Here is a 57,671-nt window from a genome sequence, read left to right as displayed (position 1 = left end):
AGGCGCGCGTCGTCGCGGCCGACGGTCTCGACGACGACGCCCTCGGGGGCCTCGACGGCGACCTTGACGGCCTCGCCGGTGGCGACGGCGGTGCCGTCGTGCAGTCCGCGCAGGCGCTCCAGCGGGGTGAACCGCCATTCCTCCTCGCGGCCGTGCGGGACGGGGAAGTCCGCGACGTCGAAGGACGGGGGCGCGCTCATGCGGGAGACGACGGTCGACTCCGCGGCGACCGCGATCGAGCCGGCGGTCGTGGAACCGACCGGGATGTTCTGAGCCTCAGCCATGGCTGTCGTAATGCTCGCTTTCTTGCGTAAGGGCTTGGACGGGGGCAGCGGCGGCGGTCAGCCGACCGAGCCCTCCATCTGCAGCTCGATCAGCCGGTTGAGCTCCAGCGCGTACTCCATCGGCAGTTCCTTGGCGATCGGCTCGACGAAGCCGCGCACGATCATGGCCATGGCCTCGAACTCGGACAGACCGCGGCTCATCAGGTAGAAGAGCTGGTCCTCGGAGACCTTGGAGACGGTCGCCTCGTGGCCCATGGAGACGTCGTCCTCGCGGACGTCGACGTAGGGGTAGGTGTCCGAGCGGGAGATCGTGTCGACGAGCAGCGCGTCGCACAGCACGTTGGACTTCGATCCGGCGGCGCCCTCGCCGATCTCGATCAGACCGCGGTAGGAGGTGCGGCCACCGCCGCGCGCGACCGACTTGGAGACGATGTTGGACGACGTGTTCGGCGCCATGTGCACCATCTTGGCGCCGGCGTCCTGGTGCTGGCCCTCGCCCGCGAAGGCGATGGAGAGGGTCTCGCCCTTGGCGTGCTCGCCCATCAGGTAGACGGCCGGGTACTTCATCGTCACCTTGGAGCCGATGTTGCCGTCGATCCACTCCATGGTCGCGCCCTCGTACGCCACGGCGCGCTTGGTGACCAGGTTGTAGACGTTGTTCGACCAGTTCTGGATGGTCGTGTAACGGCAGCGGGCGTTCTTCTTGACGATGATCTCGACGACCGCGGAGTGCAGCGAGTCCGACTTGTAGATCGGGGCGGTGCAGCCCTCGACGTAGTGCACGTAGGCACCCTCGTCGACGATGATCAGGGTCCGCTCGAACTGGCCCATGTTCTCCGTGTTGATACGGAAGTAGGCCTGGAGCGGGATCTCCACGTGGACGCCCGGCGGGACGTAGATGAAGGAGCCGCCCGACCACACGGCGGTGTTCAGCGAGGCGAACTTGTTGTCACCGGCGGGGATGACGGTGCCGAAGTACTCCTTGAAGAGCTCCGGGTGCTCCTTGAGGGCGGTGTCGGTGTCCAGGAAGATGACACCCTGCTCCTCCAGGTCCTCGCGGATCTGGTGGTAGACGACCTCGGACTCGTACTGGGCGGCGACACCGGCGACGAGGCGCTGCTTCTCGGCCTCCGGGATGCCCAGCTTGTCGTAGGTGTTCTTGATGTCCTCGGGCAGGTCCTCCCAGGACTCCGCCTGCTTCTCCGTGGACCGCACGAAGTACTTGATGTTGTCGAAGTCGATGCCCGAGAGGTCGGAGCCCCAGTTCGGCATGGGCTTCTTCGCGAAGAGCTTGAGGCCCTTGAGGCGCAGCTTCGTCATCCACTCCGGCTCGGACTTCTTCGCCGAGATGTCGAGAACGACGTCCTCGTTCAGGCCGCGCTTGGCAGCGGCACCGGCTACGTCGGAGTCGGCCCAGCCGTATTCGTACTTGCCCAGACCCTCGAGTTCGGGGTGGGCAGTCTCCGTGGGGAGCGTCATGCGGGGTTCCTCCCGGCCGTGCTTGAAGATGCGTGGCTCTGATCGGTCTTCGAATTCTTCGGAATGAACGTCGTGCAGACGCCGTCGCCGTGGGCGATGGTCGCCAGCCGCTGGACGTGGGTCCCGAGCAGTTCGGCGAAGATCTCCGTCTCCGCCTCGCACAGCTGCGGGAACTGTTCGGCGACGTGGGCGACCGGGCAGTGGTGCTGGCAGAGCTGTTCGCCGACCGGTGCGCTGCGCGCCGTAGCAGCGTACCCGTCCGCGCTCAAGGCCTTGGCCAGCGCTTCGGTGCGTTCCTCGGGGCCTACGTCCTCGATCGCCTTGCGGTACTCGCCGGCCTGGGCGCCGATCCGGGCGCGGGCGAAGGCGGCGACCGCCTCGGGGCCGCCCCCGTTCTCCGCGATCCAGCGCAGGGCCTCCACGGCGAGCTTGTCGTAGGACTGGTCGAAGGCGTCACGGCCGCAGTCGGTCAGCGCGAACACCTTGGCGGGGCGGCCCCGCGCACGCGTGCCGTAGACGCGCTGCTCACGGGCCTGGACGACGTCGTCGGCGACGAGTGCGTCCAGATGGCGGCGCACGGCGGCCTGGGTGAGGCCCAGCCGGCCGGCCAGTTCGGCGACGGTCGACGGCCCGTGGTCCAGGATGGACCGCGCGACCCGGTTGCGCGTCGAGCGCTCTCCGGTCGCGAGCTCTTCCTGAGGGGACCCCATCGGGGCTTCCCGAGCCTCGCCGACGTTTTTCACAACGCCATTGTTGCGTAATTCCTCAGGCCCTGACAAGCCGCGCATGGATCATCGAGTGGTGCCTTTCATCACTTAGGCACACCTAACCTGACCTGCGGAAACGATCTTCCGGGCGCCCGCTCCGGGACCTCGCGGCAGGCGGTCCCACAGCCGGCGCCGGACCCGCCACGACGCCGTTCACCAGGCGATTCACCGGCGTCCGGGGCTCCGGCTCGTACATTCCTCCGCGAGTTCCCCCGGCCGGGTCAACGGCGGAGCGGTCGCGGTCGTACGGGAGCCCGCCCCACGCCGCGCTCCGGCCCCCGCGTGCCCGCGCGCCTCCCCGTGCGGAGGACTTCCCGCACCCCCGCGCCGGAGCGCCCCGGCGTCTCCCTAGACTCTTGAGCCATGCGAAGTGAGCCCGTGGTCCAGGTCCAGGCCCTGGTGAAGCGGTACGGCACGAAGACCGCGGTGAACGGCCTCGACCTGGTGGCCAAGGCCGGTGTGACCGCCGTGCTCGGCCCCAACGGGGCGGGGAAGACGACCACGGTCGAGACCTGCGAGGGGTACCGGAAGCCGGATTCCGGCACGGTGCGCGTCCTGGGCCTCGACCCGGTGCGCGACTCCGCGGAGCTGCGTCCGCGGATCGGCGTGATGCTCCAGTCCGGAGGCGTGTACTCCGGTGCCCGCGCGGACGAGATGCTGCGCCATGTCGCCCGGCTGCACGCGCATCCGCTGGACGTGGACGCGCTCATCGAGCGCCTCGGGCTCGGCTCCTGCGGCCGCACCGGCTACCGGCGGCTGTCCGGCGGCCAGCAGCAGCGCCTCGCGCTCGCCATGGCCGTGGTCGGACGCCCCGAGCTGGTGTTCCTGGACGAGCCCACCGCGGGCCTCGACCCGCAGGCCCGCCGGGCCACCTGGGACCTGGTGCGGGACCTGCGCGCCGACGGCGTCTCGGTGATCCTCACCACCCACCACATGGACGAGGCCGAACAGCTCGCCGACGACGTGGCGATCATCGACGGCGGCCGGGTCATCGCCCAGGGCTCCCCCGAGGCGCTGTGCAAGGGCGGCGCCGAGAACACCCTGCGTTTCACCGGCCGCCCCGGCCTCGACGTGGGCTCGCTGCTCAAGGCGCTGCCCGCCGACAGCGCGGCCGCCGAGCTGACCCCCGGCTCCTACCGGGTCGTCGGCGAGATAGACCCGCAGCTGCTGGCCACCGTGACCTCCTGGTGCGCCCAGCACGGGGTGATGCCCGACCGGATCTCGGTGGAGCGGCACACTCTTGAGGACGTCTTTCTGGAGCTGACAGGCAAGGAGCTGCGGTCATGATGGGGATCCACACCGAGATCGGCCGGGGGTCCGGGGGTCGTCCCCCGGGACGGCACAGCCTGGAGCTGACAGGCAAGGAGCTGCGCTCGTGACCGCCACGACGGACACCACCGCCACGGGTATCTACGCACCGCGGCCGGGCGCCGCCCCGCTGCCCCGGATGATCGCGGCGCAGGCGGCGCTGGAGACGCGGATGCTGCTGCGCAACGGCGAGCAGCTGCTGCTGACCGTCGTGATCCCGACGCTGCTGCTCGTGCTGTTCAGCTCGGTCGACATCGTCGACACCGGCGCCGGCAGGGCCGTCGACTTCCTCGCGCCCGGCGTCCTGGCCCTCGCCGTGATGTCCACGGCGTTCACCGGGCAGGCCATCGCGACCGGCTTCGAGCGCCGTTACGGCGTGCTGAAGCGGCTCGCCTCCTCGCCGCTGCCGCGCTGGGGCCTGATGGCCGCGAAGACGGCGTCCGTGCTGGTCACCGAGGTCCTCCAGGTGATCCTGCTGACGGTGATCGCCCTCGTGCTGGGCTGGCACCCGCACGGCAACCCCGCCGCGGTGCTGCTCCTGCTGCTGGCCGGCACCGCCGCTTTCTCCGGGCTCGGCCTGCTGATGGCCGGCACGCTGAAGGCGGAGGCCACGCTGGCCGCCGCCAACCTGGTCTTCCTGCTGCTGCTCGTGGGCGGCGGGGTGATCGTGCCGCTGGAGAAGTTCGGCGCGGCCGGCTCGCAGGTGCTCGGCCTGCTGCCCATCTCCGCGCTCTCCGACGGGCTGCGCGAGGTGCTCCGCGACGGAGCCGGGATGCCCTGGGCCGACCTGGGGGTTCTCACCGCGTGGGCGGTCGTGGCACTGGCCGCGGCCGGGAAGTTCTTCCGCTGGGAGTAGACCCGCGCGGGTGACAGGCAGGACCCCTCGTGAAAGCGTGCACAATCCGCCGCCTACGATGGTGCGCGTGCCAAAGCTGACCCCCGCCGACGCCGCAGCGGCCCTGCGCAACCCGCTCGCCTTCATCGCCGAACGCTGGACCCCGGCCCCCCGGACGGTCCAGCGGGCGGCCCTCGCCGCACTCGTCATGTCGGTGGTGATCGTGGTCACCGGCGGCGCCGTACGGCTGACCGGTTCGGGCCTCGGCTGCCCGACGTGGCCCACCTGCACGGACGACTCGCTGACCACCACGGCCGCGATGGGCGTCCACGGCGCCATCGAGTTCGGCAACCGGATGCTGACGTACGTGCTGTGCGCGGCCGTCGGCTGGGCCATCGTCGCCGCGCGCTCCGAGAAGCCGTGGCGGCGCGGTCTGACCCGGCTCGGCTGGGCGCAGTTCTGGGTGGTCATGGGCAACGCCGTGCTCGGCGGCATCGTCGTGCTGGTCGGCCTGAACCCGTACACCGTCGCCGCGCACTTCCTGCTGTCGACGGCGCTGATCGCCGTGGCCGCGGTGATGTGGCAGCGCACCCGGGAGGGCGACGAGGCCCCGCGTCCGCTGGTCGGCAAGGCCGTGGCGCAGCTGGTGTGGTTCCTGGTGGGCGCCTCGCTGCTGCTCATCGTGGCCGGCACGGTGGTGACCGGCGCGGGTCCGCACGCCGGTGACACCCGCGAGGTCCACCGGATCCCCATCGACTGGGAGACGGTGGCCAAGCTCCACGCGGTGCTGGCCTGGATCGTGGTGACGCTGACCTTCGCGCTGTGGTTCGTGCTGAAGGCGGTCGACGCCCCGAAGGCTCCGCTCGCCCGCACCCGTGAGCTGTTCCTGATCCTGCTCGCGCAGGGTGTCGTGGGCTACGTCCAGTACTTCACCCACCTCCCCGAGGCGCTGGTGGCCGCGCACATGCTCGGCTCCTGCGTGATCTGGATCTGGGTGCTGCGGGTGCTGCTGTCGCTGCGTGAGCGCCCCGCCGCCGAGCGGACGATCCCCGCTCCCGCCGTCGGCGAGCATCTCGAACCCGCCGCCGGCTGACGGCACCCCGCCCCTTCCCGGAGCGGCCTCCCTCTGCCGGGGCCGCTCAGTCCAGCCCGTAGACGCGGCGGGCGTTGTCCGCCGCGATCATGCGGGCCACCCGGCGTGCGTCCCCCAGGCACCACGCGCCGTCGGCGACCCAGGTTCCCAGCACCCGGTTCAGGGCCTCGCGGAACTGATGGGCGCCGACCACGTGCAGTTCGGGCAGGCCGTGGGCGCCGCTGGAGAAGAGGATCTTGCCGAAGGGGGCCAGTTCCAGGGTCTCGGCGAGGACGGTGGCCGCGCGGGCGCCGGTGCGTGCCAGGGCGGCGCCCGAGTCGGCGTACACGTGCGGGAACACACCGGCCAGATGGGCCGCGTGGCGGTGGTACGGGTAGCCGTACAGCAGGACCAGGTCGGTGCCGAGGCCGGCCGTGGCCCGCACGAAGTCGGTCAGGAGCACCGGGTCGGTGCGGTCGATGCGGGATCCCGGTTCGCCGAGGCCGGCGTGGAGTTGCAGGGGCAGCCCGGAGGCGACCGCGATCCACAGCAGATGGCGCAGCAGCACCGGGTCGGTCAGCGCGCCGCCGACCCGCCGCCCGGCCAGCCAGCGCCCGGCGGCGCCCCTCACCTCGCCCGGCCCCGGCGGTTCGGGCGCGAGCGCCAGACCGTTCCTGACCCCGGCGACCGAGGTGAAGGCGACCGCCTCCCCGGCCGCGCCGTGCACCGATTCGGCGAGGTTGGCGAGGAAGGACTCGACGGTTCCCGAGGTGTCGGCGACCTGTTCGGCGAGGAGTTCGAGCCGGACGATCTCCCGGGCCGCCGCGTCCCCCGCGGACCCCAGCTCGGCGGGATCGGTGAGGTCGCCGGGCAGTCCGGTGTCGACCAGATAGGTCGTGATGCCGGTGCCGCGCAGCAGTCTGCGGCCCGCTTCCAGGACGCCCAGTTCGCGGCGCCGGGCCAGATAGCGGGCGGGCGGCGCGTGCGGTTCCAGGCCCAGCAGGGGCGGACACCAGCGGCGTACGGCGAAGCCGGTCTGGGTGTCGAAGAGGGTGGTGCCCGGCGCCGGCGGGCCCTCGGTGCGCGCCAGCCACGTCTCGAAGGTGCCGAGGCCCAGTTCCGTACGCAGGACGCCATGGCAGTACTGGTCCACGAGGGACGGCGTTTCGATCATCCCGGGCTCCCCGGCGTGGACGCTGCGCTGCTACCCGTCCTAACGGGTGACACCCGGTTCAGGTGGCGGCAGCGGGCCCAAAGCGCGCCGGACTGTCCTGAACACGCGGCTCCGGGGCGGCCGGGAGCGGACCCTTCCGGCGGAATCGGACGCTCTGAAGCGTGAAGGGGGCGCGAGGAGACCGGGCGGGGCGCGGGCGTGCGCGAGGGCACGCGACTCCGGGAGGGCGCCCGGGGAGCAGCTCCCCCGGCGCCCTCCCCGGGGACCCGGATGCGATCAGATCTGGATGCCGGCCATCCGCTTCCACTCGTAAGGCCCCGTCTTCACGCGCGCCGCGAACTCGCCGTCGAAGGACTCGTGGACCGTGACACCGGCCTTCTCCAGGGCCTGCTCGGCGATCGCGACGCTGGGGGCCACGAGGTTGCCCCACTCGCCGTCCTCGCCGACCAGCGCGATCCGGGCGCCGCGCTCGCCGATGTGGGCCACGTTGCCGCCGGCCCCGCCGTGCGCCTTCGCGAAGGCGCTGATCTGGTGGGCGAGCCGCTTCACCGCGCGCTCGGCCTTCGCGTCAACCTGCTGCGTTTCTGCCATGGCCAGGATGCTACCGACGAGTAGATCGAACGGCGACGGGAGGGGTGCATGGCCTTGACCACGCACCCCTCCCGTCGGAGCGAAGGGCGGAACCGCAGGGGGACTACCGCAGGAAGGGGTCCACCGCGACCGCGACGAAGAGGATCGACACATAGGTGATGGACCAGTGGAACAGCCGCATCTCCTTGAGCTTCACCCCGGTCACCTCGGCCCTGGCCCGGTTCTGCAGGCCGTGCGCCTCCCAGAGCCAGAAGCCGCCGGACGCCAGCGCGACCGCGGTGTAGAACCAGCCGGTGTAGCCGAGCGGCTGGAGCAGCAGGGAGACGGCGACCATCACCCAGCTGTAGATGACGATCTGCCGGGCGACCACCTTGTTGGAGGCGATGACCGGGAGCATCGGCACGCCCACGCGCGCGTAGTCCTCCTTGACCTTCATGGACAGCGGCCAGTAATGCGGCGGGGTCCAGAAGAACATGACGAGGAAGAGGACGACCGGCGCCCAGGACATCGAGTCCGTGACGGACGACCAGCCGATCAGCACCGGAAGGCAGCCGGCGATTCCGCCCCACACGATGTTCTGCGAGGTGCGCCTTTTGAGGATCATCGTGTAGACGACGACGTAGAAAAGGAGCGCACCGAGCGACAGCCAAGCGGACAGCCAATTGACGGTGAATCCGAACAGCAATGTGGAGACGACCGCGAGCGTGATGCCGAATGCCAGGCACTCGCGCGGGCTCACCAGGCCGGTCACCAGCGGACGCTGCGAGGTGCGGTCCATCAGCGCGTCGATGTCGCGGTCGATGTACATGTTCAGCGCGTTCGCGCCGCCCGCGGACAGATAGCCACCGAGGCAGGTGAGCAGGACCAGCCTCAGGTCCGGCACCCCTTGCTGCGCCAGGAACATCACCGGAACGGTGGTGATGAGCAGCAGCTCGATGATCCGCGGCTTGGTCAGCGCCACGAAGCCCTTGACGCGGGCCCCGAACGACCGGTTGACCGGGTCCTGGCCCGTGCCACCGAGCTCCTCCATGGCCTGGACGGCAGGGGTGGTTCCCCGAACCGCTGGACGGGATTCGACGGCCGTCACGCACACCCCTGACAGAGACATCCCAGCGAACCTCCCCGTGATGAGGTCCGTGGTATCGGACAGGAGGCTCGCGCGTACCACGCCACTTTAGACGTTGCCCAGACCCCGGCCTTCGCGGGGGTCGGCTCGTGTTGGCGAAGGCCTCGTCCGAGGTGCCGAAGGGCTCGATTGAGCAGTCAGATGAGCGGCTCCGTATTCATGTGCCGAATGCGTTGTCGGCCAGTCGGGAGGCGGATCGCGCGGACTCCCGGCAGTCTGGAATGACTCGAAAAAACGCACGTCCTCGCGGGGGTAGGCTCGACACGGCCGGTGGGCAGGCAGCGCACCGGCGGCCGGGTGGGCAGACGCCCCGCAGACCGGCGACCCATATGTGGAGAGGAGCCCTGAACCAGGGTGAGCACCAAGCCGACCACCACAGACCTTGACTGGACCGAGCTCGACCAGCGGGCCGTGGACACCGCCCGTGTCCTGGCCGCCGACGCCGTACAGAAGGTCGGCAACGGCCATCCCGGTACGGCGATGAGCCTGGCCCCGGCCGCCTACACCCTCTTCCAGAAGGTGATGCGGCACGACCCCGCGGACCCGCAGTGGGTCGGCCGGGACCGCTTCGTCCTGTCCGCCGGACACTCGTCCCTGACTCTCTACACGCAGCTCTACCTGGCCGGCTTCGGCCTGGAGCTGGACGACCTGAAGTCCTTCCGCACCTGGGGCTCGAAGACCCCGGGCCACCCGGAGTACGGCCACACCAAGGGCGTCGAGACCACCACCGGCCCGCTGGGCCAGGGTGTGGCGAACGCGGTCGGCATGGCGATGGACTCCCGCTTCGAGCGCGGCCTGTTCGACCCCGACGCCGCGCAGGGCGAGTCGCCCTTCGACCACTACGTCTTCTGCATCGCCGGTGACGGCTGCCTGCAGGAGGGCGTCTCCTCCGAGGCGTCCTCGCTCGCCGGCCACCAGAAGCTCGGCAACCTCGTCCTGCTGTGGGACGACAACCACATCTCGATCGAGGGCGACACCGAGACGGCCGTGTCCGAGGACACGATGAAGCGGTACGAGGCGTACGGCTGGCACGTGCAGCGCGTCGACTCCAAGGACAACGGCGACATCGACCCGCACGCCCTGTACGAGGCGGTCGAGAAGGCCAAGGCGGTCACCGACCGGCCGTCCTTCATCGCCATGCGCACGATCATCGCCTGGCCCGCCCCCAACGCGCAGGACACCGAGGCCGCGCACGGCTCGGCGCTCGGCGACGACGAGGTCGCGGCCACCAAGCGCGTCCTCGGCTTCGACCCGGAGAAGACCTTCGAGGTCACCGACGAGGTCCTCGCCCACACCCGGCAGGCCCTCGACCGCGGCCGCCAGGCCAAGGCCGAGTGGGACAAGACCTTCCAGGAGTGGCGCGACCGCAACCCCGAGCGCGCGGCCGAGTTCGACCGCATCAGCAAGGGTGAGCTGCCCACCGGCTGGGAGGAGAAGGTCCCGGTCTTCGAGACGGGCAAGGGCGTCGCGACCCGTGCCGCCTCCGGCAAGGTGCTGCAGGCGCTCGGTCCGGTCATCCCCGAGCTGTGGGGCGGCTCCGCCGACCTCGCCGGGTCGAACAACACGACCATCGACAAGGACAGCTCCTTCCTGCCGGCGGGCAACCCGCTGCCGGAGGCGAACCCGTACGGCCGTACCGTCCACTTCGGCATCCGCGAGTTCGCGATGGCCGCGGAGATGAACGGCATCACGCTGGCCGGCAACACCCGCGTCTACGGCGGCACCTTCCTGGTGTTCTCCGACTACATGCGCAACGCCGTGCGCATGTCCGCGCTGATGCACCTGCCGGTGACGTACGTGTGGACGCACGACTCCATCGGCCTCGGCGAGGACGGCCCGACCCACCAGCCGGTCGAGCACCTGGCCGCGCTGCGCGCCATCCCCGGTCTGAACGTCGTCCGCCCGGCGGACGCCAACGAGACCGCCATCGCCTGGACCGAGGTCCTCAAGCGCTGGACCAAGGAGTACGGCAAGGGCCAGCCGCACGGCCTGGTGCTGAGCCGCCAGGGCCTGCCGACCTACGAGCCGAACGACGACGCCGCGCGCGGCGGCTACGTGATGTTCGAGGCCGAGGGCGCCGACGGGCAGCACGCCGAGCCGCAGGTCGTCCTGATCGCCACCGGTTCCGAGGTGCACGTGGCCGTCGCGGCCCGCGAGCGGCTCCAGGCCGAGGGCGTCCCCACCCGCGTGGTGTCCATGCCGTGCGTGGAGTGGTTCGACCAGCAGGACCAGGCGTACCGGGACTCCGTGCTGCCGCCGTCCGTGAAGGCGCGCGTCGCCGTGGAGGCCGGCATCGGCCTGACCTGGTACCGCTTCGTGGGCGACGCGGGCCGGATCGTCTCCCTGGAGCACTTCGGTGCTTCCGCCGACGGCAAGGTGCTGTTCGAGGAGTTCGGCTTCACTCCGGAGAACGTGGCCGCCCAGGCCCGGGAATCCCTCGCCGCCGCCCGGCGCTGACGCTCATATACGACACGTAGGAGATGCAATTCCGATGACAGACGCACTCAAGCGCCTCTCCGAAGAAGGCGTCGCGATCTGGCTGGACGACCTGTCGCGCAAGCGGATCACGTCCGGCAACCTCGCCGAGCTGATCGACCAGCAGCACGTCGTGGGCGTCACCACCAACCCGACGATCTTCCAGAAGGCCATCAGCAGCGGTGACGGCTACGAGCAGCAGCTCGCCGACCTCGCCGCCCGCAAGGTGACCGTGGAAGAGGCCATCCGCATGATCACCACGGCGGACGTCCGCGACGCCGCCGACATCCTGCGCCCGGTCTTCGACGCCACCGACGGCCAGGACGGCCGGGTCTCCATCGAGGTGGACCCGCGCCTGGCGCACAACACCCGGGCGACCGTCGCCGAGGCCAAGCAGCTGGCCTGGCTGGTGGACCGCCCCAACACCCTGATCAAGATCCCGGCCACCAAGGCGGGTCTGCCGGCGATCGCCGAGGTCATCGGCCTCGGCATCAGCGTCAACGTCACGCTGATCTTCTCGCTGGAGCGCTACCGCGCGGTCATGGACGCCTACCTCACCGGCCTGGAGAAGGCCAAGGAGCGCGGCCTGGACCTGTCGCTGATCCGTTCCGTGGCGTCCTTCTTCGTGTCCCGCGTGGACTCGGAGATCGACAAGCGCCTGAAGGCCGTCGGTACCGACGAGGCCGAGGAACTGCGCGGGAAGGCCGCCCTGGCCAACGCCCGCCTCGCCTACCAGGCGTACGAGGAGGTCTTCTCCTCCGACCGCTGGAAGGCCCTGGCCGCCGCCGGCGCCAACAAGCAGCGTCCGCTGTGGGCGTCGACCGGTGTGAAGGACCCGTCCTTCCCGGACACCATGTACGTCACCGAGCTGGTCGCGCCGAACACGGTCAACACCATGCCGGAGGCCACCCTGGAGGCCACCGACGACCACGGCGAGATCACCGGCGACACCGTCACCGGCACCTACGAGCAGGCCCGCGCCGAGCTCGACGCCGTGGAGAAGCTCGGCATCTCCTACGACGACGTCGTCCAGGTCCTGGAGGACGAGGGCGTGGAGAAGTTCGAGGCGTCCTGGAACGATCTGCTCAAGTCGACGGAGGCGGAGCTCAAGCGCCTCGCCCCTACGGAGGGCTGAGTTGTCCCGTCTTCCTGGTACCGGAGCGAACCCGCTCCGTGACCCCGCGGACCGACGGCTCCCGCGCATCGCGGGGCCGTCGGGCCTGGTCATCTTCGGTGTGACCGGCGACCTGTCCCGCAAGAAGCTCATGCCCGCGGTGTACGACCTCGCCAACCGTGGTCTGCTGCCGCCGGGCTTCTCGCTGGTGGGCTTCGCCCGTCGCGAGTGGGCGCACGAGGACTTCGCCGCCGAGGTGCACGACGCCGTCAAGGCGCACGCCCGTACGCCGTTCCGTGAGGAGGTCTGGCAGCAGCTCATCCAGGGGATGCGCTTCGTCCAGGGCACCTTCGACGACGACGACGCATTCGAGCGGCTGCGCGGCACCATCGAGGAGCTCGACAAGGCGCAGGGCACGGGCGGCAACTTCGCCTTCTATCTGTCGGTGCCGCCGCGCTCCTTCCCCGTGGTCATCCAGCAGCTGAAGAAGCACGGCCTGACCGACCAGAGCGGTGGCTCCTGGCGGCGCGCGGTCATCGAGAAGCCGTTCGGCCACGACCTGAAGTCGGCCGAGGAGCTGAACAAGGTCGTGCACGAGGTGTTCGAGCCGGACCAGGTGTTCCGGATCGACCACTACCTCGGCAAGGAGACCGTCCAGAACATCCTGGCGCTGCGCTTCGCCAACACGATGTTCGAGCCGATCTGGAACCGGTCCTTCGTGGACCACGTGCAGATCACGATGGCCGAGGACATCGGCGTCGGCGGCCGCGCGGGGTACTACGACGGCATCGGCGCCGCCCGTGACGTCATCCAGAACCACCTGCTCCAGCTGCTCGCGCTCACCGCGATGGAGGAGCCCGCCTCCTTCGGCGCGGACGCGCTGGCCGCGGAGAAGACCAAGGTGCTCGGCGCCGTCCGGCTGCCGAAGGACCTGGGCCGGCACTCCGTGCGCGGACAGTACGCGGCGGGCTGGCAGGGTGGCGAGAAGGTCATCGGCTACCTCGAAGAGGACGGGATCGACCCGGAGTCGAAGACCGACACCTACGCCGCGATCAAGGTGGGCATCGACAACCGCCGCTGGGCGGGCGTCCCCTTCTACCTGCGCACCGGAAAGCGGCTCGGCCGCCGGGTCACGGAGATCGCGGTCGTCTTCAAGGCGGCCCCGCACTCCCCGTTCGACCACACGGCGACCGAGGAGCTGGGCGAGAACGCGATCGTGATCCGCGTCCAGCCGGACGAGGGCATCACGGTCCGCTTCGGCTCGAAGGTGCCGGGCACCTCGATGGAGATCCGGGACGTGTCCATGGACTTCGCCTACGGCGAGTCGTTCACGGAGTCGAGCCCGGAGGCGTACGAGCGGCTGATCCTGGACGTGCTGCTCGGTGACTCCAACCTGTTCCCGCGCACCGAGGAGGTCGAGCGGTCCTGGGAGATCCTCGACCCGATCGAGGAGTACTGGGACACGCACGGCAAGCCCGCGCAGTACAAGTCGGGCACGTGGGGTCCGGCGGAAGCCGACGAGATGCTCGCACGAGACGGACGGAGCTGGCGCCGGCCATGAAGATAGACCTGACCGACACCACCGCCGGTGAGATCAACAAGGCGCTCGTGCAGGGCCGCCGTGCCATCGGCACTCCCGCCGTGGGCATGGTCCTGACCCTCGTCATCGTCACCGACGAGGAGAACGCCTACGACGCCCTGAAGGCCGCCAACGACGCCTCGCGCGAGCACCCCTCGCGCACGGTGGTGGTCATCAAGCGCGTCTCCCGTTCCCCGCGCGACCGCAGCACCTCGCGGGTCGACGCCGAGGTACGGGTGGGCGCGGAGGCCGGCACCGGCGAGACGGCGATCCTGCGGCTGCACGGCGAGGTCGCCGACCACGCCGACTCGGTCGTGCTGCCGCTGCTGCTCCCCGACGCCCCGGTGGTGGTGTGGTGGCCGGTGAACGCGCCGCTGGACCCGGCCGAGGATCCCCTCGGGGCGCTGGCCCAGCGCCGGGTCACCGACACCTACGCGTCGGAGCAGCCGGTGCGGGACCTGTCGGCCCGTGCCGCGGCCTACACCCCCGGTGACACCGACCTGTCCTGGACCCGGATCACGCCGTGGCGCTCCATGCTGGCGGCGGCCCTGGACCAGGTGACGTGCACGGTGAAGGCCGTCGAGGTGGAGGGCGAGGAGTTCAACCCGAGCTGCGAGCTGCTGGCGATGTGGCTCGCGGACCGGCTGCACGTGCCCGTGCGGCGGACACTGTCGGCGGGCCCCGGCCTGACGGCGGTCCGGCTGGACACCAGCCACGGCCCGATCACCCTGGACCGGGCGGACGGCTCGCTGGCCACCCTGTCCATCGAGGGCCAGCCGGCCCGCGCGGTCGCGCTCAAGCGGCGGGACACCGCCGAGCTGATCGCGGAGGAGCTGCGCCGGCTCGACCCGGACGACACCTACGCGGCGGCGCTGCGCTTCGGCGTGGAGCGGCTGAGGTCCGGGGACCGGGCCGCTTCCGCGGAGGCGGCCGGGGCCCCGGAGGCGTCCGCCGCGGTGGCGGAACCGGCCGCGTCCGAGGACCCGGTGGTCCAGGCTCCGCAGGAGCTGGAGAAGAAGGCGGCCGCCAAGCCGTTCCCTTCCAAGAAGGCGGCGTCGAAGTGAGCACTCCCCAGCTGGTCGTGCACCGCGACAAGGAGCTGATGGCCCAGGCGGCCGCGGCCCGTCTGATCACGAAGATCGTGGACGCGCAGGCCTCCCAGGGGCACGCGTCCGTGGTCCTCACGGGCGGCCGCAACGGCAACGGGCTGCTGGCCGCGCTGGCGGCGTCCCCCGCGCGGGACGCCGTCGACTGGGGCCGGCTGGACCTGTGGTGGGGCGACGAGCGGTACCTCCCCGAGGGGGACCCGGAGCGCAACTACACGCAGGCCCGCGAGATCCTGCTGGACTCCGTACCGCTGGACCCGGCGCGCGTGCACCCCATGCCCGCGTCCGACGGCCCGTGGGGTGCGGACGTCGACGCGGCGGCCGAGGCGTACGCGGCGGAGCTGGCCAAGGCCGCGGGTCCGGAGGACCACGCGCTGGTGCCGGCCTTCGACGTGCTGATGCTGGGCGTCGGCCCGGACACGCACGTGGCGTCGCTCTTCCCCGAGCTGCCCGCCGTGCGGGAGACCGAGCGCACGGTGGTGGGCGTCCACGGCGCCCCGAAGCCGCCGCCGACCCGGGTCTCGCTGACCCTGCCCGCGATCCGCTCGGCCCGTGAGGTCTGGCTGCTCGCGGCGGGCGAGGACAAGGCGGAGGCGGTGGCCATCGCGCTGTCCGGCGCGGGCGAGATCCAGGCTCCGGCCGCGGGGGCCACCGGGCGTGCCCGCACCCTGTGGCTGCTGGACACGACGGCGGCGTCCCAGCTGCCGCGTTCGCTGTACCCGCCGGCCTCGCCGTGAGCGAGCCGTCATGAGTGAGGGGCGGCGGAGGACCTCGGGTCCTCCGCCGCCCCTTCTCCTCGGTGGGCCCGTTACTTGACGGAGCCGGCCATGACTCCCTGCACGAAGTGCCGCTGGAACGCGAAGAACACGGCCACGGGCACGATCAGGGACAGGAAGGCGCCCGGTGCCAGCACGTCGATGTTGCTGCCGAACTGGCGTATCTGGGACTGGAGTTCCACGGTCAGCGGCTGGGCGGAGCTGTCGGCGAACAGCAGGGCGACCAGCATGTCGTTCCAGACCCACAGGAACTGGAAGATGGCGAGGCTGGCGATGGCCGGGCGGCCGACCGGCAGGACCAGACTCACGAAGATGCGCCACTCGCCGCCGCCGTCCATGCGGGCGGCCTCCAGCATCTCCTTCGGCATCTCGGCGAAGTAGTTGCGCAGCAGGAACACCGCGAACGGCAGGCCGTAGGCCACGTGGAAGAGGACGACACCGGGGATCGTGCCGAACAGGCCGAGCGCGCCGAAGAGTTTGGCCACCGGCAGCAGGCCGATCTGGACCGGCACCACCAGCAGGGCCACCACCAGCAGGAACAGCGGTTCGCGGCCGGGGAAGTCCAGCCAGGCGAAGGCGTATCCGGCGAGGGCCGCGATGACGACGACCAGCACGGTCGCCGGCACCGAGATCAGCACGGTGTTCCAGAACGCCTGTGTCATCCCGGAGTTCTTCAGCAGCGCCGTGTAGTTGTCGAAGGACAGCTGCCCGGGGCTCGCCAGGGCCGTCCACCAGCCGCCCTTCGCGGTGTCCCGGGCCGAGCGCAGGGAGGAGACGAAGAGTCCCGCGAGCGGGGTGAGCCAGAGCAGGCCGGTCACCACGAGGAACGCCTGGACCAGGCCATTGCCCAGGCCGCGCCGGACCGCGTTCATCGCTGACTCCTTCGGAAGCGGCGGACGTTGAGGACCATCGCGGGGACCACCAGCAGCAGGAGCAGCACGCCGAGGGCGCTGCCGAGTCCCTGGTCGTTGCCGCCGCCGAAGGAGACCAGCCACATCTGGGTGGCGAGCACGGTGGCGTCCTCCTGCACCGGCCCGGGCGCGATGACGTAGACGAGGTCGAAGACCTTCATCACGTTGATCACGAGGGTCACGAGGACGACCGTCAGGACGGGCGCCAGCAGCGGGACGGTGATGCGGCGGAAGATCTGCCACTCGTTGGCCCCGTCGATCCGGGCCGCCTCCAGGGCGTCCCGGGGCAGTGCCGCGAGGCCCGCGCCGATCAGGACCATCGCGAAGCCGGTCCAGATCCACAGGTAGGCGCCGATGATCGCCGGGGTGACCAGGGCCGGGCCGAGCCAGGAGACGCCCTGGTAGGGCGGGGCGAAGTTCGAGCCCGGCAGCCTCAGCGTGTACGGGCCCGTGCGCAGCCCGGTGAAGCGGAAGGAGCCGTCGGCCGCGGTGGTCGTGCTCGCGACCGTGCCGCCGCCGCGCACCGCCTCGACCTTCATCCCCGGCAGGCCGCTCTCCCGCGGGTCGGCCCGGCCCTGCCTCCCTCCCCCGCCGGGGGTGAAGTCCAGCCAGACGACACCGCGCAGTTCGCCGGCCGCCGCCGCGCGCGGGGCCGCGGCCGCGGGCGCTGCTCCCTCGGGCAGATCGCCGGGCAGCACGCCGACCATCGGGAACGTCACCGAGTGGCCCGGTGAGACCGTCGCCGTGGTGGCGTACGAACCGTCGTGGCCCTGGGTCACCCCCTGCCCCTCGCGTGCCCGTGCCGAGGGGTAGGACGAGGTGCCCTCGAAGGTGTCGTGGACGGCGACGACGGCCGCGTCGAGCACCCCCTTGTCGGGGTCCTCGTCGTAGGCGAGCCGGAAGACGATGCCGGCGGCGAGGAAGGAGACGGCCATCGGCATGAACAGCAGGAGTTTGAAGGCGGTGGCCCAGCGGACCTTCTCGACGAGGACGGCCAGGACCAGGCCGAGCCCGGTCAGCAGGGCCGGGGCCACGACGACCCAGACGGCGGTGTTCCGGATGGCCTTCAGGGTGGCCGGGTCGCGGAACATCTCGGTGTAGTTGCCGCCGCCCACGAACCGGGTGCCGGAGGCGTCGAAGAAGCTGCGGCCGACGGAGAACAGCACCGGGTAGACGACGAGCGCGCCGAGCAGCAGCAGTGCGGGGAACACGAAGAGGAGGGCGACGGCGCGGCCGCGGCGCCGGGCGCGGCGCCCGGTGGGCGCCGCGCCGGCGGCCGGCGGGCCCGCCTGCTCCTTGACGGGGGGTGAGGCGGTCATCTGTCCGCTCAGCCCTGGTAGGCCTTGGCCGCGGCGGCCTCCAGCTTCGCGGCGGTGCCCTTCGCGTCGGAGGGGTCGCGCAGGAAGTCCTGGAGGAGCTTCCACTCGCCGGCGCCCTTCGTGCCGCCGAAGGCCGCGGGGGCCTGGTCGGACATGTCGAAGCGGACCGCGTTCGCGTCACCGGCGCCGATCAGGGACTTGGCGGTGGCGCGGGTGACGTCGTCGCCGTAGGAGGCGAGGTCGAGCTTCTTGTCCGGGGACAGGAAGCCGCCGGCCTTCGCCCACACGGCGGCCGCCTCGGGCGTGGCCAGGAACTCCACGAGCTTCATTCCGGCCTTCGCGTTCTTGCCGGACTTGAGGACGACGGCGGCGTCACCGCCGCTGACGACGGGCGCCGATCCGCCGTCGACCGCCGGGAAGGGGAAGAAGTCGGCGTCCTTGCCGACGGTCTTCCCGAACTGGTCGTGGGCGACGCCCGCGACGAAGTCGCCCTCGTAGACCATGCCGGCCTCGGGCTCGGGTCCGAAGACCTTCTCCACCGAGCCGGGGAAGTCGGTGCCGAGCGCCTCCTTCTGGCCGCCCGCGACGAGCTGCTTGTCCTCGAAGAGCCTGCCGAGCGTGGTGAGCGCCTTGACCACGGTGGGGTCGGTCCACTTCAGCTTGTGGGCGGCGAGGGCGTCGTACTTCTCGGGGCCGGCCTGGGAGAGGTAGACGTTCTCGAACCAGTCGGTGAGGGTCCAGCCGTCCTGTCCGGCGACGGAGAAGGCGGCGAGGCCGGAGTCGGAGACGGTGTGCCCGGCCTTCAGCATGTCCGCGTAGGTCGTGGGCGGCTTGACGCCGGCCTGGGCGAGGGCGCTGGGGCTGTACCAGACGGTCGACTTGTGGGCGGCCTTGAAGTAGAGGCCGTACAGCTTGCCGCCGACGCTGCCGTAGTTCTTCCACACCGGCGCGAAGTCGGCGGAGATGCTCCGGTCCGCGGTCGTGGACAGCGGTTCGAGCCAGCCCTGCTTCGCGAACTGCTGGAGGACGCCTACCTGCGGGACCATGACGACGTCGGGGGCGTTGCCGCCCTCGATCTTGCTGCCGACGACGGTGGAGACGTTGTCGCCGGTGGAGGTGAACTGGGTCTTCGCGCCGGTCTTCGCGGTGAACGCGTCCAGCACCTTCTGGAAGTTCTTCTGCTCGCTGCCGGACCAGACGCCGGCCACGGTGACGGTCTGGCCGCTGAGCGCCTTGTCGCCGCCGCCCGCGGCGACCGGGGTGCCGCTGCCGCAGGCGGTCGCGCCGAGCGCCAGGGTGAGGGCGGTGCAGCCGGTGAGCCAGCTGGTACGTCGTCGCATCATCATCGATACACCTGTCTCGTGAAGGGCAGCAGCAATGCATGCATGTTAGGTAGGCGTTTCACGAGGGTGTCAATGAAAAGAACAGCGGCCATCGCCGAGTTGGGCCCTGAAATGAGGACTTGTCCGGTCGATCCACGCCCAGTTGAGATGCTGGCGTTACCTAACAGGTAACTAGAGAGCCGGGCGCGTGCACCACCGTCGCCGGCTAGCGGTGGGCCACGGCGTCGAGTTCCCTGGCCAGTCGCCGTACCGCGGCGTCGGGCGTCTCGCGTCCGGCCAGCGCGTCCTGCATCACCGCCTGCACCACCAGGCTGACCTGGTCGTAGTGCGGGCTCTTGGGGCGCGGGGCGGCGGTGAGGACGGCGGTGCGCAGGGTCGGCAGGTAGGGGAACCGCGTCACGAGACCGGGGTCCTCGTAGAGCGCGGCGCGCACGGGCGGCAGCGCGCCCCGGGTGAGCACCTCGCGCTGCACGCGCTCGCTCGTCAGGTAGGCGATCAGCCGGGTGGCCGAACCGGGGTGCCGGGCATGGGTGTTGACGGCCAGGTCGGAGCCGCCCAGCACGCTCGTCCCGGGCCCGTGCGGCCCCGGCAGCGGTACGGCGCCGATCCGGCCGGCGACCTTGGAGCCGGGGGCCGAGGCGACGGCGTACGCGTAGGGCCAGTTGCGCAGGAAGAGCAGCCGGCCGTCCTGGAAGGCGCGCTTGGACTCCTCCTCCTTGTACGTCAGCGCCTCCTTCGGGATCCAGCCCTCGCGAAGGCCCCGGGCGAGGAAGCCGATGCCCTCGCGGGCGGCGTCCGAGTCGACGGTGACGCGGGTGCCCTCGCCGCCGAGGATCGAGCCGCCCGCCGAGTAGACGGCCTCGGCCGCGTTGACGGTCAGCCCCTCGTAGGGCAGGAACTGGCCCGCGTAGCCGTCGAGTCCGTACCGGGGCGCGACGGTCCTCGCGTCGTGCTCCAGCTCGGCCCAGGTGCGCGGCGGCCGCACACCCGCCTTCGCGAGGACGTCCTTGCGGTACAGCAGCAGACCGGCGTTGGTGACGTACGGGACGGCGTAGAGCCGGCCGTCGTAGGTGGCGGTGTCCACCACCGGGGGCAGGAAGCTCTTCAGCGGGAAGCGGTCCCGGGGCAGCGGGCGTATCCAGCCGGCCGCCGCGAACTCCGAGGTCCAGTTGACGTCGATGTTGAGCACGTCGAAGCGGCCCCGGTCGCCGCCGCGCAGGTCGGTGGTCATCTGCGCGTGGGTCTCGTCGGCGGAGTCCGGCAGTTCGACGAGGGTGACCCGCTCGCCGGGGTGGGCGCGGTTCCAGCCCTGGAGCAGCGGCCCCAGATAGCCGGTCAGATCGCCGGCGGTGGCCAGGGTGAGCGGGCCCCGGCCGTCGCCGCCCTGCCCGGCACGGGCGCCGGAGGCGACACAACCGGTCAGGATCACGGCCAGAACGAGAAGTCCCCTACCGGCGGCGCGCACCCACCGCATAGGTTCCTCCCCGCGCACCGGTACCGGGCACCGCCGCCCGGGGACAGACGCCATGTATACCCGCTGGACGATGGGCGATACTAGGGCGTGCGGCACATCACGCGGACAGGAGGACAGCACGAGTGCGTCTGCCCCTCCTGGCGCTCCTGGCACGCGGCCCCGCCCACGGCTACGAGCTGAAGCAGGACCTTGAGCAACTGCTGGGCTCCGCGTACCCTCAGCCGAACGTCGGCCAGATCTACGTCACCCTCGGCCGCCTCGAGAAGTCGGGGCTGATCGAGGGCGAGGACGTCGAACAGGCCGGCCGGCCCAACAAGAAGGTCTACCACCTCACCGACGCCGGGCGGGAGGCGCTGCACGCCTGGTTCGAGGAGACCGAGAACGAGCCGCGGGTACGGGACGAGTTCTTCATGAAGCTCGCCGTCGCCCCGCGGACCGGTCTCGCGGACCAGATCGCCCTCATCAACCGGCAGCGGCGCCAGTACCTCAACACCATGCGGGACCTGTCGCGGCTGGCCGCGGCCGAGGACCGCGACAACCGGGTCGCCCATCTGCTCATCGAGGGCGCGATGCTGCACCTGCAGGCCGACCTCGACTGGCTGGAGCGGTGCCAGGAGGAGCTGGAGGGGCTTCGGTGAGTGACGGCGGGCCCCCAGTGCTGCGGGCCGAGGGCCTGGTGAAGACCCATCACGGCGAGGGCGCGCCCGCGCGTGCCGTGCGCGGGGTCGGTCTGAGCGTGGCCCGGGGCGAGTTCGTGGCCGTCACCGGGCCGTCCGGGGCCGGGAAGTCGACGCTGCTGCATCTGCTCGGCGGGCTGCTGCGGCCCGACGAGGGCAGCATCTGGCTCGACGGCCGCTGCACGGACTCCTTCGGCGAGGCCCGCTGGGCGGTGGAGCGCCGCAGATCCATCGGGATCGTCTTCCAGTTCTTCAACCTGGTGTCGAACCTGTCGGTCGCCGACAACGTCGAACTGCCCGCCCTGCTCGCCGGGACCGCCCCGAAGCGGGCCCGGGCCGAACGCGCGGCGCTCCTCGCGGAACTGGGCCTGGAGGGCAAGGAGCGCAGCATGCCGGGCGAGCTGTCCGGCGGGGAGCAGCAGCGGGTCACGCTGGCCCGCGCGCTGGTCAACCATCCGCCGCTGCTGCTCGCCGACGAGCCCGCCGGCAGCCTCGACAGCAAGGGGACCCGGGAGGTGATGCGGCTGCTGTCCCGCTTCCACGGGCGCGGGCAGAGCATCGTCCTGGTCACCCACGACGCCCGGCTGGCGAGCGCCGCCGACCGGGTGATCAGCTTCTTCGACGGGCGGATAGCCGACGACGCCGCGCTGGAGAGCGCGCCGCCCCGCGGACGCTCCGGGATCTCCGGCGTACTGGAACTGAGGGACTGACCGTGGTGGACGACCGTCCGGCCCGCCGGCCCCGCACGAGGGGCTGAGCCCGTGCGTGCCACCCTGCGCTGGGCCCACTCCGATCTGCGCGCGCACCGGGGCGAGGCGCTGTTCCTCACGCTCGCCACCGCCGGCATCGTCGCGTCGCTGCTGCTGGCCGCCGCCCTCTTCGGCTATGCGACCAACCCCTGGGAGCGCACCTTCGCGCAGGCCCGCGGGGCGCACGTGTGGATCCACACCCTGCCCTCCGCCGACGCCCGCGAACTGGCGCGGCTGGACGGTGTCACGGCGGTCGCCGGTCCCTACCCGACCGAGGCCACGACCGTCGCCGCCCGGGGCGTGCGGGCCTCGGTGGAGCTGCGGGCCACCGGGCGCCCGCCCTCGGTCGGCCGCCCGCTGCTCACCGCGGGCCACTGGCCTGACCCGGCCGAACCGGACGGGGTGGTGCTGGAGAGCGGGCTCGCCCGGGCCCTGCTGGCCGAACCGGGCGACACCCTCACCCTGCCGGGCACCGCCCGCAGGCTCACCGTCGAGGGCGTCGCCGACAGCGCCGAGCCGCCGTACAGTCCGGGCGAGCAGCCGGGCCTGATCTGGGCGCCGCCGTCCGCCGTGCGCGCCGCCGGGGGCGAGGTGACGGGCCTGCGCCTGCGGGACCCGGCCGACACCGACTACGCGGTGCAGCGCGCGGTGACCGTGCTGGGCGCGGGCGCGGTCGGCGAGGTCTCCACCTGGGAGCAGGCACGGGCCGAGGCGCAGGGCGACAACCGGCTGCTGGGCCAGGTGCTCGGCCTGTTCGGGCTGGGTGCGCTGGCGGCCGCGGGGCTCGCCGTGCACGGGGCGATCGGCACCCGGATCCGCGGTCATCTGCGGGACATCTCGGTGCTGAAGGCGATCGGCTTCACCCCCGCCCAGGTGGTGCGGATCTTCCTGCTCCAGCATCTGGCGTACGCCGTGCTGGGCGCGCTGGGCGCCGCCCTGCTCATCGAGGGGCGCGGTGCCCGGATCCCGGGGCGGCTCGGCGACGCGGTGGACGTGTGGCGGGGGCTGCCCGGGCACGGCATGACCGTGGGTGCCGTCGCGGTGGGCACGGTGCTGTTCATCGGCCTGACGACGGGCCTGGCGGCCTGGCGGGCGGGGCGGGTGCCGCCGGTTCCGGTGCCGCGTCCGTCGGCCCCGGCGGGCGGCTCGCTCACCGGCGCGGCCCGGTGGGCGCTGGGACTGCGGGTGCCGGCCGCTCTGGTTCTCGGCTGCCACAAGGCGTTCTCGGGGCGGGGCCGTTCGCTGGCCACGCTGGCCCGGCTGGCGCTTCCGCTGCTGCTGATCGTGGTGGCGCTCAGCGCGTGGACGACCATCGACGGCTTCCGCACCAGCCCGGCCCGGATGGGCCTGCCGGCCGCGCTCACGGTCCGCTCGGACGGGGCCCTGGACGACGGCCGGGTACGGGCCCTGCTGGCGGAGAACCCCCGGATCGCCGAGGCCTGTCCGGGGGTGGAGGTGGCCGCGCTGGTCCCCGGCCAGACCGGGACCATCGCTCTGCGCGGCCTCGGCACGCGCGCCCGGCCGTACCCCTACGCGCTCGCCGAGGGCCGTGTCCCGAGCGGTCCGGACGAGGCGGTGGCCGGCCAGGGGCTGCTGGACCTGCTGCATGTGCGGGTCGGCGACTGGGTGCGGATGACGGTCGGGACACGGCCGCAGATCCTGCACATCGTGGGGCGCGTCATCGAGCCGCGGAACGCGGGCCGGGTGGTGACGGCCTCGCTGGACACCCTGCGCGCCAACGACCCCGGACTGGCGGCGGCCTTCTACCAGCTCCGCCTCCGTCCGGGCGCCGACCCCGGCCGGGTGGCGGCCGGTCTCGCCGCGGCCGGTGCCGGGCACCTGGACGTGCATCCCGTGACCAATCCGGCGGACGGGCTGTCCCCGCTGCGCGCGGTGGTGGCCGGGCTGGTCGCCGTGCTGGCGCTCATCGGCCTGGTCGAGCTGCTCGGGGCGATCGGCGGGACCGTCCGCGAGAGCGAGCGGGACGTCCTCGCGCTGCGGGCGATCGGCATGTCACCGCGCCAGATCACCACGATCACCGTCACCGCGACGGGCTGTACGGCCCTCGGGGCGGCCGTCGCCGCCACGGTGCTGGGGCTGCCGCTGGCGCACCGGCTGATCGACGCCGAGGGCGACTCCAGCGGGATCGGCGCGGGCATCGCCCGGTCGCCCTCCCCCGGACTGCTGCTGCTGACAGGCGCGGGGGCCGTGCTGGGAGCGGCCGCGCTGGCCGCGCTGCCCGCGGCGAGATCGGCACGGCGCCGGCTGACCGGCACGCTGAGCGCGGTGGCGTGACGCCCGGTCAGGAACCGGCTGCCCGCCAGACGCCCTGACCTGCCCGCCGGTACAGGACACCCGCACCTGGCCTCCCGGTACGGGACACCCGCACCCGCCCCGGGCGGGCGGCGGGTGCGGGAGGCCGGGTCAGCTACGGCCGCGCAGCTCGCGGTACTTGGCGACGAGGGCCGTGGTGGAGGGGTCGAGGCCGGGCACGTCGGAGCCCTCGGTCAGAGCGGGCTCGATGCGCTTGGCGAGCACCTTGCCGAGCTCCACGCCCCACTGGTCGAAGGAGTCGATGTCCCAGACCGCGCCCTGCACGAACACCTTGTGCTCGTAGAGGGCGATCAGCTGGCCGAGCACCGACGGCGTCAGCTCGCGCGCGAGGATGGTGGTGGTGGGGCGGTCGCCCTGGAAGGTCTTGTGCGCGACCAGTTCCTCGGGCACGCCCTCCGCCCGGACCTCCTCGGCGGTCTTGCCGAAGGCCAGGGCCTGGGTCTGCGCGAAGAAGTTGGCCATCAGCAGGTCGTGCTGGTCCCGGAGGGCGCCGCTCAGCTCGGCGACCGGCTCGGCGAAGCCGATGAAGTCGGCCGGGACGAGCTTGGTGCCCTGGTGGATGAGCTGGTAGTAGGCGTGCTGGCCGTTGGTGCCCGGGGTGCCCCAGACGACGGGGCCGGTCTGCCAGTCGACCTCCTTGCCGTCCCGCGCCACGTGCTTGCCGTTGGACTCCATGTCCAGCTGCTGGAGGTAGGCGGTGAACCGCGACAGGTAGTGGCTGTACGGCAGGACGGCGTGCGACTGGGCGTCGTGGAAGTTGTCGTACCAGATGCCCAGCAGGCCCAGCAGGAGCGGGACGTTGGCCTCGGCCGGGGCGGTGCGGAAGTGCTCGTCGACGAGGTGGAAGCCGTCCAGCATCTCGCGGAAGCGGTCCGGGCCGACGGCGATCATCAGGGACAGGCCGATGGCGGAGTCGAAGGAGTAGCGGCCGCCGACCCAGTCCCAGAACTCGAACATGTTGGCCGTGTCGATGCCGAACCCGGCGACCTTCTCGGCGTTGGTCGACAGCGCCACGAAGTGCTTGGCGACGGCCGCTTCGTCCCCGAGGGCGTCGAGCAGCCAGGTGCGCGCGGAGGTGGCGTTGGTGATCGTCTCGATGGTGGTGAACGTCTTGGAGGCGATGATGAACAGCGTCTCCTCCGGGTCCAGGTCCCGGGTGGCCTCGTGCAGGTCGGCGCCGTCCACGTTGGAGACGAAGCGGACGGTGAGGTCGCGGTCGGTGAAGCCGCGCAGCACCTCGTAGGCCATCGCGGGGCCGAGGTCGGAGCCGCCGATGCCGACGTTGACCACGTTCTTGATCCGCTTGCCGGTGTGACCGGTCCACTCGCCGGAGCGGACCCGCTCGGCGAAGGCGGCCATCTTGTCGAGCACGGCGTGCACGGCCGGGACGACGTTCTCGCCGTCGACCTCGATCACCGCGTCGCGCGGGGCGCGCAGGGCGGTGTGCAGCACGGCCCGGTCCTCGGTCGTGTTGATCTTCTCGCCGCGGAACATGGCGTCCCGCAGGCCGAAGACACCGGTGGCCGCGGCCAGCTCGCGCAGCAGCCGCAGCGTCTCGTCGTTGACCAGGTGCTTCGAGTAGTCGATGTACAGATCACCGACCTGGAGGGTGTACCCGGTGCCGCGCTCCGGATCGGCGGCGAACAGGTCCCGCAGGCGGGTGTCCGACAGCTCCTCGCGGTGCTTGGTGAGAGCGGCCCACTCGGGCGTCCGGTTGAGCCGGGTACGGGTGTCTGCGTTCATTTCCGTTTTCCGCCTTCTTTCCTGTACCTGTCCGCTTGCGCACCTTGCCCCGCGGCGGGTCCAACCTAGTTGATCAGGCCGGGGCGGGGGCCGTCGTGACACCGCCGGCGGGGCACCCGGACGTACATCGGGACAGCGCACCGGAGAAGAAGGCCAGGAAAACCCGGGAGCGGCCCGGGGAACAACTTCTAGATCTCGCCCCGCAGTTTGGCGAGCGCCTCGGCGAGGATCGCCTCGCCGTCCGCGTCGCTGCGCCGCTCCCGCACATAGGCGAGGTGCGTCTTGTACGGCTCGGTGCGCGGCGGGTCCGGCGGGTTGTCCCGGTCCTGTCCGGCGGGGAAGCCGCAGCGCGGGCAGTCCCAGGTGTCGGGGACCTGCGCGTCGCTGGCGAAACTGGGCTGTGTCTCGTGCCCGTTGGAGCACCAGAAGGAGATGCGCAGCCGGGGTGCGGACTCGCCGCGCTCGGCCTCGCCCATCGGCCCCGCCCCGACCCGGCTTCCCCGGATCGCGTTGCCACTTGCCACGGTCGTAACTCCCTGCGTGATGGTGCCGCGAAGCGAGTCGGCGTGACGCTTCGCCGCGAGCGCCTCAGTCTACGTAAGGCCCAACGCGCGTCCAGGGATTGGAGTTACCGACCAACCCCGCACCTAGACGCAAGCCCCATGATAGGCCGCGCTCAGGAGCGCGTACCGAACATGGGGCCTTACGTACGGAATGTATGTGCTTGTGAGACGATGATCAGCTGTTCGCCTGAGAGCGTTTCAGCTGTTCGACTTCATCAGGATGCTCAGCACGATGATGGAGGCGAACCACAGCAGGCCGATCACGATGGTGATGCGGTCCAGGTTGCGCTCGGCGACCGAGGAGCCGCCGACGGACGACTGCATGCCGCCACCGAACATGTCGGAGAGGCCGCCGCCCTTCCCCTTGTGCATCAGCACCAGCAGCATCAGCAACAGGCTGAAGACGATCAGGGCGATCGAGAACCCCAGAACCACGGCTGGACCAACTTCCTCGGATTCGGATGGACTGCGGGGGCACAGCACCAGGCTGTGCCCCCGCAAGGGTACGACGTATCGCCGCTACCGCCTACTCACGGTCCGTCCTACTGATCGCGGAACCGCACGATCTTGACGAACTCGTCGGTGTCGAGCGAGGCACCGCCGACCAGGGCGCCGTCGATGTCGGGCTGCGCCATGATCTCGGCGACGTTGCCGGCCTTCACGGAGCCGCCGTACTGGATGCGGACCTTGTCGGCGACGTCCTGGGAGTACAGCTCGGCGATCTTGCCGCGGACGGCCGCGCAGACCTCCTGCGCGTCCTCGGTGCCGCAGACCTTGCCGGTGCCGATGGCCCACACCGGCTCGTAGGCGATCACCATGGTCTCGACCTGCTCGGCCGGGACGTCCTTCAGACCGCCTTCGAGCTGGCCGAGGGTGTGGGCGACGTGGTTGCCCGCCTCACGGACGTCCAGCTCCTCGCCGACGCACAGGATCGGGGTCAGGCCGTGCTTGACGGCGGCCTTGACCTTGGCGTTCACCACGTCGTCGGTCTCGTCGTGGTACTGCCGGCGCTCGGAGTGGCCGATCACCACGAAGGTGCACTTCAGCTTGGCCAGCATCGGCCCGGAGATCTCGCCGGTGTAGGCGCCGGAGTCGTGCCGGGAGATGTCCTGGGCGCCGTACTTGATCTTGAGCTTGTCGCCGTCGACCAGGGTCTGCACGGAGCGCAGGTCGGTGAAGGGCGGCAGGACGGCGACCTCTACGGCGTCGTAGTCCTTGTCGGCCAGGGCGAAGGCGAGCTTCTGGACGTGGGCGATGGCCTCGAGGTGGTTGAGGTTCATCTTCCAGTTGCCCGCCATCAGCGGCGTGCGCGTGCTCACAGGTCAGTCCTCCAGTGCGGCGAGACCGGGGAGCGTCTTGCCCTCGAGGTATTCGAGGGAGGCGCCGCCGCCGGTCGAGATGTGGCCGAATGCGTTCTCGTCGAAACCGAGCGTACGCACGGCGGCGGCGGAGTCACCGCCGCCGACGACGGTGAAGCCGTCCGAGTCGACGAGAGCCTGGGCGACCGCCTTGGTGCCCTCGGCGTAGTCGGGGTGCTCGAAGACGCCCATGGGACCGTTCCAGAAGACGGTCTCGGCGTCGGCGAGCTTCGAGGCGTAGAGCTCCCGGGTCCTCGGGCCGATGTCCAGGCCCTCCTGGTCGGCGGGGATCTTGTCCGAGTCGACCACGGTGTACCGGGCCGGCGCCTTGGTCTTCAGGTCCGGGAAGTCCGGGGAGACCAGGACGTCGACCGGCAGGACCAGCTCGACGCCGCTCTTCTCGGCGCGCTCCATGTACTCCTTGACTGCCGGGATCTGGTCCTCCTGGAGGAGGGAGATGCCGACCTCGTGGCCCTTGGCCTTGAGGAAGGTGTAGGCCATGCCGCCGCCGATCAGCAGGCGGTCGGCCTTGTCGAGGAGCTTGTCGATCACGGCGAGCTTGTCGGAGACCTTGGCGCCGCCGAGCACGACCACGTACGGGCGCTTGACGTCCTCGGTGAGCTTCTTCAGGACGCCGACCTCATTGGCGATCAGGTAGCCGGCGTAGTGCGGCAGCCGGGCCGGGAGGTCGTACACGGACGCGTGCTTGCGGTGCACCGCGCCGAAGCCGTCACCGACGTAGACGTCGGCGAGGGCGGCCAGCCGGTCGGCGAACTCGGCGCGCTCGGTGTCGTCCTTGGAGGTCTCGCCGGGGTTGAAGCGCAGGTTCTCGACGACCGCGACCTGGCCGGGCTCCAGACCGTCGACGGCCGCGTGGGCGGCGGGGCCGACGGTGTCCTCCGCGAAGGCGACCGGGGCGCCGAGGAGTTCACCGAGCCGCTCGGCGGCGGGCAGCAGCGAGAAGGCCGGGTCCGGGGCGCCCTTGGGGCGCCCGAGGTGCGAGGCGACGATCACCTTGGCACCCGCGTCCGCGAGGGCCTTGACGGTGGGCAGTACGGCGCGGATGCGGCCGTCGTCGGTGATGACCCCGTCGGCCAGGGGCACGTTGAGGTCGGCGCGGACGAATACCCGCTTGCCGTCGACACCGTCGGCGAGAAGTTCGTCGATCGTCTTCATATGAGTGGACTCCTGAGGAGGGCTCGTGATGCCCCTGATCGTAAAAGGCCGTGGTCCGTGCGCGAGACAGGGCCCGGGCAGCGCGGCCGTGCGCTGCCCGGGCCCTGCTATCGCTTCAAGGTCCTGCTGGGTCGATCAGAGCTGGCCGCCGACGAAGACCGTGAGGTCCACGAGGCGGTTGGAGTAGCCCCACTCGTTGTCGTACCAGCCGAGGATCTTCACCGTGTTGCCGTCCTGGACCATGGTCAGGGACGAGTCGAAGGTGCAGGAGGCCGGGTCGCCGACGATGTCCGAGGAGACGATCGGGTCCTCGGTGTAGGCGAGGAAGCCCTTGAGGGCGCCGTCCTCGGAGGCCTTCTTGAACGCGGCGTTGACCTCGTCCTTGGTGACCTCGCGCTGGAGCTCCACGACCAGGTCGGTGGCCGAGCCGGTCGGGACCGGGACGCGCATGGCGATGCCGTCCAGCTTGCCCTTCAGCTGCGGCAGGACCAGCGCGGTGGCCTTGGCGGCACCGGTGGTGGTCGGGATGATGTTCTCGGCGGCGGCGCGGGCGCGGCGCAGGTCCGAGTGCGGGAAGTCCAGGATGCGCTGGTCGTTGGTGTACGCGTGCACCGTGGTCATCAGACCGCTGACGATGCCGAAGTTCTCGTCCAGGACCTTCGCCATCGGCGCCACACAGTTGGTGGTGCAGGAGGCGTTGGAGATGACGTGGTCCGTCTCCGGGTTGTACTTGTCCTGGTTGACACCCATGACGATGGTGATGTCCTCGTTCTTGGCCGGAGCCGAGATGAGGACCTTCTTGGCGCCGCCGGCCAGGTGCTTGGCGGCGTCGTCGCGCTTGGTGAAGATGCCGGTCGACTCGATGACGATGTCGACGCCCAGCTCGCCCCACGGGATGTCCGCCGGGTTGCGCTCGGAGAGCACCTTGATGGTGTGACCGTCGACCGTGATCGTGTCGGCGGTGTGCGTGACCTCAGCCTTGAGGCGGCCCAGGATCGTGTCGTACTTGAGCAGGTGCGCGGTGGTCGCGGTGTCACCCAGGTCGTTGACGGCCACGACCTCGATGTCGGCACCCTGCTCCAGCAGTGCGCGGAAGTAGTTACGCCCGATACGGCCGAAGCCGTTGATGCCTACGCGGATCGTCACGAACCGATCTCCTCGTTGGTACGCCGGCCATGCGGTGCCGGCGAGCTGTATTTGGGATGTCCCCGACCACCCACGACCCTACCCCTCCGGGGGCCCCGCAGTGACATCGAGATGCCGCATACAAGGGCAGGCGGTCCGTACCCACCAGTAGGGGTACGGACCACCCTGGATCGTGGCTCGTTTCACCCCCATTTGATAGAGATTGACGGTGCTTTCTGACGGTCATTTCACTCGTTCGTGAGCGGGTCGGCTCACCTGAGGAGGCCTCTCTCCACGCACCGTTGAGAGGGGCCTCCGCTCACTTGTCGAGTGAGGCCAGCGCCTTGCCCAGCAGGGCCGCCCGGTCGGCCGCCGACGGCACCTGTTCCAGGCCGAATCCGAGCAGCACGGTGTCGTGGGTCGTGACCGCTCCATAGGTCTGGAAGAGCGTGCCGGTGCGGGTCCAGTCCTTCAGCACCTCCGGGCTGCCCGCGGGCGGTCCGGCCGCCTTCCACGCGCCCAGCGAGGTCTCGAAGCCCTCGGTCTCCCTGGCGCTGCCGCCGACGACGAGCGAGGCGTCGTCGACGAGGACGCCGTGTCCGCCGCTGCCCGGGTCGGTGATGTAGGTGATGGACAGTTCGACGGTCTTCCCCGCGTACGCGCTCAGATCGAAGCCCACCTGCTGCCAGCCGGCCGAGCTGCCGGTGAGGCTGTTCCACGCGCCGGTGGTCCCGGTCGCGGAGCAGTCGTTGCCGGAGATCGTCAGGTAGTGCTTGAGCCAGGGGTGCTCGGCGATCAGGAACCCGGCCCCGCACTCGGCGGGCACGTCGGTGCGCGTGGCCCCGCCCGTCTCCGGCAGGGTCGTCCAGTCGTCGGCGCCGACGGTGTGGACCTCGACGACCGCGTGGTCGTAGCCCGGCTCGGTGTCCCACAGCAGCCGGGTGCTCAGGGCCGGCTTGTCGGCGGCGGTGACCCCGGTGAGGTCGACGGTGCGGGTGAGGCGCTTGTAGGCGTCGTCGGTGTGCACGGCGGCGGCCATGGCGGAGCCGCTGTACGGCCCGTAGGGGTTGACCGTCCCGGCGAAGCGGCCGGCGCCGGCGCTGCTGAACTGCGGGTACGCCGAGGGCGACAGCTCGTCGGAGGTGACCCCGTAGGTGCCCGCCTTGTCGAGCGGGTTGCCGGGCGCGTCACCGAGGGCGCCGGAGTAGCCGTCGAGGCCGCCCGCGCCGGTGAAGGCGGTCGCCCCCTTGGTGGAGGTGCGGCTGTAGGCGCCCAGGTAGTACTGGCTGAAGTCGTTGGACAGGGTGCCGTCGCCGAGGTCGACGCTGCCGCCGGCCTGCTCGCCGGCCTCGATCAGCCGGCCGCCCTCGTTGAGGTAGGCGCGCAGCTGGAGCTGCGTGGCGTTGCCGGGACCCGCGGTGCCCGAGTAGTGCACGACGTTCCGGAAGTGCTTCAGCACACCGAGCGCGTCCGGGGCGCCCTGCGTGGCGACGTCCCACACGACCGCCTTGTGCCCGGCCGCCTTCAGCGCGTCCGCGTAGGTGCCGGCCTGCGTGGCGGCCGCGCCCTCCTCGGCGACGACGAGGGTGTCCGCCTTCGGCCGCTCGGCGACGGTGTAGGTGAAGCGGGAGCTGGAGACCTTCCGTCCGTCCGCGGTCTCACCGGTGAACCACACCTCGACCTTGTCGCCCGGGACGCCGTCCTGCACCTTGGCCCGGTACTCGTCGAAGTACAGGTGGTCCGCCCCGCCGTACGTCCGCCCGCCCTTCCAGGGCTTGAGCGCCTGGTCGAGCGTACGGCCGCCGTTCACGCGGTACTTGAGCTCCTTGTCCCGGACCGCCTTGCGGACGGTGACCGAGACCTCCTGGTCGGCGCCGCGGGAGTACGACGTGGAGAACGCGGCCGGGGTGAAGTCGGCGGCCTTCAGCCCGACGGAGGAGACCGGCCTGTCCGGGTGGGCGGCGGTCTCGGCGACCGACAGCGCGAACGGGACGTTCTTCTCGAACTCCTGCTGGATCAGCTTCTCGTCGTCGGGGAAGTTGAAGACCGACTGGCAGTCGGACGCGTTCCAGGAGTCGTTCGGGTCGATGTCCGAGGCGGTCTGGCAGGTCGACATCTCGGGGGTGAACATCGCCATGCCGTTGACGTTCCCGGCGTGTCCGTCCGCCTCGCCGTTGGTGGTGTACAGCTCCGAGGAGACCTGGGAGTGGTAGCCGGGGATCGCCGGGTTCTCGGGGGTCCCGGCGAGTGCCTTGTAGAGCACGTCGTCGGGGGTCGGGGTGGCGACCTGCCAGCCGACGCCGTAGAGGAGGAGTTCGGCGGCGGAGTGGTAGTTGATGCCGTAGGTGAACGGGACGCGCTTCTCGAAGGCGTCCAGGGCCTTGGTCTCGGGCTCGGACTCGGGACTCGGGCCGCGGTAGGTCTCACTGGTGGGGTTGGGCGACGACCCCTCGTCGTCGTAGCCCCACTTGTAGGGGAAGTTGCGGTTGAGGTCGACGCCGTCGCCGGTGCTGATGACGCCGTCGCCGTTGACGTCCCGCAGGTTCTTGCGCCACAGGCGGGTGCCGGAGTCGCGGAAGGTGTAGTCGTAGCCGTCGGGGTTGGCCGAGAGGACGAACCACAGTTCGGTGGAGTCGACGATCTTCTTGATCCGCCGGTCCGTCCTGTAGTGGTCCGCGTAGTAGTGCATCAGACGCCGTGTCATCTCCGGCGTGATCCACTCACGGGCGTGCTGGTTGGACATGTACAGCACGGCGGGCTTCGAGCCGTCCCGCGTGGTCTTCGCGTTCTTCGTGAGCTTGAGCGCCAGGATGTCCTGGCCGCCGACGGTCTTCCCGATGGACTCGACCTTGGCGAGGCCGGGGTTGGCCTGAGCGGTCCGGAGGATCTCCTCCTTGAGCCCGCCGGCGCCGCTGTACGGGCGGAACACGCCCTGCGCGGAGTCCTCGACCCGCGCCTCGGCCCTGGCGGACAGGGTGTGCTCGGTGAGGCCGACGCCCTGCTTGCGGAGCTTTCCGGCCTGGTCGCCGGTGAGGTAGACCTCGACCGCCGTCCTGCCCTTCCCTGCCGTCTGGTCGCCCAGTTCGTGGGCGTCCTGACCGGCCTTCAGGAGCAGCGGGACCTGCTCGCGGGTGACCTCGGCGCGGTAGACCCTGACCTCGGATCCGTCACCGGAAGCCGCCCTGCCGGGACTGCCGTTCTGTGCCTGCGCGATGGGTGTGAGGCTCGCCGCGCCGGCCAGCAGCGCGGCGATACCGAGGACCGATCTCGCTCTGTGTCGCATGAACCCCCCTAGCGGTGGTCCGCCACAGCGGCGAACAGGTTGCCAGGCTCATGTCACTCCATGATCGAGTCAAGGGGGCCTCACGGACACGCAAACGCCGGTGCGTGCCACCCGGACGGGTGACTGCACCGGCGTGACGGCGACGCCGTCGGCGGGGCGTGCCGGCTCAGCCCGCCAGGTTGTCCGCCAGCTCCTCCGACAGGTTCGCCTCCGTGCTCGGGATGCCCAGGTCGGCGGCGCGCTTGTCGGCCATCGCCAGCAGCCTGCGGATCCGGCCGGCGACCGCGTCCTTGGTGAGCGGCGGGTCGGCGAGCGCGCCCAGCTCCTCCAGGGAGGCCTGCTTGTGCTCCATGCGCAGCCGGCCGGCCGCCGCGAGATGCTCGGGCACCTCGTCCGCGAGGATCTCCAGCGCCCGCTGCACCCGCGCGCCGGCCGCCACCGCGGCCCGTGCCGAACGGCGCAGATTGGCGTCGTCGAAGTTGGCGAGCCGGTTGGCGGTGGCCCGCACCTCGCGGCGCATCCGCCGCTCCTCCCAGGCCAGCACGGACTCGTGCGCCCCGAGCCGGGTGAGCAGCGCGCCGATCGCGTCGCCGTCGCGCACGACGACCCGGTCGACCCCGCGGACCTCGCGGGCCTTGGCGGCGATCGAGAGTCTGCGGGCGGCGCCGACCAGCGCGAGCGCGGCCTCCGGACCCGGGCAGGTCACCTCCAGGGAGGAGGAGCGGCCGGGCTCGGTGAGCGAGCCGTGCGCCAGGAAGGCACCGCGCCAGGCCGCCTCCGCGTCACAGGTGGCCCCGGAGACGACCTGCGGGGGCAGTCCGCGGATCGGGCGCCCCCGGCCGTCCACGAGACCGGTCTGGCGGGCCAGCTGGTCGCCGCCCGCCACCACCCGCACGACATAGCGCGACCCCCGGCGCAGACCGCCGGGCGCCATCACGATCAGCTCGGAGCTGTGGCCGAAGATCTCCAGGATGTCCCGCTTGAGCCTGCGGGCCGCCATCGCCGTGTCCAGCTCGGCCTCGATCACGATGCGACCGCTCACCAGGTGCAGACCGCCGGCGAACCGCAGGACGGCCGAGACCTCCGCCTTCCTGCAGCAGGTCCGGGTGACGGGGAGCCGGGAGATCTCATCCTTCACCGCTGCCGTCATCGCCATGGGCCGATCCTTCCATGCATCCGAAAAATACGGTCGTACGCGGCGGCCAACAGCTCCGGATCGTGCCGGGGGGTTCCGTCGGTCCGTGCCACGGGCGCCAGCTCGACCGCGGCTCCCAGCCGCTTCGCGGCCTCGGTGAGCGAGTCGCGGTCGGGCACGGCGGCCTCGTCGGCCAGCACCACGTCCAGAGCGAGTTTAGGGGCGTGTCGCCCCAAAACCTCCAAATGACGCTGCGGGGAGAAGCCCTCGGTTTCTCCCGGCTGCGGCGCGAGGTTCAGGGACAGGACCTTGCGGGCCTTGGTCCGGGCGAGGGCGTCCAGCAGATCCGGGACGAGCAGATGCGGGATGACCGAGGAGAACCAGGAGCCGGGACCGAGCACCACCCAGTCGGCGTCCAGGACGGCGGCGACTGCCTCGGGGACGGCCGGCGGGTCGTTCGGCACGAGGTGCACGGACTGCACCTCGCCCGGGGTCAGGGCCACGGTGGCCTGGCCGCGGACGGTGTCCACGTCCTCCGGCCGCTCCGGGTCGTGCCCCCTGACCAGGGCCTGGAGCTCCAGCGGCACGGCGGACATGGGCAGCACCCGGCCGTGCGCGCCGAGCAGCCTGCCGACCAGGTCCAGAGCCTGCACATGGTCGCCGAGCTGCTCCCACAGGGCGACGATCAGCACATTGCCGACCGCGTGGTCGTGCAGGTCGCCCTGCGACTGGAAGCGGTGCTGGATGACCCGGGCCCAGGTCTGGCCCCAGTCGTCGTCGCCGCACAGCGCGGCCAGCGCCTTGCGCAGGTCGCCGGGCGGCAGCACACCCAGCTCGTCGCGCAGGCGGCCGCTGGAGCCGCCGTCGTCGGCCACCGTGACCACGGCGGTCAGATCGCCGGTGATCCGGCGCAGCGCGGTGAGGGAGGCCGACAGGCCCATCCCGCCGCCGAGGGCGACCACCTTCGGCTGCGCGCCGCGCCGGCGGGGCCGGGCGCCGCGGGCCTCGGCGGGCCGGGCCGCGCGGGTCTCGGCCGTGACGCGGCCGGACCGCCCCTCCGGCACCATCCGGCGCAGCCTGCCGAGCCGCCGTGTACGTTCCGTCATTCCCGTCCCATGTCCCGGTGTACGACCACCGTCTCCACACCCTCGGCCGCGAGGCGCGCGGCGAGCTTCTCCGACGTCGCCACCGAGCGGTGCTTACCACCCGTACAGCCGATGGCGATGGTCACATACCGCTTGCCCTCGCGCCGGTAGCCGGCGGCGATCAGCCGCAGCAGCTCCGCGTACCGGTCCAGGAACTCCTTGGCGCCGGGCTGGTTGAAGACGTAGGCGGCGACCTCCTCGTTGAGCCCGGTGAACGGGCGCAGCTCGGGGACCCAGTGCGGGTTGGGCAGGAACCGCATGTCCGCGACCAGGTCGGCGTCGACCGGCAGGCCGTACTTGAAGCCGAAGGACATCACGGTGGCCCGCAGCTCGGGCTCCTCCTCGCCGGCGAACTGGGCGTCCATCTTCGCGCGCAGTTCGTGCACGTTGAGGCTGGAGGTGTCGATCACAAGGTCGGCGTCGCCGCGCAGCTCGCGCAGCAGTTCGCGCTCGGCGGCGATGCCGTCCACGATGCGTCCGTCGCCCTGGAGGGGGTGCGGGCGGCGCACCGACTCGAAGCGGCGCACCAGGGCCTCGTCGGAGGACTCCAGGAAGACCACGCGCCGGGTGACGTGCTTGGTCTCCAGGTCGGCGAGGGACTCGCGCAGGTTGTCGAAGAAGCGCCGGCCGCGCACGTCGACGACGACCGCGATCCTCGCCACGTTGCCCTGCGAGCGGGCGCCCAGCTCCACCATGGTGGGGATCAGGGCGGGCGGCAGGTTGTCGACGACGAACCAGCCGAGGTCCTCCAGGCACTTCGCCGCCGTCGAGCGGCCCGCTCCGGACATGCCGGAGATGATCACCAGTTCGGGAATGGCCGCTTCCGTGGCCCCGGCCGGCGTGACGTCCGTACTCACCTGTGCTCCGTTTTCCTGGGCCGTCCGCCGCGGCTCCCCCGCGGCAGCCTGATCCCTGCCCGCTGTGGGCTGTGCGTCGTGCTCGGTCATGTCTCCTGCCCCCGTCGTTCGTCCGGGACGCCCGCGGTGACGGGCTCCGCCGAGGAACCCCCCGTCGTGCCGGGTTCCTCGTCATCGATGATCTCTCCGGTCGCCGTGTTCACGGCGGGTGCGGCCGGGGCCGCCCGAGCGAGGAACCCGGCGATGGTCTCGGCCGTCTTGCGGCCCACGCCGGGCACCTCCTGGATCTGCTCGATTGTGGCGGACCGCAGCTTCTTCACCGAGCCGAAATGCTTGATGAGCGCCTGTTTGCGGGTATCGCCGAGGCCGGGGACGTCGTCCAGGGGGCCGGAGCGCAGGCGCTTGGCGCGCTTGGCGCGCTGGTAGGTGATGGCGAAGCGGTGGGCCTCGTCGCGGACACGCTGGAGCAGGTAGAGACCCTCGCTGGTGCGGGGCAGCACCACCGGGTCGTCCTCGCCGGGCACCCAGACCTCCTCCAAGCGCTTGGCGAGGCCGCACACGGCGATGTCGTCGATGCCCAGCTCGTCCAGGGCCCGGCGGGCCGCCGCGACCTGCGGCTGTCCGCCGTCGACCACGACGAGCTGGGGCGGGTAGGCGAACTTCCTGGGGCGGCCCTCGTCGTCCTTGAGGGAGTGCATGACCACGTCGGCGTCGCCGTCCGGCGCGGCGGGGCCGGGGGCGGGCCGCCCGTCGGCGGGGGCGGGTCGCGCGTCGGCGGGGGCGGGGGCGGCCTCGCCGTCGGTCCACTCCCCCGTGCGCTCCTTCTCGGCGAGATAGCGCCGGAAGCGACGGGTGATCACCTCGTGCATGGAGCGGACGTCGTCCTGGCCGGCGAAGCCCTTGATCTGGAAGCGGCGGTACTCGCCCTTGCGCTGGAGGCCGTCCTCGAAGACGACCATGGAGGCCACCACGTCGTCGCCCTGGAGGTGCGAGATGTCGTAGCACTCGATCCGGAGCGGGGCGCTGTCGAGGTCGAGGGCCTCCGCGATCTCCTCCAGGGCGCGCGAACGCGTGGTCAGGTCGGAGGCGCGCTTGGTCTTGTGCAGGACGAGGGCCTGCTGGGCGTTGCGCTCCACGGTCTCCATCAGCGCCTTCTTGTCGCCGCGCTGCGGGATGCGCAGCGAGACGTTGGCCCCGCGGCGGCCGGTCAGCCACTCCTGGACCGGCTCGACCGGCTCGGGCAGCGCCGGGACCAGGACCTCCTTGGGGACGGCGTCCCCGCTCTCCTCGCCGTAGAGCTGCTGGAGCGCGTGCTCGACGAGGGCGCCGGTGGTGATCTCCTCGACCTTGTCGGTGACCCAGCCGCGCTGGCCGCGCACCCGGCCGCCGCGCACATGGAAGATCTGGACGGCGGCCTCCAGCTCGTCCTCGGCGACGGCGATGAGGTCGGCGTCGGTCGCGTCGGCGAGCACGACCGCGCTCTTCTCCATGGCCTTCCTCAGCGCCACGATGTCGTCGCGCAGGCGGGCCGCCCGCTCGTACTCCATGTCGTCGGCCGCGAGCTCCATCTGCTTCTCCAGACGGCGCAGATAGGTGCCGGTGCGGCCGGCCATGAAGTCGCAGAACTCCTCGGCCAGGGCGCGGTGCTCCTCGGGGGAGATCCGGTCGACGCAAGGGGCGGAGCACTTGCCGATGTAGCCGAGCAGGCAGGGGCGTCCGGTGCGGGCGGCGTTCTTGAAGACACCGGACGAGCAGGTGCGCACCGGGAACACGCGCAGCAGCAGGTCGACGGTGTCCCGGATGGCCCAGGCGTGCGTGTAGGGGCCGAAGTACCTGACGCCCTTCTTCTTCTGACCGCGCATCACCTGTACGCGCGGGTACTCCTCGTTCATCGTCACCGCGAGGTAGGGATAGCTCTTGTCGTCGCGGTACTTGACGTTGAACCGGGGGTCGTACTCCTTGATCCAGGAGTACTCCAGCTGGAGCGCCTCGACCTCCGTGGACACCACGGTCCACTCCACGGACGCGGCGGTGGTCACCATCGTCCGGGTGCGCGGGTGCAGGTTCGCCAGGTCCTGGAAGTAGTTCGCCAGGCGCTGGCGCAGGCTCTTCGCCTTTCCGACGTAGATCACCCGGCGGTGCTCGTCACGGAACCTGTACACCCCGGGAGAGTCCGGGATCTCACCCGGCCTGGGGCGGTAGCTGGAGGGGTCGGCCATGTCTCACACCCTACTGGCGAGCGCCGACACCGCGTCGGGCCCGTGGACGACGCCGGGACCCGGGCGGTCCGGGGGCGGCGTCCGCCGGGCGCGCGGCGCGGGGACCGCCCGGCCGATGTGAGCCGGAGCCGGTGTCCGGGGTGTTGTCGGGGTCTGGCCGACACGCTTCAATGCGGGGGAACTCGGGGCCCCGCACACCGGCGTGCGCCCGTCCGCGCGCCGTACCGCAGGCGCGCGGCGCCCTCCGGGGCCGGCCCCGAGCCCCGCACGACGGTCTGACCAGCCGTCGTGACACCTCACAGAAAGGCTCCTGTGCATGCGGCATGCCACCGAGCACACGGACGTCGTCCTGAAGGAACTGGAGGACGTCCTGCGGGGCGGCCCCTTCCACGTGGCGCTGCGCGCCGCGATCACCGCCCGCGGACTGCCGCTCCAGCGTGTGCAGCACCACTTGTCGCGCTACGGGGTGAAGGTCGGCGTGACCAGCCTGAGTTACTGGCAGCAGGGGGCGCGCCGCCCGCAGCGGCCAGAGTCCCTGCGTGCCGTGCGCGCCCTGGAGGAGATCCTGCGGCTGCCGGAGGAGTCCCTGATCCGGCTGCTCGCCGACCCCGGCGGTCCGGCCGGGCGCCACGCGCCGCGCTCCTACCGCTCGCTGATCGAGGCCTCCGGGGCCCTGGACCGGCTCCGGGGGGAGCTGGGCTGGTCCCAGGACGGCGGGCTGCACTCCCTGGGCCATCACGAGCGCGTCCGTGTCGGCGCCCGCCGCGAGCTGGTGGGGCGGGAGTCCCAGCACATCGTCCAGGCCCACCGCGACGGCGTGGACAGGTTCGTCGCCGTCCACCACGGCGACCCGGGCTGCCGGCCGCGCGACATGACCGTGCAGGCCCTGGAGAACTGCCGTACCGGACGCGTCCGCGTGGACCAGGAGACCGGTGTGCTGGTCGCGGAGCTGCTCTTCGGCACCCGGCTGCGTTCCGGCGACACCTTCCTCTTCCGGTACGGCATCGGCGACGGCACGGCCGGGGTCTCGCGGGAGTACGTCCACCGGTTCGGCTCGCCCGGCGGGCAGTACGCCCTTCAGGTGCGCTTCGACGCGGCCGCGCTGCCGGCGGGCTGCCACCGCTTCACCCAGCCCGGGCCGGCGGCGCCGCGCGGCGGACGGCTGGAGCTGCCCGTGAGCCGGGCGCACCACAGCGTGCACGTGGTCGAGCCCCGGAGCAGACCGGGCCTGATAGGCATCGCCTGGGACTGGGAGTGAGCGGCCGGGACCGCGGGTGAGCGGCCGGGACCGCGCGTGAGCAGCGGGTACCGCGGGTGTGAACGGTGAGCAGCTGGTAACGCGGGTGAGCGGCCGCGGCCGGTACCGGAAGCGGAAGCGGACGGTCAGGCGCCCGGACCGGCGACGATCCTGCCCTTCACCGTCTTCACCGGCAGCTCGGTCAGCGGCACGGTGGCCGGGTCCTGGACCACCTTGCCGGTCAGGGCGTCGAACCGGCTGCCGTGGCAGGGGCAGATGAGCGTCGTCCCCTGGAGCTTGTTGATGGCGCACCCCGCGTGCGTGCAGACCGTGCTGTACGCCTTGAGGGTGCCGCTCCCGTCCCTGCTGACCACCACGTTGTGGTCCCGGTACAGCTCGGCGCCGCCCTTGGCGACGTCGCCCTCGGCACCGAGGTCGACGGGCGCGGTCGGGGTGGCCGCGGTGGAGGTGCCGTTCCCGGGCGCCGCGCAGGCGGCGAGGCCCAGCCCGGCGGCGGGGACCGCGGCGGCCCCTCGGAGGACGGTACGGCGGCTCGCGGACGGTCGGGCGGGCATCTGGTCTCCACTGTTCAGGGTGCGTGCAGGCCGACGATACCCGGGCAGAACGGCCGGCCGGGGGCGGGGGCGGTGCACGCCCTTCCACGGCCGGGCCGAACGAGCGGCGCCCCACGGGAAGGTCCCGTGGGGCGCCGCATCCGTGACGCGATGCCGGACCCGAGGTCCGGAGCGCCGCCTCAGGCCTTGCGGGCCCGCGTCGCCTTCTTGGCAGGGGCGGCCTTCTTCGTGGCCGCGGCGGCCTTCTTGGCCGTCGTGCTGTTGACCTTGGCCGTCACCGTCTTCTTGGCCGCCTTCTTCGCGGCCGGCTTGGCCGCGGCGGTCTTCCGGGCGGCCGTGGCGCGCTGTGCCTTCACGGGCGCCGCGTCGCTGACGCGGTCGGCGCCGAGGACCTCGCGCAGGAACTTGCCGGTGTGGCTGGCCGGCACCCCCGCGACCTCCTCGGGTGTGCCCTCGGCCACCACCAGGCCGCCGCCGGCACCGCCCTCGGGGCCCATGTCGACGAGCCAGTCGGCCGTCTTGATCACATCGAGGTTGTGCTCGATGACGATGACCGTGTTGCCCTTGTCGACCAGGCCGGAGAGGACCTTCAGCAGCTTGCTGATGTCCTCGAAGTGCAGACCGGTGGTCGGCTCGTCGAGCACGTAGACGGTACGTCCGGTGGAGCGCTTCTGCAGCTCGCTGGCGAGCTTGACGCGCTGCGCCTCACCGCCGGACAGCGTGGTCGCCGACTGGCCGAGCCGGACGTAGCCGAGGCCGACGTCCTTCAGGGTGCGCAGGTGCCGCGAGATGGCGGGGACGGCCTCGAAGAAGTCGGTCGCCTCCTCGATTGGCATGTTCAGCACGTCGGCGATGGACTTGCCCTTGTAGTGGACCTCCAGGGTCTCCCGGTTGTACCGGGCGCCGTGGCAGACCTCGCACGGGACGTAGACGTCCGGGAGGAAGTTCATCTCGATCTTGATCGTGCCGTCGCCCGCGCAGTTCTCGCAGCGGCCGCCCTTGACGTTGAAGGAGAACCGGCCGGGCTGGTAGCCGCGGACCTTCGCCTCGGTGGTCTCGGCGAACAGCCTGCGGACGTGGTCGAAGACGCCGGTGTACGTCGCCGGGTTGGACCGGGGGGTGCGGCCGATGGGCGACTGGTCGACGTGCACGACCTTGTCGACGAGGTCGTCGCCGTCCACGCGGGTGTGCCGCCCGGGCACGTTGCGCGCGCCGTTGAGCTCGCGCGCGAGGTGCGTGTAGAGGATGTCGTTGACCAGCGTGGACTTGCCGGATCCGGACACGCCCGTCACGGCGGTGAACAGGCCCAGCGGGAAGGACACGTCGATGTCCTGGAGGTTGTTCTCGCGGGCTCCGTGCACGGTCAGCTGCCGGGACGGGTCGCGGGGGCGCCGTACGTCGGGCAGCGGGATCGACTTGCGGCCGGAGAGGTACTGGCCGGTCTGCGACTCGGCGTTGGCGAGCAGTTCCTTCAGCTCGCCGCTGTGCACGACCTTGCCGCCGTGCTCGCCGGCGCCGGGGCCGATGTCCACGATCCAGTCGGCCACCTTGATGGTGTCCTCGTCGTGCTCCACCACGATGAGCGTGTTGCCCATGTCGCGGAGGCGGACCAGGGTCTCGATCAGCCGGTGGTTGTCGCGCTGGTGCAGGCCGATGGACGGCTCGTCCAGGACGTAGAGCACGCCGACGAGGCCGGAGCCGATCTGGGTGGCCAGGCGGATGCGCTGGGCCTCGCCGCCGGAGAGGGTGCCCGCCGCGCGGTTCAGGGAGAGGTAGTCCAGGCCGACGTCGACCAGGAACCGCAGCCGCTCGTTGACCTCCTTCAGGACCCGCTCGGCGATCTTCTTGTCGCGGGCGTTCAGCTTCAGCTCGCCCAGGAACTCCGCGCAGTCGCTGATCGACATCGCGGCGATCTCGGCGATCGACTTCCCCATGATGGTGACGGCGAGGACGATCGGCTTCAGACGCGTGCCCTCACAGGTGGGGCAGGGCACCTCGCGCATGTAGCCCTCGAAGCGCTCGCGGCTGGCGTCGCTCTCGGACTCGCTGTGCCGGCGCTTGACGAAGGGCACGGCGCCCTCGAAGGCCGTGGTGTAGACCCGCTCACGGCCGTACCGGTTGCGGTAGCGGACCTCGATCTGGGTCTTGTGGCCGTACAGCAGGGCCTTCCTGGCCCGCTGCGGCAGGCCCGCGAAGGGGATGTCGGTGCGGAAGCCGAGGGCCTCGGCGAGCGCGCCGGTCAGCCGGGCGAAGTAGTCCTTGGTGTGCCCGTGCGACCAGGGGTGGATGGCCCCCTCGTCGAGGGACTTCTCCTCGTCCGGGACGATCAGCTCCGGGTCGACCTCCATGCGCGTGCCGATGCCGGTGCACTCGGGGCAGGCGCCGAAGGGCGAGTTGAAGGAGAAGGAGCGCGGTTCCAGCTCCTCGAAGGACAGGTCGTCGTACGCGCAGTACAGGTGCTCCGAGAACATGCGCTCGCGCTCGGGGTCGTCCTCGGGGAGGTCGACGAAGTCGAGCACGACCATGCCGCCGGACAGACCGAGCGCGGTCTCGACGGAGTCGGTGAGGCGGCGCTTGGCGGAGTCCTTGACCGTGAGGCGGTCGACGACCACCTCGATGGTGTGCTTCTCCTGCTTCTTCAGGGCCGGCGGCTCGGACAGCTGGATGATCTCGCCATCCACGCGCGCGCGGGAGTAGCCCTTGGTCTGGAGGTCGGAGAAGAGGTCGACGAACTCGCCCTTGCGCTCGCGCACCAGCGGCGAGAGCACCTGGAAGCGGCTCCCCTCCGGCAGCTCCAGGACCCTGTCGACGATGGCCTGCGGCGACTGCCGCGAGATCGGGCGCTCGCACTGGGGGCAGTGCGGCTTGCCGATGCGCGCGAAGAGCAGGCGCAGGTAGTCGTAGACCTCGGTGATGGTGCCGACCGTCGAACGCGGGTTGCGGGAGGTCGACTTCTGGTCGATGGAGACCGCCGGGGAGAGGCCCTCGATGAAGTCGACGTCCGGCTTGTCCATCTGGCCGAGGAACTGCCGGGCGTACGACGAGAGCGACTCCACGTAGCGGCGCTGGCCCTCGGCGAAGATCGTGTCGAAGGCCAGGGAGGACTTGCCCGACCCGGACAGGCCCGTGAAGACGATGAGCGAGTCACGAGGCAGGTCGAGCGACACGTTCTTCAGGTTGTGCTCGCGCGCGCCACGGACGATGAGACGGTCGGCCACGCCGGTCCGCACCTTTCTTCAGAGAAGTGACAGGGGCAGAGCCCCCATGGTTCTTCGAGACTAGGGGGAGCCACTGACAACGCCGGTCGGATTCCCGGTGGCATAACAATCCCCGGCCTTCCAGCATGCCCGACGTCACCGCCGACGATATAGCACGTGCTTTCGATTTACGGCCGGGCTTCACCTCCTTCACCCGAAGGTGTGACCCGGTCTAGGGTCGGCCCATGACGGATCACGCCCATGACCTGGCCTGTGTACGTGAAGCGACCGACCGCCTGCTCGCCGGAGCCGCCGTACTGGACAACGCGGCGGCCGCCGCGCCGTCACGGCTTCCCGGCTGGACGCGGGGACATGTTCTCGCTCACATCGCCCGCAACGCCGACGCGCTCGTCGAGGTCCTCCAGGGCCGGCCCATGTATCCGAGCGCCGGAGCGCGTGACGCGGACATCGAGCGGGACGCCCCGCGCCCGCCGGCCACGCAGCTCGCCGACGTGCGCGAGAGCGCCGCACGCTTCCAGCACGCGGGGGCCGAACCCGCCGACTGGAGCCGCACGGTCGAACTGCGCAACGGGGTCACCGACTCCGCGGCCCGGGTGCCCCTGCGGCGGTGGGCCGAGGTCGAGCTGCACCACGTCGACCTCGGGATCGGCTACGAACTGGAAGATCTCCCGGCGGAGTTCACGGAGCGGGAGATCGGCTTCCTCGCGGAGCGCTTCGCCGGGCACGAGGACGTGCCCCCGACCGCGCTGGCCGCCGGGGAGGGACGGACCTGGAACACCGGCGGCGGCGCCGCGGGCGGCCCGGTCGAGGTCGAGGGTCCGGCCGCCGAGCTGCTCGGCTGGCTCTCCGGCCGCCGCGACGGCTCCGCGCTGAAGGTCCGGGGCGGCACCCTGCCGGCGCTTCCCCCGCTGTAGCGCGACGGCGGTCCGCCGGGCACCGGCCCGCTATAGGCTGATCGTCATGACGTACAGCGGACAGGTCAAGGTCGGTGGCCCGGCGGACGTGCACGAGCTGAAGGACCTGATGATCACGAAGATCGCGGTCGGCCCGATGAACAACAACGCCTATCTGCTGCGCTGCCGGGCCACCGACGAGCAGCTGCTGATCGACGCGGCCGATGAGGGGCGGACGCTCCTCGGCATGATCGGTGACGACGGCATCGCCTCCGTCGTCACCACCCATCAGCACGGGGACCACTGGCAGGCCCTGTCCGAGGTGGTCTCGGCCACGGGCGCCCGTACGTACGCCGGCCGCGAGGACGCCGCCGGCATCCCGGTGCCCACCGACGTCCCGGTGGACGACGGCGATGTCATCAGGGTGGGACAGGTGGAACTCACCGCGCGCCACCTCGTCGGCCACACCCCCGGTTCCATCGCCCTGGTCTACGACGACCCGCACGGCCATCCGCACGTCTTCACCGGTGACTGCCTCTTCCCGGGCGGCGTCGGCAATACGCACAAGGACCCCGAGGCGTTCGCCTCCCTGATCGGCGACGTCGAGGCGAAGATCTTCGACGTCCTGCCGGACGAGACCTGGGTCTACCCCGGCCACGGCGACGACACCACGCTGGGCGCGGAGCGCCCGCACCTGCCGGAGTGGCACGCGCGCGGCTGGTGAGCCCGGGCGCGGGGTGCCGAGCGCGGAGGCGCGGGGGCGCTGCACCGCCGCGCGCGGCGGGGGGCGCCAGACCGCCGCGCGAGGACGCTGGGGGGGCTAGACCGCCGCGCGCGCGGCGCCCAGGAGCGTGGCGACGCGCTCGACGCCGAACACGTACCCCTGCACCCCGCAGCCCGCGATCACCCCGTCGGCGCGCAGGGAGACGTACGAGTGGTGCCGGAACGACTCGCGCTGGTGGATGTTGGAGATGTGCACCTCCAGCACCGGCATCCCGTCGCAGGTGTTGAGCGCGTCCAGGATCGCGACCGAGGTGTGGGAGTAGGCGCCGGGGTTGATGACGATCCCGGCGTGGCCGAGGCGCGCCTCGTGGATCCAGTCGACCAGTTCGCCCTCGTGGTTGGACTGCCGGAAGTCCACCGTGCCGCCGTACACCGCCGCCGCCTCCGCGCACAGCGCCTCGACGTCGGCGAGCGTGTCCCTGCCGTAGATCTCGGGCTGGCGCTGACCGAGGAGGTTCAGGTTGGGCCCGTTGAGGATCATGATCGGGGCGCTCGCCAGGGTTCGGGTCACGGTTCCTCCGGTCCGTTCGGTGCGGCGCCGGTGCGACCGCCTTCCGGCCCCGGTCTATCACGGTGCGCCCGGTGGCCTGCCGCCACGTCACGGCGTCCGCCCCGGAGCGCGCCGCGCCCGCCGTGATCACCACCGCACGCCCCCGTAACCGCTCGTGACCGTGGGTAGTTGACGCGGCATGCATCGTGTACGCACCGTAAGGGCCCCCTCGATGGCGCGACTCGCGGGCGCTTCGCTCGCCGGCACCGCGATCGAGTTCTACGACTTCTTCGTCTACGGCACCGCGGCCGCTCTCGTCCTGGGGCCGCTGTTCTTCCCCACGTTCTCGCCGCTGGCGGGGACCCTGGCCGCGTTCGGCACGTTCGGGGCGGGGTTCGTGGCCAGGCCGCTGGGCTCGGTGCTGTTCGGGCATCTCGGCGACCGGCGCGGGCGGCGGCCGGTGCTGGTGATCTCGCTGCTGCTGACCGGCGCGTCCACGGTCGCGGTGGGATGCCTGCCGGTGTACGGGTCGCTCGGTGTCGCCGCTCCCGTGCTGCTGCTGGCGCTGCGCTTCCTCCAGGGACTGGGGCTCGGCGGCGAGTGGGGCGGTGCCGTGCTGCTGACCGCGGAGCACGCCCCGCCGGAGCGGCGCGCCCTGTGGTCCTGCTTCCCGCAGGTGGGGCCCGCGCTGGGCTTCCTGCTCGCCAACGGGATCATGCTCGTCCTGTCGGCCTCGCTGTCCGACGCGCAGTTCGCGCGGTGGGGCTGGCGGGTGCCGTTCTGGGCCGCGGGGGCACTGGCGCTGGCGGGGCTGTGGCTGCGTTCCTCGCTCGCCGAGAGCCCCCGGTTCCTGGAGATCGACGACCACGCGCGCGTGCCGCTCGTGGAGGTGGTCCGGCATCACGGGCGCCTGGTGCTGCTGGCGGCCGGCGCGCTGGCCGCCGGGTACGCGGTGTTCTACGCGGTGACGACCTGGTCGCTGGCGTACGTGACGGAACGGCTCGGGGTCAGCCGTACCGTCATGCTGGTCTGCGTCATGGCGGCCGTGGCGGTGCACGGGGCGCTCACCCCGGTCATGGCGCTGCTCGGCGACCGGTACGGGCGCCGCTTCATGTGCATGGCCGGCTGTACGGCGTGCGCGCTGTGGATGCTCCCGATGGTCGCGCTGCTGGCGACCGGTGAGCCGCTGTACATGTTCCTCGGCATCCTGGGCGCGCTGATCGCCTTCGTCGCGATGTTCGGCGTGATCGCCGCGTATCTGCCGGAGCTGTTCGAGGCGCGGGTGCGCTGCACGGGCGCCGCCGTGGGCTACAACCTCGGCGGGGTGCTCGGGGGCGCGCTGACCCCGATCGTGGCGACGGCGCTCGCCGAGCACGGCGGGCGGGTCCCATGGGGTGTGGGCTGGTATCTGACGGGGATGGCCCTGCTGAGCCTCGGCTGTTTCGCCCTGCTCCCGGAGACCCGGCCGGTACCCGTCCCGGCGGCGGAACCCGCGGCCGGTTGAGCGAGGGGGCCGGGCGGGCCGCGCCGGCCACGGTGGCCGTAGAGGAACCGACCGCGTCGGCCACAGTGTCCGTACAGGAACCGACCGCGTCGGCCACGGTGGCCGTACAGGACGAACCGACCGCGTCGGCCATGGTGGCCGTTGAGGAACCGCTGGGGCGACCGGAGGGGCCGGAGACCCCCGGGGGCGTCCCCCGGGCCCACGAAGACCGGGGAGACGCCCCCTAGGGGTTGATCGCGAGCTCCAGGTAGGCCGCGAACAGCACCAGGTGGACGCCGCCCTGCAGGGGTGTGGCCCGGCCCGGCACCACCGTCAGGGAGCTGACCACCACGGTCAGCGCGAGCAGCAGCATGTCGGTGGAACCGAGCCCCAGGACGAGGGGTCCGGACAGCCAGACGGAGGCGAGGGCGACGGCGGGGATGGTCAGGCCGATGCTGGCCATCGCGGAGCCGAGCGCGAGGTTGAGGCTGGTCTGCACACGGTCGCGGCGGGCGGAGCGCAGGGCGGCGATCGTCTCCGGCAGCAGCACGAGCAGGGCGATGATCACACCGACGACCGCCTGGTGCAGGCCCGCCGCCTGCACCCCGGACTCGATGGTGGGCGAGACCCCCTTGGCCAGGCCGACGACGCCGACGAGGGCGAGCGCGAGCAGGCCGAGGCTGCGCCACGCGGCGCGCGCGGTGGGGGCCACGGCATGGCCGTCGACGATGATCACGTCGCCCTGCCGGGTGATGGGCAGGAAGTAGTCCCGGTGCCGCACGGTCTGCGTGGCCACGAAAAGGCCGTACAGGACCAGCGAGGACAGCGCGGCGAACGTCAGCTGCACGGTGGAGAACTCCGGCCCCGGCTTGCTGGTGGTGAACGTCGGCAGCACCAGGCTGAGCGTGGCCAGGGTCGCCACCGTCGCCAGGGCCGCTCCGGTGCCCTCGGGGTTGAACACGGCGGTGCCGTGGCGGAGGGAGGCGACGAGCAGGCTGAGCCCGACGACGCCGTTGCAGGTGATCATCACCGCGGCGAAGACGGTGTCGCGGGCCAGGGTGGAGGTCTTGTCGCCGCCGTCGGCCATCAGGGTCACGATCAGCGCCACCTCGATGACCGTGACCGCGATGGCCAGGACCAGCGAACCGAAGGGCTCGCCGACGCGGTGGGCGATCACCTCGGCGTGGTGCACCGCCGCGAGGACGGCCCCCGCGAGGAGCAGCCCCATGAGCGCGATGACCGCACCCGGCTGTCCCCGTCCCCAGGTGACGATCAGCAGGACGACCGCGAGCACCGGGACGACGGTCGTCCAGTGCCCGGCGAGCGCCCTGAGCCGAGTGATCATGAGGTGATCGTGGCAGACGCGTACAGGCTTCGCACTCCGGCCTTTCCGCCCTCCCGGCTCCCGGCCGCCCCCGGTCCCGGCGCGGATGCCGGCCCGGAGCGGGGGCGCTCACCGGGGGCTTGTCAGACGTCGACGCTGTCCTTCGACGCGCCACCGCCGCCCGTGTGCGCCGCCTCGGCGGCGGCCTGCTTCCTGGACGCCAGGAGGCTGGTGACGGTGGTGACGGCCAGGACCGCGCAGATCACGCCGAGGGAGACCGGGGTGCTGATCTCGGGGACGTGGACGCCGGACTCGTGGAGGGCGTGCAGCAGCAGTTTGACGCCGATGAACCCGAGGACGACCGACAGGCCGTAGGACAGGTGGACCAGCCTCTTCAGCAGGCCTCCGATGAGGAAGTACAGCTGCCGCAGGCCCATGAGGGCGAAGGCGTTGGCGGTGAAGACGATGTACGGGTCCTGGGTCAGGCCGAAGATCGCGGGTATGGAGTCCAGCGCGAACAGCACGTCGGTGGTGCCGATCGCGAGCATCACGACCAGCATCGGGGTCATGACCCGCTTGCCGTCGCGCAGGATCCACAGCTTGGTGCCGTGGTAGCGGTCGGCGACGCCGAACCTGCGCTCGGCGGCCTTCAGCAGCTTGTTCTCCTCGTACTCCTCGTCGTGCTCCTCCGCCCGCGCTTCCTTGATCAGCTTCCATGCCGTCCAGATCAGGAAGGCTCCGAAGAGGAAGAAGACCCAGGAGAAGCTCGCGATGATCGCGGCTCCCGCGGCGATGAAGGCGGCCCGCAGGACCAGGGCTATGAGGACGCCGACGAGCAGCACCCGCTGCTGGTACTGCGAGGGCACCGCGAACTTCGCCATGATCAGGACGAAGACGAAGAGGTTGTCGACGCTCAGCGACTTCTCGGTGATGAAGCCGGCGAAGAACTCGCCCGCGGGCTTGCCGCCGGCGAAGAGGAACAGGCCGAGACCGAAGAGGCCGGCCAGGGCGATCCAGACGGCGGTCCAGATGCCCGCTTCCCTGATCGAGACGTCATGGGGCTTGCGCCCGATGAAGAAGTCGATGGCGATCAGGGCGGCCAGGCCCACGACGGTGAGGACCCACAGGGTCATGGAGACGTTCACAGCACCTCCGGCATGTCGAAACAACCAACACATCAGCGTTGTCGCTGCCGGAGGTCTCTTCCACCCGGGACGGGCCGGCGCCCCGGGATCCACGTGGATCCGTACTGACGGGTGCGCCGCACTCAGGGAGTACTCCCCTCCGCACGGAGAACACTACCCCAATCACCAAGAAAAGGTAAAGGGGAAAGTAAAGCGGAGCCCAAAAAGGCTGCTCAGCGGCACTTTACTCATTCATGGGCCGGGCGCCCGCCGCCTGGGTGAACGCTCACAGGTGAGGCACGATCGCGGGGGCCAGGTCATGGATCGTCCGGCCGCCGGCGGGCTCGCCGATGGCCTGCATGCTCCAGCCGTCGCCCTGGCGGATCACCTTCGCCATGATCTGGGCCGTGGCCTGACCGCCGCCGGTGAGCGTGTAGCGGGCCAGCTCCTGGCCGGCCGCCTCGTCGACCAGCCGGCAGAAAGCATTCTCCACCTCGGCGAACGTCTGCCCGCTGAAGGAGTTCACCGTGAAGACGATCTGGTCGACGCGGGCCGGGACACGCTGGAGGTCGACCAAGATCGACTCGTCGTCGCCGCCCTGACCCGCACCGCCGACCAGGTTGTCACCGGTGTGACGCACCGCCCCGTCCATGCCCACGAGGTTGCGGAACCAGACGACCTCCACCGCCTCCTTGCCGGCGAAGAGGACGGCGGAGGCGTCCAGGTCGACCTCCCGGGTGCGGCTGCCGAAGAGGCCCCGGCGCTTGGCGGCCTTCCATCCCAGGCCCATCCGGACCGACGTCAGGGTGCCGCCGCCGGACTTCCGCAGACTGACGGCCTGCCCCTTGGACAAGTTGACGCTCACGCGGGTCCCTCCTCATGCCATGTCGTCGGCCCAGAACCCCGGCAACCGGCGAATCTGTGTGCTCTGCCGCCACCTTATGAGCCGAGGTCATGGGCATTCCCACCCGGTCGGAGGGTTTGTGGCAAGGCTGGGACACAGGCGCCGGGCGCCGCGGCCGGCCGCGCGCCGAGCGGCGGCACGACCGCTGGGCGACGGCACGAGCGCCGGGCGGCGGCACGAGGCCCCACCGCGCGGTGCCCGTCGAAAGCGGTGAACGGGCAGCCCCGGTGCCCTCCGCGCCTCTACGCTGCTGTCGGAGAGGCGAACGGGATCAGCCGCACCGGCCGAAGGTGCGGCACGGGGGCGACGGGGGTGCGATGAGACCTCGGCTGGTGTTCGTGCACGGGGTGGGCGGTCCGCGGGACGCGGCGGCCGAACTTGCCGGCTGGACGGCCGCGCTGGCGTCGGGGATGCGGGCCGCCGGCCATTCCGACGTGGCCGACGGCCTGTCCGACGGCGAGGTCGACCGACGTTTCGTCCACTACGCCGATCTCTTCCGGCCCGCGCAGGCCCAGGGCTCGGGGGCCGGGGACGAGGCCGACGAGGCCACGGCGGGAATCCTCCTCCAGCTGCTCGACGAGATGCTCGCCGGCCTCGCGGGCGCCCTCCCGCAGACGCCCCGCTCCGAGCACGAGGAACAGGCGGCCCGGATCCTCGCCCACGCGCGCGTGCAGACCGCCCCGCGTGCGCAGGAGCAGGGCACGATGGCCGGGGCCCGGCGCGCCCTGAACGCGGCCACCACGGTGCTGTCCACACGGATGTTCCGCGGACTGGGGCAGTGGACCGCGCCGAAGCTCATGGTCCGCGACCTGGGCCAGGTGGCGCGCTATCTCGCCCGCCGGGAGACCGACGCCTCGGGCCTCACCCTCGACGCCCGCGTCCGCGACCGGGTGGCCCCGGAACTGGGTCCCGCCACGACGGTCCTGGTCACCCATTCCCTGGGCACCGTCGTCTCCTGGGAGACCCTGCACGAACGCCCCGCACGGACAGGGCTCCTGGTGACCCTCGGCTCGCCGCTCGGCATGCGCACGGTCGTCTGGCCGCGGCTGGTGCCCCGCCCGCAGCGCACCCCCGAGAAGGTCGACGCGTGGCTGAACTTCTTCGACCACGACGACCCGGTCGCCGTACGCCAGCGCCTGGAGGACGACTTCGGCCCCAACAGCGCGATGGTCGGACCGGTCAGCAGACGGGTCGACTCCACCGGATTCTGGGTCCACCCGGCCAGGCTGTACCTGGAGCAGCCCGCCGTGGCCGGCCCGATCGCCGAGGCGCTGCGCGCCGCGGCGGCCACCGCCGAAGAGCGATGACCCTGGCCTCCGCGCCCCCACCGCGTCATCTGCTGGTCGTCGGGGCCCAGTGCGCCGCCATGGGGCACCTCGACCGGCTGACCGAATCGGCGACGCTGCTGCACGGTGTGCTGTCCGACCCGGACCTCGGCGGCTGCGCCCCGGGGCTGCCCGACGGCCGTTCGCTGCTGGTCGGACCGGATCTGGCGGCCGGGAGCATCGACGGGCACGTACGCGACGCGTACCGCTTCGCCGGCGAGCGCGGAGCCGTGCTCGTACTGGCGCTGCTCGGGCACGGCTTCGTCCCCGGAGCGACCAGTTCGCTCTACTACATGGGCGCCGACTCCCGTCCCGAGGAGCGCGACAGAGCCGTCGAGGTGGGGCCGCTGCTGCGGGACGCGGCCGACCGCGACGGCGTGCACGGGGTCGTCTGCGTCGTGGACACGTGCCACGCCGGCGGCGCGATGCCCGATTCCCGCGAGCTGGCGGCCGGTGTGCGGGGCGGCAGTTCGCGGCTGGCGGTGCTGACCTCCTGCGGGGCCGCGCAGCCCGCCATCGACCTCAGGCTCTCCCGGGAACTCGCCGGCCTCCTCCAGCGGGGCGCCGACGAGGGCGGCCGGTTCATCGACGCCGGTACGGCCGCCAGGGCGCTGCGGGGCCGGCTCCCCGGCCAGAACGTCGGCTTCCAGGACTGGGACGGCCACCCGTTCGCGCGGGAACCGCTGTGGCTCGCGCCCAACCCACGCCACCCCGAGCGGTCCGCCGTACGCTCCGGCGCCCTCGGGCCACGGGCGCGGGAGGAACTCGCCGCCGCCCTCGCCGCCCTGGAACCGCCGCTCGACCACGGCCACGTGCCGGCCTCGCTCGACGACGCCACGGCCCTGCTCGGCACCCTGACCGCACGTCCCCCGACCCCCATGACCCAGCGGGCCGTACGCGCCGTGAAAGCCCTCGTCATCACCTTCCGCACGATGGACCTGCTGTCCGGCTGGCTCGGCGGCGACGTCACCACCGCGCATCTGCGCCGGGCGCTCAGCGCCGTGCTGACGGCCGAGGCGCAGCGCCCCACGGCGGTGCCCCGTCCCACGCTCCCGGAGGCCGTCGACCACTTCGTCCACGAGCACCCGGTCACCGATCCGGACTGTCTGCGCTGGCTCACCCGGTTCGTGGTGCTGCTGGGCACGGAGGCCGGACAGGATCCCGCCGACCCGGCCGTCAGGCGCTGGGCCCGCTCCATCGACGCCTCCGTGGCCCTCAACGACGCCCTCGCCTTCGCCCGCGAGCTGCGCGAGGACCAGCAACTGAGCCTGGTGGTCAGCCTGCACGCGTCGCTGACCGGCGACTGGCCCGACTCGGTGGACGCGTGGCTGCTGCAGGACGGTGCCGTGGTCGGCCACGAGCAGTACGACACACCCGGCGCCGACCAGGCGCGCGTGGAGGAGGTGCTGGACGAGGCGGTGCTCTGGGCCGAGGACGAGGCCAGGGAACGCGGCCTCGGGCTCCACCGGCTCGATGTCGCGCTGCCCGCCGCCAGACTGCTGGACTGGCACCCGGAGGAGGCCGGCCTGGGCGTGTGGCTGGGCCACCAGTTCGTCGTGGTCCTGCACTGGAGCGGGCGGCTCGCGCCGACGCGGCCGCTCAGAAGGCTGCAGAACGTGGTGATGGACCGCTGGGAGCGGATGCTGAGCAGCACCGCCGGCGTACCCGTGGACTGGCTGGACCGGCAGGCCGTGCGCGACCCCGAGGTGCTCCGCGGCGAGCTGCGCAGGGGCCGTTACGCCCGGGGCATCGGACTGCTGTACCACCCGGCGGGCGACGAGACGCTGATGGAGACGCTCCTGTCGTACACCCCGGTGTTTCTCTGGCCCCGCCGCGACAGCCACCACGCCGCCGGCCGGGACTGCCTCGAACGGTACTGGCCGACCATGCCCGTGGGGCTGACCCACGCCTACCGGCGCCGCTGGCTCGGCGACGACGGGGAGCCGGTGGCCGATCTGCGGGCCGTGTGGGACAGCGGGGAGTGGCTGGCGTTCTGCCGCGGCATCTCCCGGCGTGTGCCGCCGGCCGAGTCCTGCCCCGGCAAGGAGGAGACATGACCTGGAACACGTTCTACACCGGGACCGGAGAGCCCCGGCCGCACACCTGGCTGCCGCCCGCGCCACCCTGGCGGACCTTCCCGCACCGGCCGGCCGGGGACGTCTTCCAGCCGCCCGAAGGGCTGACCGACGCCGTGAACGCCGCCCTGTGCCTGCGGCGCCCGCTGCTCATCACCGGGCCGCCGGGCTCCGGCAAGTCGACGGTGATCGAGCAGGTGGCCCTGGAGCTGGGCCTCGGGGCGGTGCTGCGCTGGCAGATCACCTCCCGCAGCACCCTGGCCGACGCCCTGTACCGCTACGACGCCCTGGGCCGGATCCACGCCCACCGGCTCGCCCGGGACCGTGCGGACGCCCCCGGCTCGCCGGACGACATCGCCTCCTTCCTGCAGCTCGGCCCGCTGGGCACCGCCCTGCTGCCGGCCCGCCGGCCGCGCGCCCTGCTCGTCGACGAGATCGACAAGGCCGACCTCGATCTGCCCGGCGACCTCCTCGACGTGCTGGAACGCGGCGAGTACACCGTCGTCGAACTGCTGCGGGAGAACCGCAGGACGGCCGAGGTGCGCACCTGGGAACCGGAGGTCGTGCACGGTGTCGAGAACGGCCGGGTCCGCTGCACGGAGTTCCCCTTCATCGTCATGACGAGCAACGGCGACCAGGAGCTGTCGCCCGCCTTCCTGCGCCGCTGCGTCCGCTACACCATGCCGCCTCCCACGGTGTCGCTGATGCGGGAGGTGGTACGGAGCCACCTGGGTCTGGAGGTCCACGAGGGAAGCCCCGAGGCGGAACTCGTCCGGGAGTTCGTCGAGCGCGTCGCGGCGGGCGAGACCGTCGCGGTCGACCAGCTGCTGAGCACCATCCACCTGCTCAACGGGACCGCGGTGACCGACGCCGCCGAACGGGAGCGGGTGAAAAGGCTGCTGCTGAAGGACCTCTCCCGTGCCTGATCCGCGGCCCGCCGGGGAGCCGGGCGACGCGCTGGCGCACGTCGTGCGGGCGGTGCTGCGCGCGGACCCCGGACGCGACGCCCTGGGCATCGCGGAACTCCTGTGGCTCGCCGGGCTCGGGGCACCCCCGCCGCCGGCGCCCGCCGGCGGAGAACCGGCGTCCACCGACGTGCCCACGCCCACCGCGCGGCCGGCCGTGGTCCGCGCGGCGGACGAGGCGGCGCCCCCGGTGGCGGACCCGGGCACCGGTGCCGAGGAACCCGGCCGCGAGGACGAGGAGGTCCCGGAACGCCCCGTCGCGGTTCCCGGCCGGCAGCGGCTCCTCAGGGAACGCGACCTGCTCCGCGCGCTGTACCCGCTCCGGCAGCCATGGCCGCACGGCCGCCTGCGGCAGCTGGACGTCGGCTCCACCGTGGCGGAGTACGGCCGCACCGGCGAACTCTCGCCCGTGTTCTCCCCCGCGCCGGAACGCTGGTTCGACCTGACGCTGGTGGTGGACTCCAGTACGTCCATGTCCGTGTGGCAGGAGACGGCCGGCGAACTGGTCCGTCTGCTGGGCTCCCTCAACGCCTTCCGTACGGTCCGGATCCTCACGATCGACGCCGATCTGCCCGCTCCCGGGCTGCACGTCTCCGCGCGGCGTCCGGCGAACGGCGCCGCGCTGTCGGGTCCTGCACGGCCCGGACGGCGCGGCCTCGTCCTCGTCTTCTCGGACTGCACGGCCCGCGCGTGGCGCAGCGGGCATCTGTGGGGACGGCTGCACCGATGGGCGCGCGGGAACGTGACCGCCCTCGTCAACCCGCTTCCCGTCCGCGTCTGGCGGCACGTGGGCGTGGAACTCGCCGCGGTCCGGGTCACGTCCGCGGGCATGCCGGGGGCCCCGAACGGCGGGCTGATCTTCAGGGCCCCTCCGGGGACGCGGGGACTGCCGGTGCCGACGGTCACGCTGTCGGCACCGTCCCTCGCGCGCTGGACGCGCACGCTGATGCGGTGCGGTCCCGCCGGGTGCGACGCGCTGCTGGTGCCCGCTTCCGGCGGCGGACAGGCCGTGGAACGGTGGGGGCCGGCCGACGCCGGAGGGGGCGACGCGCAGGGTGACGAAGGCGCGCTGGCGAAGGCCTTCCAGGACAGGGCCTCGGTCGCGGCGGTACGGCTGGCCGTGCTCTGCTCCCCCTTCCCGGAGTTCGGCATTCCGCTGCTTCGGCTGATCGCGGAGGACCTCGTGCCCGAGGCCACCGAGTCGGACCTTGCGGAGTTCCTCGTCGGAGGTCCCGTCGTCCCCGGCAAGCGGGTCCCGGCCGGGGACGACGAATCGGCGTGGGTGCGGTACCGGCCCGCGGTGCGGGAGCACTTCATCTCGCTGCTCAGCACGCGCGAGGCGTGGCGGCTGTACGACGCGCTGACCCGGGCCGTGGCCCGTGGCCCGGTGCGCAGGACCGGCCCGCGGGGTGCCGGGGGGCTGCCGGGCGGGGGCGCCTGGGCGGCCCTGGCGGGCGGTTCGTCCCTGGCGGAGGCGCCGGCACAGGTGTTGAGACTGCTGCGAATCGCACTCGCCCAGGAGCCGGCCGAGGAACCGGTCGAGGAACAGGCGCAGCAGCAGACCGAGGAACCGGTCGGCCGACAGGCAGAGGAGCCGGTCGAGGAACAGGCGCAGCAGCAGACCGAGGAACCGGTCGAGGAACAGGCGGAGCAGACCGACGGCATCGGCGGTGCCGGGGGACCTGCCGGAGCCGACGACGAGGACACGGCGGAGCCGGGGCAGGGCGGCGGGGCGACGGCGGCCCCTGCCGGAGAACGCGTCGTCCTGTGGCCGGGACAGACACTCCGCCTGCCGCGGGCCGGGAACGGTGCCGTGGAGGTCCTGCGCGTCGAGACGAGCTGGATCGGTCAGCGCCCGCGCGGACTTCTCAGGAGGTTCCGCGAGCCGAGTGACCTCGATCTGGACGCCTCCGCGGTGTGCTTCAGCCAGGGGCAGCCGGTGGACGTGGTGTTCTTCCGCCATCTCGTCAGCGACGACGGGTCCATCCGCCACAGCGGAGACAGCCTCACCACGCCGGGCCCCACCAGCGAGTCGATCACCGTGGACCTCGCCCGGGTCCCCGTGCACGTCGACGCCGTCGTCTTCACGCTGAACTCCTTCACCGGGCTGACGTTCGCCGAGGTCAGGACGGTGACGCTGCGTCTGTTCGACGACACGGCGGGACGCGAGCTCGCCGC

Annotated in this window: 46 protein-coding genes and 1 pseudogene (2 of these 47 only partly in view); 20 read left to right on the top strand and 27 right to left on the bottom strand. The window is 71.7% G+C overall.

The genetic code is table 11. The features are described 5' to 3' along the window. The 3 genes in view from sufD to ACIPRD_RS21500 are tightly spaced (at most 57 nt apart) and all read right to left on the bottom strand, a layout consistent with a single transcriptional unit that may run on beyond the window. On the bottom strand, positions 1–284 hold the 5' portion of the coding sequence (gene sufD / locus ACIPRD_RS21510; RefSeq protein ID WP_356398836.1) for a Fe-S cluster assembly protein SufD. Its footprint begins 898 nt before the window's first position; 284 of the gene's 1,182 nt are visible here — the first part of the coding sequence; its start codon is at positions 282–284; its stop codon lies beyond the left edge, outside the window. Positions 285–341: 57 nt separating this feature from the next. Next, positions 342–1,763, bottom strand: a complete 1,422-nt coding sequence (gene sufB / locus ACIPRD_RS21505; RefSeq protein WP_356398834.1) for a Fe-S cluster assembly protein SufB — start codon at positions 1,761–1,763, stop codon at positions 342–344. Next, positions 1,760–2,506, bottom strand: a complete 747-nt coding sequence (locus ACIPRD_RS21500) for a metalloregulator ArsR/SmtB family transcription factor (RefSeq protein ID WP_356398832.1) — start codon at positions 2,504–2,506, stop codon at positions 1,760–1,762. The genes sufB and ACIPRD_RS21500 overlap by 4 nt, the downstream gene beginning before the upstream one ends. A 387-nt stretch (positions 2,507–2,893) precedes the next feature. On the opposite strand from ACIPRD_RS21500, the gene ACIPRD_RS21495 reads away from it, so the two are divergent. From ACIPRD_RS21495 to ACIPRD_RS21485, 3 genes are all read left to right on the top strand, one after another. Beyond that, positions 2,894–3,817, top strand: a complete 924-nt coding sequence (locus tag ACIPRD_RS21495) for an ABC transporter ATP-binding protein (RefSeq protein WP_356398830.1) — start codon at positions 2,894–2,896, stop codon at positions 3,815–3,817. A 160-nt stretch (positions 3,818–3,977) separates the two neighbouring features. Next, complete coding sequence (locus ACIPRD_RS21490; protein ID WP_401565182.1) at positions 3,978–4,694, top strand: ABC transporter permease; 717 nt, start codon at positions 3,978–3,980, stop codon at positions 4,692–4,694. A gap of 58 nt (positions 4,695–4,752) precedes the next feature. Next, positions 4,753–5,766, top strand: coding sequence for a heme A synthase (locus ACIPRD_RS21485; RefSeq protein WP_401565066.1), 1,014 nt, complete (start codon positions 4,753–4,755; stop codon positions 5,764–5,766). A 46-nt stretch (positions 5,767–5,812) separates the two neighbouring features. Here ACIPRD_RS21485 and ACIPRD_RS21480 read toward each other — a convergent pair whose 3' ends face one another. From ACIPRD_RS21480 to ACIPRD_RS21470, 3 genes are all read right to left on the bottom strand, one after another. Then, positions 5,813–6,919 (bottom strand): amidohydrolase family protein, encoded by a 1,107-nt coding sequence (locus tag ACIPRD_RS21480; RefSeq protein WP_356398826.1) that lies wholly within the window; start codon positions 6,917–6,919, stop codon positions 5,813–5,815. A gap of 276 nt (positions 6,920–7,195) precedes the next feature. Next, positions 7,196–7,510, bottom strand: coding sequence for a hypothetical protein (locus ACIPRD_RS21475; RefSeq protein ID WP_356398824.1), 315 nt, complete (start codon positions 7,508–7,510; stop codon positions 7,196–7,198). A gap of 103 nt (positions 7,511–7,613) precedes the next feature. Then, entirely contained in the window at positions 7,614–8,618 is a 1,005-nt protein-coding gene (locus tag ACIPRD_RS21470; RefSeq protein ID WP_401565061.1) for a heme o synthase, read from the bottom strand. Between the two features lie 372 nt (positions 8,619–8,990). Here ACIPRD_RS21470 and tkt point away from each other — a divergent pair, with 372 nt between their 5' ends. From tkt to pgl, 5 genes are read left to right on the top strand one after another with little or no spacing between them, the layout of a single operon-like run. Further along, positions 8,991–11,093, top strand: coding sequence for a transketolase (gene tkt / locus ACIPRD_RS21465; RefSeq protein ID WP_401565058.1), 2,103 nt, complete (start codon positions 8,991–8,993; stop codon positions 11,091–11,093). Between the two features lie 34 nt (positions 11,094–11,127). Next, positions 11,128–12,246, top strand: a complete 1,119-nt coding sequence (tal, locus tag ACIPRD_RS21460; protein ID WP_356398818.1) for a transaldolase — start codon at positions 11,128–11,130, stop codon at positions 12,244–12,246. Between the two features lies 1 nt (position 12,247). Further along, positions 12,248–13,786 (top strand): glucose-6-phosphate dehydrogenase, encoded by a 1,539-nt coding sequence (zwf, locus tag ACIPRD_RS21455; protein WP_356398816.1) that lies wholly within the window; start codon positions 12,248–12,250, stop codon positions 13,784–13,786. Continuing rightward, the gene (opcA, locus tag ACIPRD_RS21450) at positions 13,783–14,868 is read left to right on the top strand and encodes a glucose-6-phosphate dehydrogenase assembly protein OpcA (protein WP_401565055.1); all 1,086 of its coding nucleotides are present in this window, start codon (positions 13,783–13,785) and stop codon (positions 14,866–14,868) included. Before zwf ends, opcA begins: the two co-directional genes overlap by 4 nt. Continuing rightward, positions 14,865–15,647 (top strand): 6-phosphogluconolactonase, encoded by a 783-nt coding sequence (pgl, locus tag ACIPRD_RS21445; protein ID WP_356398812.1) that lies wholly within the window; start codon positions 14,865–14,867, stop codon positions 15,645–15,647. The genes opcA and pgl overlap by 4 nt, the downstream gene beginning before the upstream one ends. 71 nt (positions 15,648–15,718) lie before the next feature. On the opposite strand, the gene ACIPRD_RS21440 is transcribed toward pgl, so the two are convergent. The 4 genes from ACIPRD_RS21440 to ACIPRD_RS21425 form a co-directional block, all read right to left on the bottom strand. Continuing rightward, complete coding sequence (locus tag ACIPRD_RS21440) at positions 15,719–16,558, bottom strand: carbohydrate ABC transporter permease (RefSeq protein WP_356398810.1); 840 nt, start codon at positions 16,556–16,558, stop codon at positions 15,719–15,721. Further along, a complete protein-coding gene (locus ACIPRD_RS21435; RefSeq protein WP_401565051.1) occupies positions 16,555–17,916 on the bottom strand; it encodes an ABC transporter permease subunit in 1,362 nt (453 codons plus the stop codon). Before ACIPRD_RS21435 ends, ACIPRD_RS21440 begins: the two co-directional genes overlap by 4 nt. A gap of 8 nt (positions 17,917–17,924) precedes the next feature. After that, complete coding sequence (locus ACIPRD_RS21430) at positions 17,925–19,259, bottom strand: ABC transporter substrate-binding protein (RefSeq protein ID WP_401565180.1); 1,335 nt, start codon at positions 19,257–19,259, stop codon at positions 17,925–17,927. A gap of 205 nt (positions 19,260–19,464) precedes the next feature. Beyond that, positions 19,465–20,733: an ABC transporter substrate-binding protein gene (locus ACIPRD_RS21425; RefSeq protein ID WP_356398806.1), complete on the bottom strand. Its 1,269-nt coding sequence runs from the start codon at positions 20,731–20,733 to the stop codon at positions 19,465–19,467. A 122-nt stretch (positions 20,734–20,855) separates the two neighbouring features. Here ACIPRD_RS21425 and ACIPRD_RS21420 point away from each other — a divergent pair, with 122 nt between their 5' ends. From ACIPRD_RS21420 to ACIPRD_RS21410, 3 genes are read left to right on the top strand one after another with little or no spacing between them, the layout of a single operon-like run. Further along, positions 20,856–21,371, top strand: coding sequence for a PadR family transcriptional regulator (locus ACIPRD_RS21420; RefSeq protein ID WP_356398804.1), 516 nt, complete (start codon positions 20,856–20,858; stop codon positions 21,369–21,371). Continuing rightward, positions 21,368–22,120, top strand: a complete 753-nt coding sequence (locus ACIPRD_RS21415; RefSeq protein ID WP_401565047.1) for an ABC transporter ATP-binding protein — start codon at positions 21,368–21,370, stop codon at positions 22,118–22,120. The genes ACIPRD_RS21420 and ACIPRD_RS21415 overlap by 4 nt, the downstream gene beginning before the upstream one ends. A 51-nt stretch (positions 22,121–22,171) precedes the next feature. Beyond that, entirely contained in the window at positions 22,172–24,454 is a 2,283-nt protein-coding gene (locus tag ACIPRD_RS21410; protein WP_401565045.1) for an FtsX-like permease family protein, read from the top strand. Positions 24,455–24,583: 129 nt separating this feature from the next. On the opposite strand, the gene pgi is transcribed toward ACIPRD_RS21410, so the two are convergent. From pgi to uvrC, 11 genes are all read right to left on the bottom strand, one after another. Continuing rightward, complete coding sequence (pgi, locus tag ACIPRD_RS21405; protein ID WP_356398798.1) at positions 24,584–26,236, bottom strand: glucose-6-phosphate isomerase; 1,653 nt, start codon at positions 26,234–26,236, stop codon at positions 24,584–24,586. Positions 26,237–26,424: 188 nt separating this feature from the next. After that, positions 26,425–26,760: an RNA polymerase-binding protein RbpA gene (locus ACIPRD_RS21400; protein WP_003957010.1), complete on the bottom strand. Its 336-nt coding sequence runs from the start codon at positions 26,758–26,760 to the stop codon at positions 26,425–26,427. Positions 26,761–26,997: 237 nt separating this feature from the next. Beyond that, positions 26,998–27,234, bottom strand: coding sequence for a preprotein translocase subunit SecG (gene secG, locus ACIPRD_RS21395; RefSeq protein WP_356398796.1), 237 nt, complete (start codon positions 27,232–27,234; stop codon positions 26,998–27,000). A 107-nt stretch (positions 27,235–27,341) separates the two neighbouring features. Next, a complete protein-coding gene (gene tpiA, locus ACIPRD_RS21390; protein WP_401565177.1) occupies positions 27,342–28,097 on the bottom strand; it encodes a triose-phosphate isomerase in 756 nt (251 codons plus the stop codon). A gap of 24 nt (positions 28,098–28,121) precedes the next feature. Continuing rightward, on the bottom strand, positions 28,122–29,333 hold the full coding sequence (locus tag ACIPRD_RS21385) for a phosphoglycerate kinase (protein ID WP_356398792.1): 1,212 nt from the start codon (positions 29,331–29,333) through the stop codon (positions 28,122–28,124). Between the two features lie 135 nt (positions 29,334–29,468). Next, a complete protein-coding gene (gap, locus tag ACIPRD_RS21380; protein ID WP_356398790.1) occupies positions 29,469–30,479 on the bottom strand; it encodes a type I glyceraldehyde-3-phosphate dehydrogenase in 1,011 nt (336 codons plus the stop codon). A 298-nt stretch (positions 30,480–30,777) separates the two neighbouring features. Then, on the bottom strand, positions 30,778–33,741 hold the full coding sequence (locus ACIPRD_RS21375) for a M14 family zinc carboxypeptidase (protein ID WP_356398788.1): 2,964 nt from the start codon (positions 33,739–33,741) through the stop codon (positions 30,778–30,780). A 166-nt stretch (positions 33,742–33,907) separates the two neighbouring features. Next, positions 33,908–34,897 (bottom strand): DNA-binding protein WhiA, encoded by a 990-nt coding sequence (gene whiA / locus ACIPRD_RS21370; RefSeq protein WP_356398786.1) that lies wholly within the window; start codon positions 34,895–34,897, stop codon positions 33,908–33,910. Continuing rightward, positions 34,888–35,982: a uridine diphosphate-N-acetylglucosamine-binding protein YvcK gene (yvcK, locus tag ACIPRD_RS21365; protein WP_401565042.1), complete on the bottom strand. Its 1,095-nt coding sequence runs from the start codon at positions 35,980–35,982 to the stop codon at positions 34,888–34,890. Before yvcK ends, whiA begins: the two co-directional genes overlap by 10 nt. Further along, positions 35,979–36,968 (bottom strand): RNase adapter RapZ, encoded by a 990-nt coding sequence (gene rapZ / locus ACIPRD_RS21360; protein ID WP_356398782.1) that lies wholly within the window; start codon positions 36,966–36,968, stop codon positions 35,979–35,981. Before rapZ ends, yvcK begins: the two co-directional genes overlap by 4 nt. Next, a complete protein-coding gene (gene uvrC / locus ACIPRD_RS21355; protein WP_401565039.1) occupies positions 36,965–39,097 on the bottom strand; it encodes an excinuclease ABC subunit UvrC in 2,133 nt (710 codons plus the stop codon). The genes rapZ and uvrC overlap by 4 nt, the downstream gene beginning before the upstream one ends. Before the next feature lie 316 nt (positions 39,098–39,413). Here uvrC and ACIPRD_RS21350 point away from each other — a divergent pair, with 316 nt between their 5' ends. Beyond that, positions 39,414–40,355, top strand: coding sequence for a hypothetical protein (locus tag ACIPRD_RS21350; protein WP_356398778.1), 942 nt, complete (start codon positions 39,414–39,416; stop codon positions 40,353–40,355). Between the two features lie 125 nt (positions 40,356–40,480). On the opposite strand, the gene ACIPRD_RS21345 is transcribed toward ACIPRD_RS21350, so the two are convergent. Both ACIPRD_RS21345 and uvrA read right to left on the bottom strand, forming a co-directional pair. Further along, on the bottom strand, positions 40,481–40,909 hold the full coding sequence (locus ACIPRD_RS21345; RefSeq protein WP_401565036.1) for a Rieske (2Fe-2S) protein: 429 nt from the start codon (positions 40,907–40,909) through the stop codon (positions 40,481–40,483). 179 nt (positions 40,910–41,088) lie between these two features. Continuing rightward, entirely contained in the window at positions 41,089–44,127 is a 3,039-nt protein-coding gene (uvrA, locus tag ACIPRD_RS21340) for an excinuclease ABC subunit UvrA (RefSeq protein ID WP_356398774.1), read from the bottom strand. A gap of 224 nt (positions 44,128–44,351) precedes the next feature. Here uvrA and ACIPRD_RS21335 point away from each other — a divergent pair, with 224 nt between their 5' ends. Together ACIPRD_RS21335 and ACIPRD_RS21330 are read left to right on the top strand one after the other, a co-directional pair. Continuing rightward, complete coding sequence (locus ACIPRD_RS21335; RefSeq protein WP_356398772.1) at positions 44,352–45,041, top strand: maleylpyruvate isomerase family mycothiol-dependent enzyme; 690 nt, start codon at positions 44,352–44,354, stop codon at positions 45,039–45,041. Positions 45,042–45,087: 46 nt separating this feature from the next. Continuing rightward, the gene (locus tag ACIPRD_RS21330) at positions 45,088–45,744 is read left to right on the top strand and encodes an MBL fold metallo-hydrolase (RefSeq protein WP_401565032.1); all 657 of its coding nucleotides are present in this window, start codon (positions 45,088–45,090) and stop codon (positions 45,742–45,744) included. A 96-nt stretch (positions 45,745–45,840) separates the two neighbouring features. Here the strand turns inward: ACIPRD_RS21330 and aroQ are convergent, their stop codons facing one another. Next, positions 45,841–46,314, bottom strand: a complete 474-nt coding sequence (gene aroQ, locus ACIPRD_RS21325) for a type II 3-dehydroquinate dehydratase (protein ID WP_356398768.1) — start codon at positions 46,312–46,314, stop codon at positions 45,841–45,843. 211 nt (positions 46,315–46,525) lie between these two features. On the opposite strand from aroQ, the gene ACIPRD_RS21320 reads away from it, so the two are divergent. Continuing rightward, positions 46,526–47,797 carry an MFS transporter gene (locus ACIPRD_RS21320; protein ID WP_401565029.1) on the top strand — a complete coding sequence of 424 codons (1,272 nt, stop codon included), beginning with the start codon at positions 46,526–46,528 and terminating at the stop codon, positions 47,795–47,797. 223 nt (positions 47,798–48,020) lie between these two features. Here ACIPRD_RS21320 and ACIPRD_RS21315 read toward each other — a convergent pair whose 3' ends face one another. The 3 genes from ACIPRD_RS21315 to ACIPRD_RS21305 all read right to left on the bottom strand — a co-directional run bounded on the left by ACIPRD_RS21315 (position 48,021) and on the right by ACIPRD_RS21305 (position 51,089). Further along, positions 48,021–49,121 carry an ionic transporter y4hA gene (locus ACIPRD_RS21315; RefSeq protein ID WP_356398764.1) on the bottom strand — a complete coding sequence of 367 codons (1,101 nt, stop codon included), beginning with the start codon at positions 49,119–49,121 and terminating at the stop codon, positions 48,021–48,023. A 122-nt stretch (positions 49,122–49,243) separates the two neighbouring features. Then, complete coding sequence (locus ACIPRD_RS21310) at positions 49,244–50,245, bottom strand: TerC/Alx family metal homeostasis membrane protein (RefSeq protein ID WP_356398762.1); 1,002 nt, start codon at positions 50,243–50,245, stop codon at positions 49,244–49,246. A gap of 265 nt (positions 50,246–50,510) precedes the next feature. Then, positions 50,511–51,089: a TerD family protein gene (locus tag ACIPRD_RS21305; protein WP_356398760.1), complete on the bottom strand. Its 579-nt coding sequence runs from the start codon at positions 51,087–51,089 to the stop codon at positions 50,511–50,513. A 356-nt stretch (positions 51,090–51,445) separates the two neighbouring features. Here ACIPRD_RS21305 and ACIPRD_RS21300 point away from each other — a divergent pair, with 356 nt between their 5' ends. The 5 genes and pseudogenes from ACIPRD_RS21300 to ACIPRD_RS21280 form a co-directional block, all read left to right on the top strand. After that, positions 51,446–52,435 carry a hypothetical protein gene (locus ACIPRD_RS21300; protein WP_401565026.1) on the top strand — a complete coding sequence of 330 codons (990 nt, stop codon included), beginning with the start codon at positions 51,446–51,448 and terminating at the stop codon, positions 52,433–52,435. Then, positions 52,432–54,510: a hypothetical protein gene (locus ACIPRD_RS21295; RefSeq protein ID WP_356398757.1), complete on the top strand. Its 2,079-nt coding sequence runs from the start codon at positions 52,432–52,434 to the stop codon at positions 54,508–54,510. Before ACIPRD_RS21300 ends, ACIPRD_RS21295 begins: the two co-directional genes overlap by 4 nt. Continuing rightward, positions 54,507–55,454, top strand: coding sequence for an AAA family ATPase (locus tag ACIPRD_RS21290; protein ID WP_401565023.1), 948 nt, complete (start codon positions 54,507–54,509; stop codon positions 55,452–55,454). Before ACIPRD_RS21295 ends, ACIPRD_RS21290 begins: the two co-directional genes overlap by 4 nt. After that, positions 55,447–56,862, top strand: a pseudogene (locus ACIPRD_RS21285) (SAV_2336 N-terminal domain-related protein); the annotation flags it as partial. The gene ACIPRD_RS21290 and the pseudogene ACIPRD_RS21285, both read left to right, overlap by 8 nt. A 396-nt stretch (positions 56,863–57,258) precedes the next feature. Next, positions 57,259–57,671, top strand: the 5' portion of a protein-coding gene (locus ACIPRD_RS21280) for a TerD family protein (RefSeq protein ID WP_401565175.1). The gene runs 151 nt beyond the window's last position; the window shows 413 of its 564 coding nt (coding positions 1–413); its start codon is at positions 57,259–57,261; the stop codon falls past the right edge of the window.

This window comes from Streptomyces sp. NPDC090108, from assembly GCF_044747185.1.
Lineage (GTDB): Bacteria > Actinomycetota > Actinomycetes > Streptomycetales > Streptomycetaceae > Streptomyces.
The sequence above is the reverse complement of the archived record's forward strand: the minus strand, read 5'-3'. Positions and strand labels throughout refer to the sequence as shown.

Bases quoted from the DNA above. Each gene is read 5' to 3' on its own strand.
- tpiA (WP_401565177.1), bottom strand. From the start codon at position 28,097: ATGGCGGGCAACTGGAAGATGAACCTCAACCACCTCGAGGCCATCGCC.
- whiA (WP_356398786.1), bottom strand. From the start codon at position 34,897: ATGGCGATGACGGCAGCGGTGAAGGATGAGATCTCCCGGCTCCCCGTC.
- ACIPRD_RS21440 (WP_356398810.1), bottom strand. From the start codon at position 16,558: ATGAACGCGGTCCGGCGCGGCCTGGGCAATGGCCTGGTCCAGGCGTTC.
- ACIPRD_RS21475 (WP_356398824.1), bottom strand. From the start codon at position 7,510: ATGGCAGAAACGCAGCAGGTTGACGCGAAGGCCGAGCGCGCGGTGAAG.
- ACIPRD_RS21290 (WP_401565023.1), top strand. From the start codon at position 54,507: ATGACCTGGAACACGTTCTACACCGGGACCGGAGAGCCCCGGCCGCAC.
- ACIPRD_RS21490 (WP_401565182.1), top strand. From the start codon at position 3,978: ATGATCGCGGCGCAGGCGGCGCTGGAGACGCGGATGCTGCTGCGCAAC.
- ACIPRD_RS21320 (WP_401565029.1), top strand. From the start codon at position 46,526: ATGGCGCGACTCGCGGGCGCTTCGCTCGCCGGCACCGCGATCGAGTTC.
- ACIPRD_RS21485 (WP_401565066.1), top strand. From the start codon at position 4,753: ATGGTGCGCGTGCCAAAGCTGACCCCCGCCGACGCCGCAGCGGCCCTG.
- ACIPRD_RS21435 (WP_401565051.1), bottom strand. From the start codon at position 17,916: ATGACCGCCTCACCCCCCGTCAAGGAGCAGGCGGGCCCGCCGGCCGCC.
- tal (WP_356398818.1), top strand. From the start codon at position 11,128: ATGACAGACGCACTCAAGCGCCTCTCCGAAGAAGGCGTCGCGATCTGG.
- ACIPRD_RS21430 (WP_401565180.1), bottom strand. From the start codon at position 19,259: ATGATGCGACGACGTACCAGCTGGCTCACCGGCTGCACCGCCCTCACC.
- ACIPRD_RS21480 (WP_356398826.1), bottom strand. From the start codon at position 6,919: ATGATCGAAACGCCGTCCCTCGTGGACCAGTACTGCCATGGCGTCCTG.
- sufB (WP_356398834.1), bottom strand. From the start codon at position 1,763: ATGACGCTCCCCACGGAGACTGCCCACCCCGAACTCGAGGGTCTGGGC.
- uvrC (WP_401565039.1), bottom strand. From the start codon at position 39,097: ATGGCCGACCCCTCCAGCTACCGCCCCAGGCCGGGTGAGATCCCGGAC.
- ACIPRD_RS21350 (WP_356398778.1), top strand. From the start codon at position 39,414: ATGCGGCATGCCACCGAGCACACGGACGTCGTCCTGAAGGAACTGGAG.
- opcA (WP_401565055.1), top strand. From the start codon at position 13,783: ATGAAGATAGACCTGACCGACACCACCGCCGGTGAGATCAACAAGGCG.
- ACIPRD_RS21300 (WP_401565026.1), top strand. From the start codon at position 51,446: ATGAGACCTCGGCTGGTGTTCGTGCACGGGGTGGGCGGTCCGCGGGAC.
- rapZ (WP_356398782.1), bottom strand. From the start codon at position 36,968: ATGACCGAGCACGACGCACAGCCCACAGCGGGCAGGGATCAGGCTGCC.
- ACIPRD_RS21375 (WP_356398788.1), bottom strand. From the start codon at position 33,741: ATGCGACACAGAGCGAGATCGGTCCTCGGTATCGCCGCGCTGCTGGCC.
- ACIPRD_RS21295 (WP_356398757.1), top strand. From the start codon at position 52,432: ATGACCCTGGCCTCCGCGCCCCCACCGCGTCATCTGCTGGTCGTCGGG.
- pgi (WP_356398798.1), bottom strand. From the start codon at position 26,236: ATGAACGCAGACACCCGTACCCGGCTCAACCGGACGCCCGAGTGGGCC.
- ACIPRD_RS21495 (WP_356398830.1), top strand. From the start codon at position 2,894: ATGCGAAGTGAGCCCGTGGTCCAGGTCCAGGCCCTGGTGAAGCGGTAC.
- yvcK (WP_401565042.1), bottom strand. From the start codon at position 35,982: ATGACGGAACGTACACGGCGGCTCGGCAGGCTGCGCCGGATGGTGCCG.
- ACIPRD_RS21330 (WP_401565032.1), top strand. From the start codon at position 45,088: ATGACGTACAGCGGACAGGTCAAGGTCGGTGGCCCGGCGGACGTGCAC.
- ACIPRD_RS21425 (WP_356398806.1), bottom strand. From the start codon at position 20,733: ATGCGGTGGGTGCGCGCCGCCGGTAGGGGACTTCTCGTTCTGGCCGTG.
- ACIPRD_RS21335 (WP_356398772.1), top strand. From the start codon at position 44,352: ATGACGGATCACGCCCATGACCTGGCCTGTGTACGTGAAGCGACCGAC.
- ACIPRD_RS21315 (WP_356398764.1), bottom strand. From the start codon at position 49,121: ATGATCACTCGGCTCAGGGCGCTCGCCGGGCACTGGACGACCGTCGTC.
- ACIPRD_RS21470 (WP_401565061.1), bottom strand. From the start codon at position 8,618: ATGTCTCTGTCAGGGGTGTGCGTGACGGCCGTCGAATCCCGTCCAGCG.
- ACIPRD_RS21345 (WP_401565036.1), bottom strand. From the start codon at position 40,909: ATGCCCGCCCGACCGTCCGCGAGCCGCCGTACCGTCCTCCGAGGGGCC.
- ACIPRD_RS21385 (WP_356398792.1), bottom strand. From the start codon at position 29,333: ATGAAGACGATCGACGAACTTCTCGCCGACGGTGTCGACGGCAAGCGG.